The 56,423-nt window shown below is 69.3% G+C and carries 49 protein-coding genes and 3 tRNA genes (1 of these 52 running past the window's edge); 34 read left to right on the top strand and 18 right to left on the bottom strand.

Features of this window, described 5'->3' with window-relative positions:
* Window positions 1-251 precede the first annotated feature (251 nt).
* The 8 genes from VFZ09_RS23445 to aroF all read right to left on the bottom strand — a co-directional run bounded on the left by VFZ09_RS23445 (window position 252) and on the right by aroF (window position 8,420).
* Window positions 252-1,547 (bottom strand): citrate synthase, encoded by a 1,296-nt coding sequence (locus VFZ09_RS23445; protein WP_329729862.1) that lies wholly within the window; start codon window positions 1,545-1,547, stop codon window positions 252-254.
* An 88-nt stretch (window positions 1,548-1,635) separates the two neighbouring features.
* The gene (locus tag VFZ09_RS23450; RefSeq protein ID WP_329729863.1) at window positions 1,636-2,901 is read right to left on the bottom strand and encodes a 3-phosphoshikimate 1-carboxyvinyltransferase; all 1,266 of its coding nucleotides are present in this window, start codon (window positions 2,899-2,901) and stop codon (window positions 1,636-1,638) included.
* Window positions 2,898-3,968: a 3-dehydroquinate synthase family protein gene (locus tag VFZ09_RS23455; protein ID WP_329729864.1), complete on the bottom strand. Its 1,071-nt coding sequence runs from the start codon at window positions 3,966-3,968 to the stop codon at window positions 2,898-2,900. The genes VFZ09_RS23450 and VFZ09_RS23455 overlap by 4 nt, the downstream gene beginning before the upstream one ends.
* A complete protein-coding gene (gene aroC, locus VFZ09_RS23460) occupies window positions 3,965-4,984 on the bottom strand; it encodes a chorismate synthase (RefSeq protein ID WP_329729865.1) in 1,020 nt (339 codons plus the stop codon). Before aroC ends, VFZ09_RS23455 begins: the two co-directional genes overlap by 4 nt.
* The gene (locus tag VFZ09_RS23465) at window positions 4,981-6,258 is read right to left on the bottom strand and encodes a shikimate dehydrogenase (RefSeq protein ID WP_329729866.1); all 1,278 of its coding nucleotides are present in this window, start codon (window positions 6,256-6,258) and stop codon (window positions 4,981-4,983) included. Before VFZ09_RS23465 ends, aroC begins: the two co-directional genes overlap by 4 nt.
* A complete protein-coding gene (locus tag VFZ09_RS23470; protein WP_329729867.1) occupies window positions 6,255-6,857 on the bottom strand; it encodes a shikimate kinase in 603 nt (200 codons plus the stop codon). Before VFZ09_RS23470 ends, VFZ09_RS23465 begins: the two co-directional genes overlap by 4 nt.
* Window positions 6,838-7,527, bottom strand: coding sequence for a bifunctional demethylmenaquinone methyltransferase/2-methoxy-6-polyprenyl-1,4-benzoquinol methylase UbiE (gene ubiE, locus VFZ09_RS23475; protein ID WP_329729868.1), 690 nt, complete (start codon window positions 7,525-7,527; stop codon window positions 6,838-6,840). Before ubiE ends, VFZ09_RS23470 begins: the two co-directional genes overlap by 20 nt.
* Window positions 7,524-8,420, bottom strand: coding sequence for a 3-deoxy-7-phosphoheptulonate synthase (gene aroF, locus VFZ09_RS23480; protein WP_329729869.1), 897 nt, complete (start codon window positions 8,418-8,420; stop codon window positions 7,524-7,526). The genes ubiE and aroF overlap by 4 nt, the downstream gene beginning before the upstream one ends.
* A gap of 129 nt (window positions 8,421-8,549) precedes the next feature.
* Between aroF and VFZ09_RS23485 the strand changes: the two genes are divergently transcribed.
* From VFZ09_RS23485 to menE, 6 genes are read left to right on the top strand one after another with little or no spacing between them, the layout of a single operon-like run.
* Window positions 8,550-9,851, top strand: coding sequence for an isochorismate synthase (locus VFZ09_RS23485; RefSeq protein WP_329729870.1), 1,302 nt, complete (start codon window positions 8,550-8,552; stop codon window positions 9,849-9,851).
* Window positions 9,844-11,613, top strand: coding sequence for a 2-succinyl-5-enolpyruvyl-6-hydroxy-3-cyclohexene-1-carboxylic-acid synthase (gene menD, locus VFZ09_RS23490; RefSeq protein ID WP_329729871.1), 1,770 nt, complete (start codon window positions 9,844-9,846; stop codon window positions 11,611-11,613). The genes VFZ09_RS23485 and menD overlap by 8 nt, the downstream gene beginning before the upstream one ends.
* The gene (gene menH, locus VFZ09_RS23495) at window positions 11,604-12,479 is read left to right on the top strand and encodes a 2-succinyl-6-hydroxy-2,4-cyclohexadiene-1-carboxylate synthase (protein ID WP_329729872.1); all 876 of its coding nucleotides are present in this window, start codon (window positions 11,604-11,606) and stop codon (window positions 12,477-12,479) included. The genes menD and menH overlap by 10 nt, the downstream gene beginning before the upstream one ends.
* Before the next feature lie 21 nt (window positions 12,480-12,500).
* Window positions 12,501-13,412, top strand: a complete 912-nt coding sequence (locus VFZ09_RS23500) for a 1,4-dihydroxy-2-naphthoate polyprenyltransferase (RefSeq protein WP_329729873.1) — start codon at window positions 12,501-12,503, stop codon at window positions 13,410-13,412.
* Between the two features lie 4 nt (window positions 13,413-13,416).
* Complete coding sequence (menC, locus tag VFZ09_RS23505; RefSeq protein WP_329729874.1) at window positions 13,417-14,571, top strand: o-succinylbenzoate synthase; 1,155 nt, start codon at window positions 13,417-13,419, stop codon at window positions 14,569-14,571.
* A complete protein-coding gene (gene menE, locus VFZ09_RS23510; RefSeq protein ID WP_329729875.1) occupies window positions 14,571-16,013 on the top strand; it encodes an o-succinylbenzoate--CoA ligase in 1,443 nt (480 codons plus the stop codon). The genes menC and menE overlap by 1 nt, the downstream gene beginning before the upstream one ends.
* Window position 16,014: 1 nt before the next feature.
* Here menE and VFZ09_RS23515 read toward each other — a convergent pair whose 3' ends face one another.
* Window positions 16,015-16,374: an STAS/SEC14 domain-containing protein gene (locus VFZ09_RS23515; RefSeq protein WP_329729876.1), complete on the bottom strand. Its 360-nt coding sequence runs from the start codon at window positions 16,372-16,374 to the stop codon at window positions 16,015-16,017.
* Between the two features lie 243 nt (window positions 16,375-16,617).
* Here VFZ09_RS23515 and VFZ09_RS23520 point away from each other — a divergent pair, with 243 nt between their 5' ends.
* Entirely contained in the window at window positions 16,618-17,691 is a 1,074-nt protein-coding gene (locus tag VFZ09_RS23520) for a type IV pilus twitching motility protein PilT (protein ID WP_329729877.1), read from the top strand.
* Window positions 17,692-17,710: 19 nt separating this feature from the next.
* On the opposite strand, the gene VFZ09_RS23525 is transcribed toward VFZ09_RS23520, so the two are convergent.
* Window positions 17,711-19,384, bottom strand: coding sequence for a serine/threonine-protein kinase (locus VFZ09_RS23525; protein ID WP_329729878.1), 1,674 nt, complete (start codon window positions 19,382-19,384; stop codon window positions 17,711-17,713).
* Window positions 19,385-19,712: 328 nt separating this feature from the next.
* Window positions 19,713-20,732: a DUF4105 domain-containing protein gene (locus tag VFZ09_RS23530; RefSeq protein WP_329729879.1), complete on the bottom strand. Its 1,020-nt coding sequence runs from the start codon at window positions 20,730-20,732 to the stop codon at window positions 19,713-19,715.
* A 95-nt stretch (window positions 20,733-20,827) separates the two neighbouring features.
* Here VFZ09_RS23530 and VFZ09_RS23535 point away from each other — a divergent pair, with 95 nt between their 5' ends.
* The 17 genes from VFZ09_RS23535 to rsmI all read left to right on the top strand — a co-directional run bounded on the left by VFZ09_RS23535 (window position 20,828) and on the right by rsmI (window position 36,922).
* Window positions 20,828-21,481 carry a class I SAM-dependent methyltransferase gene (locus VFZ09_RS23535; RefSeq protein ID WP_329729880.1) on the top strand — a complete coding sequence of 218 codons (654 nt, stop codon included), beginning with the start codon at window positions 20,828-20,830 and terminating at the stop codon, window positions 21,479-21,481.
* Window positions 21,482-21,682: 201 nt separating this feature from the next.
* Window positions 21,683-22,978: an NADP-dependent isocitrate dehydrogenase gene (gene icd, locus VFZ09_RS23540; RefSeq protein ID WP_329729881.1), complete on the top strand. Its 1,296-nt coding sequence runs from the start codon at window positions 21,683-21,685 to the stop codon at window positions 22,976-22,978.
* A 22-nt stretch (window positions 22,979-23,000) separates the two neighbouring features.
* A complete protein-coding gene (gene mdh, locus VFZ09_RS23545) occupies window positions 23,001-23,942 on the top strand; it encodes a malate dehydrogenase (protein ID WP_329729882.1) in 942 nt (313 codons plus the stop codon).
* A 272-nt stretch (window positions 23,943-24,214) separates the two neighbouring features.
* Window positions 24,215-26,095, top strand: a complete 1,881-nt coding sequence (gene sdhA, locus VFZ09_RS23550) for a succinate dehydrogenase flavoprotein subunit (RefSeq protein ID WP_329729883.1) — start codon at window positions 24,215-24,217, stop codon at window positions 26,093-26,095.
* Between the two features lie 21 nt (window positions 26,096-26,116).
* Window positions 26,117-26,947: a succinate dehydrogenase iron-sulfur subunit gene (gene sdhB, locus VFZ09_RS23555; RefSeq protein ID WP_329729884.1), complete on the top strand. Its 831-nt coding sequence runs from the start codon at window positions 26,117-26,119 to the stop codon at window positions 26,945-26,947.
* A gap of 224 nt (window positions 26,948-27,171) precedes the next feature.
* Window positions 27,172-28,332: an ADP-forming succinate--CoA ligase subunit beta gene (gene sucC / locus VFZ09_RS23560; protein ID WP_329729885.1), complete on the top strand. Its 1,161-nt coding sequence runs from the start codon at window positions 27,172-27,174 to the stop codon at window positions 28,330-28,332.
* A 24-nt stretch (window positions 28,333-28,356) separates the two neighbouring features.
* Complete coding sequence (gene sucD, locus VFZ09_RS23565) at window positions 28,357-29,259, top strand: succinate--CoA ligase subunit alpha (protein WP_329729886.1); 903 nt, start codon at window positions 28,357-28,359, stop codon at window positions 29,257-29,259.
* 36 nt (window positions 29,260-29,295) lie between these two features.
* The gene (gene ndk / locus VFZ09_RS23570; protein WP_329729887.1) at window positions 29,296-29,739 is read left to right on the top strand and encodes a nucleoside-diphosphate kinase; all 444 of its coding nucleotides are present in this window, start codon (window positions 29,296-29,298) and stop codon (window positions 29,737-29,739) included.
* Between the two features lie 171 nt (window positions 29,740-29,910).
* Complete coding sequence (gene rlmN / locus VFZ09_RS23575) at window positions 29,911-31,080, top strand: 23S rRNA (adenine(2503)-C(2))-methyltransferase RlmN (protein ID WP_414640736.1); 1,170 nt, start codon at window positions 29,911-29,913, stop codon at window positions 31,078-31,080.
* A gap of 88 nt (window positions 31,081-31,168) precedes the next feature.
* Window positions 31,169-31,432, top strand: a complete 264-nt coding sequence (gene rpsP / locus VFZ09_RS23580; protein ID WP_329729888.1) for a 30S ribosomal protein S16 — start codon at window positions 31,169-31,171, stop codon at window positions 31,430-31,432.
* A 25-nt stretch (window positions 31,433-31,457) separates the two neighbouring features.
* Window positions 31,458-31,745 (top strand): KH domain-containing protein, encoded by a 288-nt coding sequence (locus VFZ09_RS23585; RefSeq protein ID WP_329729889.1) that lies wholly within the window; start codon window positions 31,458-31,460, stop codon window positions 31,743-31,745.
* Window positions 31,742-32,302, top strand: coding sequence for a ribosome maturation factor RimM (rimM, locus tag VFZ09_RS23590; RefSeq protein ID WP_329729890.1), 561 nt, complete (start codon window positions 31,742-31,744; stop codon window positions 32,300-32,302). Before VFZ09_RS23585 ends, rimM begins: the two co-directional genes overlap by 4 nt.
* The gene (trmD, locus tag VFZ09_RS23595; protein WP_329729930.1) at window positions 32,302-33,036 is read left to right on the top strand and encodes a tRNA (guanosine(37)-N1)-methyltransferase TrmD; all 735 of its coding nucleotides are present in this window, start codon (window positions 32,302-32,304) and stop codon (window positions 33,034-33,036) included. Before rimM ends, trmD begins: the two co-directional genes overlap by 1 nt.
* A 123-nt stretch (window positions 33,037-33,159) precedes the next feature.
* The gene (rplS, locus tag VFZ09_RS23600; protein WP_329729891.1) at window positions 33,160-33,594 is read left to right on the top strand and encodes a 50S ribosomal protein L19; all 435 of its coding nucleotides are present in this window, start codon (window positions 33,160-33,162) and stop codon (window positions 33,592-33,594) included.
* Between the two features lie 96 nt (window positions 33,595-33,690).
* Window positions 33,691-35,649: a chromosome segregation protein SMC gene (locus VFZ09_RS23605; protein WP_329729892.1), complete on the top strand. Its 1,959-nt coding sequence runs from the start codon at window positions 33,691-33,693 to the stop codon at window positions 35,647-35,649.
* A 55-nt stretch (window positions 35,650-35,704) separates the two neighbouring features.
* Window positions 35,705-36,082, top strand: coding sequence for a YraN family protein (locus tag VFZ09_RS23610; protein ID WP_329729893.1), 378 nt, complete (start codon window positions 35,705-35,707; stop codon window positions 36,080-36,082).
* Between the two features lie 9 nt (window positions 36,083-36,091).
* Entirely contained in the window at window positions 36,092-36,922 is an 831-nt protein-coding gene (rsmI, locus tag VFZ09_RS23615) for a 16S rRNA (cytidine(1402)-2'-O)-methyltransferase (protein WP_329729894.1), read from the top strand.
* Window positions 36,923-37,095: 173 nt separating this feature from the next.
* Here rsmI and VFZ09_RS23620 read toward each other — a convergent pair whose 3' ends face one another.
* The 5 genes from VFZ09_RS23620 to VFZ09_RS23640 all read right to left on the bottom strand — a co-directional run bounded on the left by VFZ09_RS23620 (window position 37,096) and on the right by VFZ09_RS23640 (window position 42,533).
* Entirely contained in the window at window positions 37,096-38,388 is a 1,293-nt protein-coding gene (locus tag VFZ09_RS23620) for a hypothetical protein (RefSeq protein ID WP_329729895.1), read from the bottom strand.
* A 141-nt stretch (window positions 38,389-38,529) separates the two neighbouring features.
* Window positions 38,530-39,555 (bottom strand): M23 family metallopeptidase, encoded by a 1,026-nt coding sequence (locus tag VFZ09_RS23625; protein ID WP_329729896.1) that lies wholly within the window; start codon window positions 39,553-39,555, stop codon window positions 38,530-38,532.
* A gap of 136 nt (window positions 39,556-39,691) precedes the next feature.
* Entirely contained in the window at window positions 39,692-41,110 is a 1,419-nt protein-coding gene (locus VFZ09_RS23630) for a sigma-54 dependent transcriptional regulator (protein WP_329729897.1), read from the bottom strand.
* A gap of 25 nt (window positions 41,111-41,135) precedes the next feature.
* Window positions 41,136-41,993 (bottom strand): family 1 encapsulin nanocompartment shell protein, encoded by an 858-nt coding sequence (locus tag VFZ09_RS23635; RefSeq protein WP_329729898.1) that lies wholly within the window; start codon window positions 41,991-41,993, stop codon window positions 41,136-41,138.
* Between the two features lie 27 nt (window positions 41,994-42,020).
* Entirely contained in the window at window positions 42,021-42,533 is a 513-nt protein-coding gene (locus tag VFZ09_RS23640) for a ferritin (RefSeq protein ID WP_329729899.1), read from the bottom strand.
* A gap of 162 nt (window positions 42,534-42,695) precedes the next feature.
* Here VFZ09_RS23640 and murJ point away from each other — a divergent pair, with 162 nt between their 5' ends.
* From murJ to VFZ09_RS23670, 6 genes are all read left to right on the top strand, one after another.
* On the top strand, window positions 42,696-44,345 hold the full coding sequence (gene murJ / locus VFZ09_RS23645; protein ID WP_329729900.1) for a murein biosynthesis integral membrane protein MurJ: 1,650 nt from the start codon (window positions 42,696-42,698) through the stop codon (window positions 44,343-44,345).
* 212 nt (window positions 44,346-44,557) lie between these two features.
* Window positions 44,558-46,645, top strand: coding sequence for a S1 RNA-binding domain-containing protein (locus VFZ09_RS23650; RefSeq protein WP_414640732.1), 2,088 nt, complete (start codon window positions 44,558-44,560; stop codon window positions 46,643-46,645).
* 117 nt (window positions 46,646-46,762) lie between these two features.
* A tRNA-Met gene (locus VFZ09_RS23655) sits at window positions 46,763-46,836 on the top strand.
* Window positions 46,837-46,917: 81 nt separating this feature from the next.
* Window positions 46,918-46,991, top strand: a tRNA-Met gene (locus VFZ09_RS23660).
* Window positions 46,992-47,067: 76 nt separating this feature from the next.
* Window positions 47,068-47,141: transfer RNA gene (locus VFZ09_RS23665), tRNA-Met, on the top strand.
* A gap of 143 nt (window positions 47,142-47,284) precedes the next feature.
* The gene (locus tag VFZ09_RS23670; RefSeq protein WP_329729901.1) at window positions 47,285-47,959 is read left to right on the top strand and encodes a hypothetical protein; all 675 of its coding nucleotides are present in this window, start codon (window positions 47,285-47,287) and stop codon (window positions 47,957-47,959) included.
* A gap of 68 nt (window positions 47,960-48,027) precedes the next feature.
* Here the strand turns inward: VFZ09_RS23670 and VFZ09_RS23675 are convergent, their stop codons facing one another.
* Entirely contained in the window at window positions 48,028-48,726 is a 699-nt protein-coding gene (locus VFZ09_RS23675; protein WP_329729902.1) for a 2OG-Fe(II) oxygenase, read from the bottom strand.
* A gap of 138 nt (window positions 48,727-48,864) precedes the next feature.
* Between VFZ09_RS23675 and uvrA the strand changes: the two genes are divergently transcribed.
* The gene (gene uvrA / locus VFZ09_RS23680) at window positions 48,865-51,414 is read left to right on the top strand and encodes an excinuclease ABC subunit UvrA (RefSeq protein ID WP_329729903.1); all 2,550 of its coding nucleotides are present in this window, start codon (window positions 48,865-48,867) and stop codon (window positions 51,412-51,414) included.
* A 19-nt stretch (window positions 51,415-51,433) separates the two neighbouring features.
* Here the strand turns inward: uvrA and VFZ09_RS23685 are convergent, their stop codons facing one another.
* Complete coding sequence (locus VFZ09_RS23685; RefSeq protein WP_329729904.1) at window positions 51,434-52,474, bottom strand: DNA topoisomerase IB; 1,041 nt, start codon at window positions 52,472-52,474, stop codon at window positions 51,434-51,436.
* A gap of 170 nt (window positions 52,475-52,644) precedes the next feature.
* Between VFZ09_RS23685 and VFZ09_RS23690 the strand changes: the two genes are divergently transcribed.
* The 3 genes from VFZ09_RS23690 to VFZ09_RS23700 all read left to right on the top strand — a co-directional run.
* A complete protein-coding gene (locus VFZ09_RS23690; RefSeq protein ID WP_329729905.1) occupies window positions 52,645-53,448 on the top strand; it encodes a hypothetical protein in 804 nt (267 codons plus the stop codon).
* A 115-nt stretch (window positions 53,449-53,563) separates the two neighbouring features.
* Window positions 53,564-55,801, top strand: coding sequence for a flotillin family protein (locus VFZ09_RS23695; protein WP_329729906.1), 2,238 nt, complete (start codon window positions 53,564-53,566; stop codon window positions 55,799-55,801).
* Window positions 55,802-55,972: 171 nt separating this feature from the next.
* Window positions 55,973-56,423, top strand: partial view of a DNA repair ATPase gene (locus VFZ09_RS23700; RefSeq protein WP_329729907.1) — the beginning only. It continues 5,069 nt past the right edge of the window; only the first 451 of its 5,520 coding nucleotides appear in the window; the start codon lies at window positions 55,973-55,975; its stop codon lies off the right edge, out of view.

A 56,423-nucleotide genomic window follows, 5' to 3' on the forward strand; every position in this document is an offset into this window, starting at 1 on the left:
GCGCTCACCCCCAGCATGAAGATGCGCCGCCAGCTCATTGAGGCCCGGTACAAGGATCTCATCGACTCCCTGTACTCGGACGAGCCCGCGGTGTCGGCCCGGGCGGGGTAGGGGGCCTGAAACGCCAAGAGGGCCAAGGCGTGGGTCCGCTGACCCTCACCCCGGGGGGCTTGCCCCCCCTTTGAACGACGGGGGGCTCCTCTCCCAGAGGGAGAGGGTGTTCGCCCTCTCCTCGCTGGCTGGTGCTCGGACTACTTGCGGTCCTTCATCGCCACGTAGTCGCGGCGCTTGGAGCCCGTGTAGACCTGACGCGGACGCGCGATCTTCTGCTCCGGATCCTTCACCATCTCCTCCCACTGGGTCACCCAACCCACCGTGCGCGGAATGGCGAACAGCACCGGGAACATCTCCACCGGGAAGCCCATCGCCTCGTAGATGAGGCCCGAGTAGAAGTCCACGTTCGGGTACAGCTTGCGCTTCACGAAGTACTCGTCCTGCAGCGCGATCTTCTCCAGCTCCACGGCGATCTCGAGCAGCGGGTTCTTGCCCGTCACCTCGAAGACCTCGTCCGCCACGCGCTTGATGACCTTGGCGCGCGGATCGTAGGACTTGTACACGCGGTGACCGAAGCCCATCAGCTTCTTCTCACCCTCGCCCGTCTTCACCGCCTTGATGAAGTCCGGCACCTTCGACACGTGGCCGATCTCGCGCAGCATGCGCAGCACGGCCTCGTTGGCACCGCCGTGCAGCGGGCCGTAGAGCGCCCCGATGCCCGCCGCCACCGCCGAGTAGGGATCCACCTCGGAGGAGCCCACCGTGCGCACCGACGTGGTCGAGCAGTTCTGCTCGTGGTCGGCGTGCAGGATGAAGAGCACGTCCAGCGCCTTCTCCAGCGTGGGGTTCACCTTGTACGTCGTGGTGCCGATCTTCCGGATCATCGCCAGGAAGTTGCCCACGTAGGACAGATCGTTGTCCGGGTAGACGTAGGGCAGGCCCATGCTGTGGCGGTAGGAGAACGCCGCGATGGTGGGCATCTTCGCGATGAGCCGCGTCATCTGGATGCGGCGGCTGCGCTCGTCCTTGGTGTTCTTCGCGTCCGGGTAGAAGCCCGAGAGCGCCGCCACCGTGGAGGACAGCATGGACATGGGGTGCGCGTCGTAGCGGTACCCGTCCATGAACGTCTTGATGTTCTCGTGCACGTACGTGTGGTGCGTGACGAGGTAGTTGAACTCCTCGAGCTGCTTGGGCGTGGGCAGCTCGCCGTTGAGCAGGAGGTAGGCCACCTCGATGAACGAGGACTTCTCCGCGAGCTGCTCGATGGGGTAGCCCCGGTACTCGAGGATGCCCTTGTCACCGTCGATGAAGGTGATGGCGCTCTTGCAGTTGGCCGTGTTCAGGAACGCCGGGTCGTAACCCATCAGGCCAAAGTCTTCCTCGGAGACCTTGATCTGGCGCAGAGCGTTGGTGCGAATGCAGCCGTTCTCGATCGGGACCTCGTACGTCTTCCCGGTCCGATTGTCCGTGATCGTCAGCGTTTCCTTTGCCATGGGCGGGACTTTTCACAGGCGGCAGAGCGCTTTCAACAAAAAAGAACCGCACCCGGGGAGGCCGCGTTTCCCCCCGGGCATCGCCCGTTCAAGACGTGAGTCGAACTCCTGTGCGCTCCAACTGCCGCCAGAAGCCCGGGAAGCTCTTCTCCACGCATTCAGGTCCGGTGAGGGAGAGGGGCACACCGGATAGGACGGAGAGAGTAGCCGCGACCATGGCCAGGCGGTGATCTCCCTTGCTGTCCATGGAGAAGCGCGGCGGATGGGAGTTAGGAGGGTGGATTGTCAACGTCTCGCCCTCCAGGTGGGTGGTGCCTCCAAAAGCGGACACCAGGGTGCGGATTCCCTCCAGCCGGTCGCTCTCCTTGAGGCGCAGCACCCCCACGTCCGTGAGGGTGGAGGGGCGCGGCAGCACCAGGGCCAGCGCGGCCAGGGTGGGCAGCAGATCCGGGCACTCCGTCCCCGAGGCCACCAGCCCGTCCCGGGCCGTCCCCGTCATCCGCAGGGTGTTGGGGCCCTCGCCGGGAACCGCCTTCAGGCCCGCGCGCTCCACCAGCCGCACCAGCGCCTGATCCGGGTGCGCGCTGTCGAGGTCCGCCCGCTCCACGCTCCCGCCCGTCCGCCAGGAGATGAGCAGCAGGTAGCCCAGGGAGGACCAGTCACCCGGCATCGCCGGGGTGCGCTCGGGGGCCCGGTAGTCCGTCACCTCGAAGCGGCCCTCCCGCACCTGCACGGTGAAACCGAAGCGGCGCAGCCAGGAGACGGTGAGCTCCAGGTAGCCCGCGCTCGTCAGCGGGCCGATGATCTCCACCCGCCACGGGCGGCGCTCGCGCAGGTACAGGGCCGCACAGCCCAGCAGCAGGCTGGAGGCGTACTGGCTGCTCTGCGCTCCCGGGACGCGGAAGACGGGCTCTCCCGTCTTGCCGGGCGCCTGGATCTCCACCGGCCAGGGGGTGCCCTCCTTCAGCACCAGCCCCGAGGGGCCGAGCGCCTCGCGCAGGGACTCGAAGAGGGGGCCATGGGGCCGCTCTCCGAGCCGGGGCGTTCCCGTGACACGCACGTGTGTGCCCGGCGTCACCGCGGCCTGCGTGACGAAGATGCGGAAGGGGGCTCCGCCATCCGCGCAGTCCACGTCACGCACGGTGCCGGGCGGCTGGCGCAGGGTGTTGATGCCCCGGGTCAGCACGTGCACGTCCGCGGGCAGGTAGTGCTCGGGCTCCTCCTGGAGCACGGGCAGGGGCCAGGCGCCCGTGAGGTGCGCCAGCACCAGCGCCCGCTGCGCGTCCGACTTGGAGATGGGCGGCGTGAGGACCGCCGGGGTGAGCTGGCTCGGATCGACGTGCATCTGACTCATGGGCGAACTCCTCGGGTCCAGGCCGGCCACAGCGCGCGCCACACGTCCGCGGAGACGTCACGCACCTCGGCGCGGCCCACGTCGGTGAGCAGCACCATCCGCAACTCGCCCGCGCTGCCCGTCTTCTTGTCCGCGGCCAGCAGGGCCATCACGTCCTTGAGCGCCGCGCGCTCGAGCAGGGCCGCCGTCCGCTCCCGGCCGAGCACTCCCGGCCCCCGGTGCAGCGCGTCCTCCACCTGCGATGCCACGTCCTCGGGGGTGACGCCCATGGCGCGCCCCACGTCCATGGCGCACAACATGCCGAGACCCACCGCGTCCCCGTGAGACAGCTTGAACTGCGAGACGCTCTCCAGCACGTGCCCGAAGGTGTGGCCGAAGTTGAGCACCCGCCGCAGTCCCTGCTGCTCGTACGGATCCTGCGCGCAGACGGACTCCTTGAGGCGCCGCGCGTCCTTCACCATCCGCTCCAGCGCGGGCGGCCGGCGCTTGTAGGCGCGGAAGAGCTCCTCGTCGAGGCTGGCCACCATCTTCCAGGCCTCGAGCGAGCCCTCGCGCCGCTGCGTGTCCGAGAGGCTCTCGTAGAACTCGGGGCACAGCCACGCCTCGTCGGCGTAGTGGAAGACGCCCACCGGGTTCTTCACCACGCGGCCGCGCACGGTCATGTCCACCGCGCCCTTGCCGCCCAGGCTGCTGTCCACCGCCGCCAGCAGCGTGGTGGGCACCTGCACCAGCCGCACGCCCCGCTTCAGCAGGTGCGCGGCCACCGTGGACACATCGCCGATGGTGCCTCCGCCGATGGCGATCAGCGTGCCCGAGCGCGGCATCGACAGGCCCGCGGCCATCAACTGCTCCAGGGCCTCGAAGGTCTTCGCGCTCTCACCGCCAGCGAGCTGCACGATGGTGTGGGGCTTGCGGGCCTTGAGGGCGGGAATGAGGGTGGGGTGCAGGCGGGCCACCCGGCGATCCACGACGGCGAAGCTGCCCTCGGGAAGGGTGGCGCACAGACGCTTGAAGGAGCCCCACCGGTCGGTGGCGTGACGGTAGGCGCCAGGAGAGAGCTGGATCATGCGGAGTGGGGCCGGGCGTTGAGTTGAAGGACGAGGTCCGCCAGCACGAGCGAGACCATGGACTCCAGCACGGGCACGGCGCGCGGCATGATGCAGGGATCATGTCGCCCGCCCTTCGCGTGGTCCGCGAGCGTGGCCGGAGGCTTGAAGAAGACGCGCAGGGCGACGGGCTCGCCATTGGCCAGGCCACCCTGGATGCCGCCGTAGGTGTCCTTCTGGGAGTGGAAGACGCTGCCGGGCTGTTCGATCCGCGAGAGCAGATCCGGCGGGCCCCAGACGACGCCGGTGACGGCGCCCACGCTGCCCAGCGCGTGCGCGAACAGCGCCTTCATCTTGCCGAAGATGGGCTCGCCGAGGCCCACGGGCAGGCCGTCGACGCGGATGTCGATGCACCCACCGAGGCTGTCTCCGGCCTCCTTGGCGGCGAGGATGCGCCGGGACATCTCCTCGCGGGCCACCGGATCCGGGCAGCGGGTCGGGTGCTCGTCCACCATGGCGCGGGTGAGGCCGGGCGCGGGCACCGCGGACGCCAGGTTGCCCACCTGCGACACCCAGGCGACGGTGCGCACCCCGGGGAAGGACTGGGCCAGGTAGGCCTCGGCCACGGCGCCTCCGATGACGCGGCAGAGCGTTTCCCGGCCGCTGGTGCGCCCACCACCGCGGTGGTCCCGGTGCTTGAAGCGCTCGCGCCAGACGGCATCGGCGTGGCCGGGACGGTCCTCGGACTTGAGCTTGTCGTAGTCCCCGGAGCGCTGGTTCGTGTTGCGCACGATGGCCGCGATGGGCGTGCCGAGCGTCTTGCCCTCGAAGACGCCGGAGAGGATCTCCACCTGATCCGGCTCGGAGCGCGCGGTGACGAGCGCGGACTGGCCGGGGCGGCGGCGATCGAGCGCGGTCTGGATGAGCTCACGCTCGAGGGGAATGCCCGCCGGACAGCCATCGATGATGGAGCCGAGCGCGGGGCCGTGGCTCTCGCCGAAGGTGGTGAGGCGGAAGAGGGTGCCAATCGTATTCATGAAGCGGTCTCCCAGAGGGCGCGCTGCTGTCGGGCCTGGGCGATGAACCAGGCCGCGCCGAGGAGCAGCGGAGTCCCCCCGCGGCGGGTGATTTCCATGGCGATGCGGCGCGCCGGTGCTCCGTAGGCGATGACGGCGACGCGGGCGCCCTCGAAGCGCAGGGTGTCGGGTGGGGTGATGCGATCCGGCCAGGTCCAGATGCCAGCGCCGGAGAGGGGTCCTGAAATCTCCGCGCGGCGCAGGAAGCGGAGCTGAGAGCCCAGCTCGGCGCCCACGACGCGGATGGCGGCACTGGCGCCCCCGTCACCGAGGACGAATACATCCTTGGACCCGAGCCGCTCGAGGACGGAGCGAGCGCCCGCGGTGTCGGTGTTGAAGGACTCCCAGCGGTCGCGGCGGCGGACGAGGGTGTTGATGGCGTCGAGCGGCGAGCCGGTGTGCCGGGCGAGGCGGATCTTGAAGGGGCTGGTGACGGCGAAGCCGCGGTAGTGGGGGAGGAGGGCGTCGACGAGGGCCTCGACGGGAGCGTCCTCTGGGATGTCGATGCGATCGAAGGGCTGGCGGTGGATGCGAGGCGAGCGCGAGTGGACGATCGAGGTCCCCAGAATCCCCAATCGGCTCAATATCCCCTCGCCCTCCGGGAGAGGGACGGGGTGAGGGTGCCGAGCCTCCCGGACCGCATCCGCGAGCAACCGCTGTCCCGGAGCGGCCTTCCAATCACCGCCCACGGCGACGTAATCGAGCACATTGCGCCGGGCGAGCACGGCACGGACAGGAAGCGCCGTGGGCCCCATCGCGAGCACCGTGACCCGCCCCTCACCAAAACGGGCCTTCAACCGGGCCTGGGTCTCCAGCAGCACGGAGATCCGCTCGCGAGACTCCACGCCGAGCGGCTCGATGTGCTTCACCAGCGAACCACTCGGAAGCGCCACGTCCCACAGGCGCAGGGCCTCCTCGGTGGACAGGGGCCGCTCGGCATGATGCGAGGCCAGCAGCTTCCCGGCCGGAGCCGCGAGATCTCCAGCATGAACGACATCCCGATCCACCCACCGGGCGGCGGCCACCCACGCGGGAGGCAGGGGCGTGCCGCGCTCGGACACCAGCAGCTCCAGGATGCCCGCGAGTGCCGAGGCATCCACCGCCTCGGCGGGATGCAGATCCGTGCGCACCTCCAGCACATCGGCGCCCCGGCTCCGGGCCTCGGTGGCGAAGCGCAGGGCGTCGGGGCCGCGGAGGCTCGGGGGGAGGGTGACGACGCGGCGGGCCGGCGTCATGGCTGGCTCCCGGGGGACACGAAAGCGCGGAGGAAGTCGGCGAGGCTCACGGTGGGCACGGCCGCGTGGAGCACCTGGCGCTGGTGGTAGATGGAATGAAGCTCCTCCTCCAGGGACATACCGGGACGCAACCGGGGGCGCGTTTTGTCGGCGAGGAGCCGCTCGCGGTACGTCTCGAAGGAGATGGGCACGAGCAGGGTGTAGCAGGACTGGAGCGCTTCCGGGTGATGCGACAGGAAGCCACCGCCCAGGGCGACGACGGAGCCTCGCGGCAGCTCCAGGAACAGGCCGCGCTCCGCCTCGCGGAAGCCGTTGGTGTCCTGCGCCACCCAATCCCGGAGGCCGCGGCCCGAGCGGCGCTCGAGCTCGACATCCAGATCCAACCCCTGCTTGCCCAGCAGGGCGCTCACCAGGGGCAGCAGGCGCGTCTTGCCGGCGGAGCGATGCCCGGCGATGGCGACCGTCTGCCCGGGCGTGGGCAGGAGCTGGGGGCCGGGCCGGGCGAGCTCCTCCTTCAGCGCAGGCGCGAGCCGTGGATCCACGGCTCCGAGGATGCGCTGGACGAGTTGCTGTTTCTGCTCAGCGGACGGTCCCGACATAGACGTAGGATGTCCCGAACGTCATCGGATGGGCCACCCTTTCTTTGTAGGAGCCGGATTGATCCATCAGTGAGAGGAACTTCTCACCGGCCGGGAAGGCGGCGGAGGTCCGAGGCAGGTACTCGTAGGCCGCCCGGTTGCCGGTGAGCAGGCCGCCGATGGCGGGCATGATCACCCTGCTGTAGAGGCGGAACAGCCCCCCGAAGAGCCCCGTGGGCTGGCCGAACTCGAGCACCACCACGCGGCCGCCGGGGCGCACCACCCGGGCCATCTCCTTCAAGCACTTCACCGGATCATCCACGTTGCGGATGCCGAAGGCGATGGAGGCCACGTCGAAGGAGGCGTCCGCGAAGGGCAGCGCCATGGCATCGGCCACCTGGAACTCCACCTGGAGCCCCTCGCGAGCGGCCTTGGCCGGAGCGTTGTCCAGCATCTCCTTGCAGAAGTCGGTGCCCACCACCCGGCCCGAGGCGCCCACCTTGCGCTTGAAGGCCAGCGCCAGGTCTCCGGTGCCGGTGGCGCAGTCGAGCACGGAGCTGCCCTCCCGCGCGCCACTGAGCCGCACGGCCGCGCGGCGCCACAGCCGGTGGATACCAAAAGACAGGACCTCGTTCGTCACGTCGTACCGCGTGGCGATGGAGGAGAACATCCGCTGGACTTCGGCGCTCATCGAGCCCCCACGACATGGGCCGGGAACTCCGGCCTCCAAAGGTGACGATCCACGGCGGCCAGGACACCCGGCAGCCGCCGCATCAAATGTTGGAAGCGCTCCGGCGTGAGGGCCTGCTGCCCGTCACACAGGGCCTGCTCGGGCCGCGGATGCACTTCGATGATCAACCCGTCCGCCCCGGCCGCCGCCGCCGCCAGCGCCATGGGCTGAATCAGGTCCGGCTCGCCCGTGGCGTGCGACGGATCCACGATGACCGGCAGGTGCGTGCGCTGCTTCGCCAGCGCCACCGCCGCCAGGTCCAACGTGTTGCGCGTGGCCGTCTCGAAGGTGCGGATGCCGCGCTCACAGAGGATGACCTGCTCGTTGCCCCCGTCGAGCACGTACTCGGCCGCCAGCAGCCACTCCTGGAACGTGGCCGCCAGGCCCCGCTTGAGCAGCACCGGCTTGCGCGTCTTCCCCAGCGCCCGCAGCAGCGGGAAGTTCTGCATGTTGCGCGCGCCCACCTGGAGAACGTCCACGGAGTCCTCCATCAGTGGAATCTGCGTGGACTCCATCACCTCGCTGACGATGGGCAGGCCCACCTTGCGCGCCGCCTCTGCCAGCACGCGCAGGCCCGGCTCTCCCATGCCCTGGAAGGAGTAGGGGCTGGTGCGAGGCTTGAATACCCCACCGCGAAGGATGTGGGCACCGGCGGCGGCCACGGCGGAGGCGGTGTGCTCCGTCTGCTCCATGCCCTCCACGGCGCAGGGGCCCGCCATCACCACGAAACCAGGGCCTCCCAGCTCCACCTGTCCTACACGGACACGCGTGCCCTGGGGCTTCCAGGCCCGGGCTACCCGGGGCGTACCTTCTCGGGGCGGACTTCCGCCCTCCTCACCTGGCTTGCCGCTCACGGCCGCCTCCCATTCCCTGTGGAGTTCACGTTGTTTTGAACCCCGTGATGCTTGTATAGCCAAACCGCCGTACAGAACAACAAGAGGTTGCTGCCTCGGCTGGTGGCGCGACCTCGATGAGGACCGGAGATGACGACGCTCGGACGCGGTGACGGAGGCCACTGGGTGGCGGGGACGATGTCCCTGGCCGCGGTGGATCCGCTCGCGGGGGCGGAGGTGCTGGGGGAGCCGTCCGTCTATTGGGAGCGCCCGCTCGCGGGCGAGGCGATGGCGGGGTGGGGCGAGGCGGCCTCGGTGGAGGCCAGCAGTGGGGCGCGGGCCCAGGCGGTGCTCCGGGAGCTGTCGGCACTGGACTCGGTGCGGTGGCTGGGCGAGGCGCCCGCGGCGCTGCCGGGACCCTGGTTCGGGGGCATGCGCTTCTCGACGGCGGGCGGGGACTCGGGGTGGGGGGCGTTCGGCTTCGGGCGGTGGACGCTGCCCGAGGTGGTGGTGTGGCGCGAGGGCCCGGGCCTGATGGTGGCGGCCTTCGCTCCCGAGGGCCCCGGGGCCGAGGACGTGGTGCGCTCGCTGTTGGGACGGGTGGGGGCGAACTTCCCCGCGGGACACCGTCAGGCCCGGAATGGCTCGCAGGCGCTGCGGCTGGCCTCGTCGCGGCCGGACTTCGAGGGACGGGTGGAGCGGGCGGTGGAGACGATCAACGCCGGGGGCCTCCAGAAGGTGGTGCTGGCCCGGGCGGTGGAGGTGGAGGGCGAGTCCTCCTTTGATCGCGTGGAGGTGCTGGCCCGGTTGCGCGAGCAGAACCCGCGCTGTGCCACCTTCCTCTTCCGGGCGCCGGACGGAGCGGCCTTCCTGGGCGCCACGCCGGAGACGCTGTGCCGGGTGGAGGGGCGTCATCTGGAGACGGAGGCGCTGGCCGGCTCGGCGGCGCCCGCGCAGGCCGGGGCGCTGGGGGGAAGCGACAAGGACCTTCGCGAGCACGAGGCGGTGGTGCGCTACATCCTCCGGGCGCTCAAGCCGCTGACGGAGCAGCTGGAGGCGGACGCGGAGCCGGCGCTGCTCACCTTGAAGAACGTGGCGCACCTGCGCACGGGCATCCGCGCCGAGCTGCGCGAGGGCGTGGGGGTGGCCGAGCTGGTGGCGGCGCTGCATCCCACACCGGCGGTGGGAGGAACGCCCCGGGAGCGCGCACTGGAGTTCCTGGTGGAGCACGAGGCGTTGGATCGCGGCTGGTACGCGGGGCCGGTCGGATGGGTAGGACCCGGGCGGGCGCACCAGATGGTGGCGCTGCGTTCGGCGCGCATCAAGGGATCCCAGGCTCGACTCTTCGTGGGTGCTGGTATCGTGGCGGGCTCAAGCGCCGAGGCGGAGTGGCGCGAGACGGAGATGAAGAGCCTGGCCATGCTGCGCGCGCTCGGAGGAGGACATGTCTGACGCCAACCTGAATCAACTGTGGGCGCGGGCATTGGTGGAGGAGTTGGTTCGGGGAGGCGTGAGGCACGCGGTGGTGTGCCCGGGTTCACGCTCCTCGCCCCTGGCGCTGGCCTGTGCCCGGGCGGACGGGCTGCGCGCCTGGTCCGTCATCGACGAGCGCAGCGCCGGTTTCTTCGCGCTGGGGCTGGCCAAGCAGTCGCGGGCGCCGGTGGTGCTGGTGGCCACGAGTGGAACGGCGGGCGCGCACTTCTACCCGGCGGTCATCGAGGCGGCCATGTCGCAGGTGCCGCTGGTGGTGCTGACGGCGGACCGGCCCCTGGAGCTGCAGGGGTGGGGCGCGCCGCAGACGGTGCCGCAGGCGCGTTTCTTCGGGGACTTCGCGAGGCTGTACGCGGACGTGGGCCTGCCGGAGGCGGACGATGCGGCGCTGGTGCACCTGCGCGCCACCGTGGCCCGGGCCGTCTCCGTGGCCTCGCGGGCGCCCCGGGGCACGGTGCAGCTCAACGTGCCGTTCCGCGAGCCGCTCGCGCCCACGCCGGGCACCTTCGATGCCAAGCACCTCTCCTCGCTGGCGCGGGAGGGCAGGCCGGGAGCGCCGCTGACGCGCATCGTCCCGCCGGCGCGCCAGCCGGATGCGCAGGTCCTGGAGGAGATTCGCGCGCGGGTGGCGGCCACCGAGCGGGGCGTCATCGTCTGCGGACCCCGGGACGAGAACGATGGTTTCGCGGAGGCGATCGCCTCGCTGGCCGAGGCCACCGGCTACCCGGTGTTGGCCGAGGCCACCTCCCAGGCGCGCTACGGCGGTGGCCCGGCCACGGTGTCGCTCTACGACGCGATGCTGCGGCACGAGCCCTTCGCCCGGGCGCACCGGCCGGAGCTGGTGCTGCGCTTCGGCGGAGGCCTGACGCCCAAGGGGCCGCAGGCGTGGATCGACGGCTCGGGCGCGGAGATCGTGGTCTTCAGCGACGAGGGAGGGCTCTACGATCCGGCGCACCGTGCGTCGCGGGTGGTGGAGGGCTCGGCGGTGGCGGCGTGCGAGGCGCTGAGCCAGGGGCTCTCGAGGGGCCTGGGCCCCTGGGCGCGGAGCTTCCTGTGGGCCGAGCAGTGGACGCGGGCGGCGCTGGAGTCGGCGTTCTCGGAGGATTCCTCGCTGACGGAGATGCGCATCGCGCACGACGTGGTGGCGGCGATGCCGGACGGGGCGAACCTCTTCGTGTCCAGCAGCATGCCCATTCGTGACGTGGACGCCTTCGCGCCGTCCATGGGCCGGGGGCTGCGGGTGCTCGCCAACCGGGGCGCCAACGGCATCGACGGCATCGTCTCGAGCGCGCTGGGCGTGGCGGCGGCATCGGGGCGGCCCACGGTGCTGCTGACGGGAGATCTGGCCTTCCTGCACGACGTGGGCGGGCTGCTGACGGCGCGCCGCGGCGGGGTGCCACTGACGGTGGTGGTGGTGAACAATGACGGAGGAGGCATCTTCTCCTTCCTTCCCATCGCCCAGGCCGAGGGTGTGAAGTCGCACTACGAGCCGTTGTGGGGCACGCCGCACGGGGTGGACCTGTCGCACGCGGCGGGGCTCTACCAGGCCCGCTTCCGGCGTCCGGACTCGCCCGCGTCGTTGCGGTCGGCCGTGGCCGAAGGGCTCAAGGGTGGGGTCCACCTCATTGAAGTGAAGGTGGCGGAGCGGGCGAGGAACGTGGATCTGCACCGGCAGCTGTTCGCGAGGATGGCGGCCGCACTGGGAGAAGGCCCATGGCTCTGAAGATGGCGTACGAGACGTGGGGAGAGGGTCCGTACCCGCTCCTCCTCCTGCATGGCTTCACGGGGAACCGGTCGGCGTTCGATCACCTGAGGCCGTTGATGAGCGGCAAGGTGCGCGCCATCGCGGTGGATCTGCCGGGGCATGGGGAGACGCCGCTGCCCACGAGGACGGGACGCGACGGCTTCCTGGAGACGATCGACGCGGTGTTCCGGGTGCTGGACGAGGTGGGGGAGCCGAAAGCGAACCTGCTCGGGTACTCGCAGGGCGCGCGTTTCGCGTTGGCGGCGGCGCTGAGCCGGCCCGAGCGCTTCGGGCGGCTCATCATGGAGAGTGGCTCGCCGGGGCTGCACCGGCGCCAGCATCGGACGGAGCGGCGCGTGAGTGACGCGCAGCTGGCGGCCATGCTGCGGCAGAAGGGCGTGCCGGCCTTCATGGAGTACTGGGAGTCGCTGCCGTTGTTCGCGGGGGTGCGCAAGCTGCCGGCGGAGCAGCAGGCGGAGCTCCGGGCGCGGCGCCACCAGTGCACGGTGGAGGGGCTGGTGGGGGCGCTGGAGTGCCTGGGCCTGGCGGTGCAGCCGGACTACTGGCCGGAGCTGCAGCGCCAGCGGCTGCCCACGCTGCTGCTGACGGGGGCGCAGGACGAGAAGTTCACGCAGATCGCCCGGAGGATGGCGGTGGATCTGCCGGTGGTGTGGCGGCGCACGTTCGAGGACTGCACGCACGCCCCGCATCTGGAAGTGCCGGAGGAGTACGCGCGCGAGGTGCTCTCCTTCCTGCAGACGCCCTGGTACGAGTCCCCCGAGTTCGAGAACGCCGTGCCCGAGATCCCCGTGCCCGACAAGAGCGCGGCGGGGGGCAACGGCTAGTTGCCGAGAGCCATTGATTCCATGAACGCGATTGCACCCGCGGTGGAGGCGCCCCGCCCCACCCTGAAGACGTGGTTGATGGCCGCGAGGCCGAAGACGCTGACGGCGGCGTTGGTGCCGGTGATGGTGGGAACGGCGCTGGCGTACGGGCTGGGCGTGGGCCGGTGGCTGCCGGCCCTGGCGGCGCTGGTGGGGGCGATGCTGATCCAGATCGGCACGAACCTGACGAACGACTACTACGACTTCAAGAAGGGCGCGGACACGGAGGAGCGGCTGGGGCCGCAGCGGGTGACGCAGAGCGGGCTGATTGCCCCGGGCGTGGTGCTGGCGAGCGCGCTGACGTGCTTCGGGCTGGCGGTGGCGACGGGGGTGTACCTGGTGGTGGAGGGGGGCTGGCCGATCGTGGCGATCGGGCTGGCGTCGGTGACGGCGGGGTACGCGTACACGGGAGGCCCGTTCCCACTGGCGTACCATGGGCTGGGAGACGTGTTCGTCTTCCTCTTCTTCGGGCTGGTGGCGGTGCCGGGGACGTTCTACGTGCAGGCGCTGACGGTGAGCCCGGCGGCGTGGTGGGCGGCGATTCCGGTGGGGGCGATTGGAACGGCGCTGCTGGTGGTGAACAACCTGCGCGACGCGACGACGGACGTGAAGGCGGGGAAGCGGACGTTGGTGGTGCGCTTCGGCACGACGGCGGGCAAGGCGGAGTACGTGGTGCTGCTGGTGGCGGCGTTCGCGACGCCGCTGGCGATGTGGGGCCTGGGGCTGGCGAGCCCGTGGGTGCTGTTGGCGCTGCTGAGCGCACCGGTGGCGGTGCCGCCGCTGAAGTTGGTGCTGGGAGCGCAGGGAGCGGCGTTGAACCCGGCGCTGGGCGGGACGGCGCGGCTGCAGCTGGTGTTCGGCCTGTTGTTCTCGGTGGGGCTGTACCTGAGGTAGGGCGATGCGCATCACGAAGACGGCCCTCCACGCGCTGCGCCTGGAGATGGTGAACCCGCTGAGGACGGCGAGGGGCACCTACGAGGCGCGAGAGGGTTTCGTGGTGCGGTTGGAGGACGAGGAGGGGAGGGTCGGGCAGGGGGAGGCGATGCCGCTGGAGGAGTTCGGCACGGAGTCGCCGAGCGACTGCGAGCGGACCCTGAACGAGCTGTTGGCGAAGGTGCGCACTGTCACCAACATCGCCACACCGAGCCCAATAACCCCTCGCCCGCCGGGAGAGGGACGGGGTGAGGGTGCCACGGCTCCCAGGTTGGATCCGTGTCTGCTCCCTCTCCCTCTGGGAGAGGGCTGGGGTGAGGGATTTCCCACCCGGGTACCCGCGGCGAGACACGCCGTGGAACAAGCGCTCCTGGATCTCGAGTCCCAGCGCCGGGGTCTCCCCCTGAGCCAATTGCTCTCGGTGGACGCAAGAACAGACCTCCACGTCAACGCGCTCCTGGGAGCCACATCGCCGCGGAATCTCGCGGAAGAGGCGCTCCGGGCGGTGTCGGAGGGCTACGAAACGCTGAAGATCAAAGTCGCCGGGCGCCCCCTGGCGGAGGACGTGGCAAGACTGTCCGCCGTGCGAAGCGAGGTGGGAAACACCATCCGCCTGCGAGTGGACGCGAACGGGGCCTGGACGGAGCCAGAGGCGAGAGCCGCGCTCGAAGCCCTGAGCCGCTACGACCTCGAGCTATGCGAGCAACCGGTGGCGCCGGAGAACACCGAGGCCCTGGCGCGCCTCAGCGAGCACACTCCCTGCCCACTGGCTGCAGACGAATCCCTGTGCCTCCCCGAGGCCACGAGGCACATCCTGAACCACCCCAGCACAGTGAAGATCCTGGTGCTCAAGCCGATGGTACTGGGCGGCTTGCTCCCCACACTGAAGCTGGCGCGAGAGGCGGCGAGCAGAGGCATGGGCTCCTACGTGACGAGCTCGCTGGACGGGGTGATCGCGAGAGCGGGAGCGGCGCACCTGGCGGCGGCGTTGCCCTCGGGGAGGTACGCATCGGGGCTCGGGGTGGGACACCTCTTCAAGGACGAGCCCGGGAACCATCCATTCCGCCCGGTGCGAGGCCGGATCCAGCTTCTGCGGACACCGGGCCAGGGAGTGAACTGATGCAGTGGACGTGCCCCATCCGAACCGGCGCCGATACGAGGCCGGAGGCGCCAGCGCTCACCTTCGCGAACCACCGGTGGACGTACCGTGAGCTGGACACCGAGGTGGGCCGGTGGGTGGCCGCGCTCCAGTCGCGGGGCGTGAAACCAGGAGATCGCGTAGCGCTGCTCGCGACGAACCACGCGGCGGTGGCGCAACTCTTCTTCGCACTCGGACGCATCGGAGCGGTGCTGGCGCCGCTCAACGCGAGGCTCACGCGAGCGGAGCTCCAGCCCCTGCGCGAGGACGTGTCCCCGAGGCTCACCCTGGCGCTCACGGGACTGGCGGAGCGCCTCCCGGGAGCCGAGCCCCTCGAGACCTTCACGGACACGGTGACCACCCCCGTGCCCGACTGCGCGCCACAGGAGGCACAGACCCCCCGAGTCATCCTCTTCACCTCGGGGACGACGGGCCGGCCGAAGGGGGCGGTGCTGACGGAGGGGAACTTCCGGGCCTCGGCGCGGGCGTCCGAGGCGAACCTGGGCTCCCACCCGGCGCCGCACTGGCTGGGCACTTTGCCACTCTTCCACGTGGGGGGCCTGGGGATGCTCACGCGCACCGCGTACGACGGAGGCTGCCTGGTGCTGAGGGAGCGCTTCGACGCGGAGGACACCAACCGGGCGATCGACGAGGAAGGCGTCACGCACGCGAGCTTCGTGGCCACCACCCTGGAGCGGGTGCTGGAGGCGCGGAAGGATCGCCCCGTCCCGGCCACGTTCCGGTGTGCCCTGATTGGCGGAGGCCCTGTCTCCGCGCCACTGTTGGCCCGAGCGAGGGCGGCGGGAATCCAGGGGCTCCAGACCTACGGGCTGACGGAGGCCTGCGCGCAGGTGACCACGGAGAGCCCGGACGAGGCGGACGGGCGTACCGCGGGCCGTCCCCTCCCGGGGTTGCAGGTGCGCATCGTGGGGCCCGGAGGCGAGCCCCTGGCGTCAGGGCGAGAAGGGGACATCGAGGTCCGCGGCCCCACGGTGATGGCGGGCTACCTGAACCGGCCCGAGGCCACGCGCGAGGCATTCCGGGACGGCTGGCTGAGGACGAAGGACGTGGGGGTGCTGGACGAGCGGGGCCGGCTGACGGTGCTGTCGAGGAGGACGGACCTGATCGTCCGGGGAGGGGAGAACATCTACCCGGCGGAGCTGGAGGCGGTGCTGGCGGCGCACCCGGCGGTGCAGGAGGCGGCGGTGGTGGGCGTGCCGGACGAGCGCTGGGGCGAGGTTCCGGTGGCGTTCGTGGCCACCCGCGACGGGCTGCCCGTGCCGGAGGAGCTGGGAGCCTGGTGCCGCGAGTCGCTGGCGGGCTTCAAGGTACCGGCGCGCTTCCTGGGAATCGAGGCGTTGCCGCGCAACGCCATGGGCAAGGTGGAGCGGACGGTGCTGCGCGAGCGGGCCCGGGGGGCCTGAGTCACGCGGCGTCGAGCGCGTCGTCGGCCGCGAGGAGCCAGGAGCGGGCCTCCGGCTCGCCAGGGAAGCGGCGGAGGATGCGGTCCATGCCGCTGCCGCGGGCGATGCGGTTGAGCTGGAGGGCGGTGAGCTCGCTGCCGACGACCTCGGCGATGCGCCGCATGCCGGCCCGCATCGCGGCCTCCTGGCCCTGGCGCAGGAGCTCCGCCGCCTCGGGCGAGGTGGTCTTCAGGTGGCGCAGGTCGGCCAGGGCCCTGACGATGCGCCCGCCCTCCGCGAGCGACTTCACGGCGCTCACGGCCTGCTCGACGAACTGCTGCATCTCCTCCGCGCGGATGGACCCTTCCAGGGTGACTTCCACGAGCGTGTTCGACTGATCGACCTTGACCTGGAACAGGGTGAGCCTCGCCTGAACGGAGCCGGAGAACGGGGCAATGTCCTACTCGGAATTCCTACCGCGTGCCAGATGCCCCAGGTGTGACGGCCTGGTGAAAAACAGAGAAGGGGGCAAGGGGGCGGAAGTGTGGGGGAATCCCCGTCATCTTCTTGGCGGGGCCGGAGGGCTTGCCTAGAATCCCCGGCCGACGAGAGAGGTCATTCCCCAGTGGATCAGGCAACGCTCAACAAGCTGCTCACGGTCGGCGTGCAGAATGGCGCTTCGGACATCCACTTCCGGCCGGGCGATCCTCCCATCTACCGGGTCAATGGAGTGCTGCGACCGCTGAAGATGGAGAAGCTCCATCCGGACCACACCAAACAGGTCGCGCTCCACATCATCAGCGATCCGCTGACGAAGACCCAGCTCGACAGCCTGCAGGAGTACGACACCTCCTACGGGTTGCCCGGGGTGGCGCGCTTCCGGGTGAACATCTACCGGCAGCGGGGCACGCTCGCGTGCATCCTGCGCATCATCCCGGATGAGATCCCCACCATCGACGGGCTGGGGCTGCCGCAGGTGCTCAAGACGATCGCCGCCAACGATCGTGGCCTCGTGCTGGTGACGGGAGCCACGGGCTCGGGCAAGAGCTCCACGCTCGCGGCGATGATCGATCAGATCAACCGCACCGAGAACCTGCACATCCTCACCATCGAGGACCCGGTCGAGTTCATCTACAAGAACATCAAGTCCTCCATCTCGCAGCGGGAGATCGGCCCGGACACGGAGAACTTCGCCATCGCCCTGCGCGCCGCGCTGCGCCAGGATCCGGACGTCATCCTCGTGGGCGAGATGCGCGACACGGAGACGATCGACATCGCGCTCAAGGCCTCGGAGACGGGGCACCTGGTGCTCTCCACGGTGCACACGACGGACGCGTCGCGAACCATCAACCGGCTCATCTCGGTGTTCCCCGCCGAGGAGCAGTCGATGGTGCGCATGCGCCTGGCGGACAGCCTCAAGGCGACCATCTCGCAGCGGCTGCTGCCGAAGGCGGACGGCAAGGGGCGCACCGTGGCGCTGGAGATCATGGTCCAGACCAAGTCGGTGGAGCAGTACATCCGCGAGGACCGGGCCAACGAGCTCAAGGACGTGATCGAGAAGGGCCGGGACATGTTCGGCATGCAGTCCTTCGATCAGCACCTGAGCTACCTCTACAAGCAGGGGGAGATCACCCTGGAGACGGCGCAGAGCGCGGCCACCAACCCGGCGGACTTCCAGCGGGCGCTCGAGTTCGAGTGAGCGCGGAGGGCTCTGTCCCTCAGCGTCGCGTGCGATCGCCCGCGACGGCGGGGACGGGGCGGGACGGCCGGAAGTCGAGCCGTGTCTGGGCCAGGTTCCTCGCCGGCACCGGACCCGGGGGCCGCGGCCGGACTCCCCGCGGCGCGGACTCCTGGGGCATCTGCGTGACGGCGGGCTCCGCGGGCCTGCTGGCGAGCGCCTCGTGGACGGCGCGGGCGAGCAGGGCCTGGCCCTGGGGATAGGGCGCGGCCTCGTCGGTCAGCGAGCACAGCTGCTCCCGCAGCCGCAGGGCCCCCGGAGTGCGCTCGCGCGGATCCCACTGGAGCAGCTCCAGGACGATGGCATCCAGGAGCGGACACACCTCCGGGCGGAAGGCGGACGGAGGAGGGAAGAGCTTCGGAGTGAAGCCCCAGCGGGGATCCTGACGCGCCTCGCAGGGGATGACGCGGCGGCCGGTGAGGGCCTCGTACAAGGTGAGGCCGAGCGCGAACAGATCCGCGCGGGCGTCGAACGGCTCGGCGCGGGCCTGTTCCGGGGCCATGTACCCGGGCTTGCCGACGACCCGGCCCGCGAGCGTGAGCGAGACGTGGTGGGCCGCGCGGGCGATGCCGAAGTCCCCCAGCTTCACCTCGCCGATGCGGGACAGGAGGATGTTGGGCGGGTTGATGTCCCGGTGCACGAGGTTGAGCGGCGTGCCATCGCTCGCGGTGCGGTGGTGGACGTAGTCGAGCCCGGCGGCGAGCTCGGCGCCCAGGTACGTCACCGCGGCCAGGGGGAGGGGGCCTCGGGCGCGGAGCAGCTCGCGCAATGACACGCCCTCGATGAACTCCATGGCCATGAAGCAGGTGTCGCCGAAGCGGCCCACGTCGAGCACCTGGACGATGTTGGGGTGGTGCAGCAGCGAGCCCAGCTCGGCCTCGCGCCGGAAGAGGGTGACGAAGTGGGGATCCCCGGCATGGCTCGGGAGGATGCGCTTGAGGGCCACGCGCTTCTCGAAGCCGCCCTCGGGGCTGTAGGTGGCGCGGAAGACCTCGGCCATGCCGCCCACGCCCAGCCGCTCGTGGAGGAAGTACTTGCCGAGCAGATCCCGGGCGCGCACGGCCCGCAGCGCCTCCTCGGCCTTGCGCAGCAGGTGGTTGGCCACGAGCGCCGCGACACAGCCGGTGAGCAGCAGGTACAGGGCGCGCAGGGTGATGAGCGGCGGAGACAGCATCAGGGGCACGGGGGCCTGCAGCCGGGGCCAGGCCAGCAGCCAGTACAGGAGCAGGGACGCGGTGGCGGCGAGGGCTCCGGCGAAGATGGCCAGCCTCCGGTTGGAGCGCATGGACGCGAGGATGATGAACGCGCCCCACAGGAGCGAGGTGGGGTTGGTGAGGGCCTGCTCGGCGTTCTCGAAGTGCAGGTCGAGCAGGAACTCGAAGACACCCACGAAGATCTCCAGGCTGACGTTGAACCAGCAGATGGCGGGATGGAACCACCCGCGCTGGAGCACCCGGGAGAGGACGCCGTAATAGACACCGTAGGCCGCGGCCATGCTGGCCACGGCGAGGGCGCGGGGCCAGCCGATGGCGGGTCCGAGCAGGAGGGTGGCGAGCACGAAGCACGCCGCGGCGGAGCAGATGAAGCGGGCGACATCGGCCTCGCGCGCGGCGCCATCCTCGCGCAGGTAGTCGGCGAGGAGCTGGGAGCCCATCGAACCAGAGGTATTCTGGGAAACTACTTGTTGCATGGCTCCCGGAGTATTCAACATTCCGACAGTGTCCACCAGACCTGGGAAGTAGGCCTGTGCGCTCGTGGATGGGAAGGGCATGGAGCGGCTCGCAGGGCCACATGGTGAGCGGACATGCGGGCACGAAAAAAACGATGTCCCATCCTCACCGGCTCGCGTGTCCAAGCGGGGAGAGATGAGCGAAGGGCTGAGCCCCACGGAACTTCAGGAGCTCTACGTGGCGGTGTGGAGGAACTTCGGACCCGAGGGAGCGGTGCTGACCCGCCTGCGGTGAGCCGGGGTGCGAAGTGGATCAGGGGCCCGAGGCCGCGGCGGCGGGAGTCGCGGCCGGGGTCCGCCCGCGGATGCGCAGCGGGAAGTCGTCGCGGTCCTGGGCGGCGAGGGCGAGCGTGTTGATGCGATGGCGCTCGCGCGTCTCGGCGAGGCCCACGTCGGAGTCGATCAACCCGAGCGCGAGGGCGAGCGAGTCGGAGTAGGCGGGCAGCAGGGTGCGGTGATCGTAGGGGACGTTGGTCTCGCTGACCTTCTCGAGGTGCCGCACGAGGTTGGTGGTGCAGTTGTTGGTGAACGAGTTGTAGAACTCGGGCCGGGCCTGGAGGTCGCGCATGCGCTGCACCATGTCGAGGAAGAAGGCGACGGTGCGCTCCTGGGAGGCGCGGACGGGGTAGAGGTAGACGTCATCGCGGCGGTGGTTGCTGCGCAGCTGGATGAGGTCGCGCTCGTCGCCGACGACGTAGATGAGCTCGTACTGGCGGAACAGGCCGCCGAGGACCGAGTACGTCTCCCCGTGTTCGCGGCGGATCTCCACGGAGAAGGAGACGAAGCGATCGCCGGAGAACTCGAAGCTGACCATGGTGTGGGCGGCGCCCTCGAAGCCGGAGAAGGGCTCGACGATGAACCAGGCGCGGACGAGGTCCCGGGTGTCGTAGGTGGCGGAGTACCAGGAGGCGTCCCAGTCGGTGGTGCTGCGGTAGCGGAAGTTCCGGATGTCGTGGAGGGTGACGAGGGAGCCCTGGACCTCGGCGCGGGCGGTGCGGACGAGATCCGGAGCCCAGTCGCGGGTGAGCGAGGGCCGCACGGTGCGCGTCCAGACGAACACGGCGGCGCAGAGCACGGCGAGTATCCCGAGCGCGATCCCCCGGGAGCCCAGGAGCCAGGCGAGACCCACGGCCAGGACGAGCAAGAGGAGCACAACGTACCGCCACCAGGGGATGCCCTGGGGACCGCCGCCGGTGAGGAGGACGGCGGGGACGAGCCACGCCATGCCGAGGGCGAGGAGGACGAGCGGACCGGCGAGGGAGAGAAGTCGCATGAACGGCCGGGAGTATCGGTCATGACCGCTCGATTCGCGTAACTCCCTCGCCCTCTGGGAGAGGGGAGGGGTGAGGGTCTACGCTCGCGCGCGAGATGCCAACCACCGACGAACAGGAGCAGGGAGTCCGGCGTATCTACGGAGAGATCGCCGGAGCCTACGAGGCCTTCTTCCCCGTGCTGCACCGGTACGAGGGGAGGGTGGAGCGGTTCCTCGGGGAGACGGTGTCACCGGGCCGCCGGGTGCTCGATGTGGGATGCGGTCCAGGCCAGCTGACGCGGGAGTTGGCGCCGACCGTAGAGGTCGTGGGGTTGGATCTCTCACCCGAGATGCTCGAGCGTGCGCGCGAGGGTCGGCCGTCTGGCGAGTACCGGGTACACAGCTATCGGGAGCCGGTGCCCGCAGAACTCGGCCGTTTCGACGTGGCGCTGGCGGTGGGGTGCCTCGACTTCTGCGACGACCTGGCGAGAACCCTGGGCCACGTGTCCGAGGCGCTGAGGCCAGGAGGGCGCCTGCTCTTCACGGTGCTCGAACGGCGTCCGTGGCTGGAGGGGCACGAGGAGGCCCGGCGCCGGATCCAGACGGCGGACCAGGAGGTGACGCTGTACTTCTGGTCCTTCGCGGAGACGGCGAGGGCCCTCGAGGCCGCGGACCTCCTGCCGCGAACCTACGGGCACGCGCCCGGCTGGGTGCAGCTGCTGGAGCAGCGGACGATGCACTTTGGCTGGTGGGACGTGGAGCGGCGCTGAGCGGGCGGGGTGTCTTCCGAGGTAGGGCCGGAAACAGGGCCACGAACTCAGGACAGTCGAGACGCAGCGCTGTCCGGGATTGGATCCGATAAGTCAGGCCGCACGGAGGGCAACCGAACGTCCTTGACGCGGGGGGCCAGTGTTGCAAAGCATCCGCCGCCCACAAGGTCACACCCATCCCAAGTGTCAGGAGCTTCGTTCATGGCCCCTCCGAGCGGCGAGAAGATCACCCTGCAGAACGGCAAGCTGACGGTGCCGGATCACCCCATCGTCCCCTACATCGAGGGTGACGGCACTGGCCGCGACATCTGGCGCGCCTCGCAGGCCGTCTTCGATGCGGCGGTGGAGAAGGCCTACAAGGGCAAGAAGAAGATCTCCTGGTTCGAGGTGCTGGCCGGCGAGAAGGCCTTCAAGACGGTCAACAACTGGCTGCCGGACGAGACGGTCACCGCGTTCCGCGAGTACCTGGTGGGCATCAAGGGCCCGCTGACCACGCCGGTGGGCGGTGGCATCCGCTCGCTGAACGTCGCGCTGCGCCAGATGCTGGACCTGTACGTCTGCCTGCGTCCCGTCCGCTACTTCAAGGGCGTGCCCAGCCCGGTGAAGACCCCCGAGAAGGTCGACATGACCATCTTCCGGGAGAACACCGAGGACATCTACGCCGGTATCGAGTTCGAGGCCGGCAGCCCCCAGGCCGCGAAGTTCCTCGAGTTCCTGAAGAAGGAGTTCCCGAAGGACGCCGGCAAGATCCGCTTCCCCGAGGGCGTGGGCATCGGCATCAAGCCCGTGTCGAAGGAAGGCACGGAGCGCCTGGTGCGCGCCGCGATCGAGTACGCCATCACGCACAAGCGCAAGAGCGTGACGATCGTGCACAAGGGCAACATCATGAAGTTCACCGAGGGCGCCTTCCGCAAGTGGGGCTACGACCTGGCGGTGCGCGAGTTCGGTGACAAGGTCTACACCTGGGATCAGTGGGAGGCCACCAAGGCCGCCAAGAGCGAGGACGCCGCCAACGCCGAGCAGAAGGCCGCGGTCTCCGCCGGGAAGATCATCATCAAGGACTCCATCGCGGACATCACCCTGCAGCAGGTGCTGACGCGTCCGGACGAGTTCGACGTGATCGCCACGCTGAACCTCAACGGTGACTACCTCTCGGACGCGCTGGCCGCGCAGGTGGGCGGCATCGGCATCGCGCCGGGCGGCAACATCAACTACGTCACCGGCCACGCCGTCTTCGAGGCCACCCACGGCACCGCGCCCAAGTACGCGGACCTGGACAAGGTGAACCCGGGCTCGGTCATCCTCTCCGGCGAGATGATGCTGCGCCACATGGGCTGGAACGAGGCCGCCGACCTGATCATCCAGGGCATGGACAAGGCCATCGCGAACAAGACGGTCACCTACGACTTCGCCCGCCTGATGCGCCAGGAGGGCCAGGGCACCGTCACCGAGGTGAAGTGCTCGGAGTTCGGCCAGGCCATCATCAAGAACATGTAGTCGTCACGAGGAGACACCCCACATGGCTCACACCAAGAAGAAGATTGGTCTCATCGGCGGCGGTCAGATCGGCGGCAACCTGGCCCTGCTCGCGGTGCAGAAGCAGCTCGGCGACGTCGTCCTCTACGACATCCCCGTGGCCGAGGGTCTGGTCAAGGGCAAGGCCCTGGACATCAACCAGCTGTCCGCCGTGGACGGCTATGACTGCCGCGTGACCGGCTCCACCGACTGGAAGGACGTGGCCGGCTCGGACGTGGTGATCATCACGGCCGGCGTGCCCCGCAAGCCGGGCATGAGCCGCGAGGACCTGCTCGAGGTCAACCTGAAGATCATGAAGGACGTGGCGGGCAACATCAAGCAGCACTGCCCCAACGCCTTCGTCATCAACGTGGCCAACCCGCTGGACGCGATGGTGTTCGCGCTCCACAAGATCGCCGGTCTGCCCAAGAACATGGTCGTCGGCATGGCGGGCGTGCTGGACACCAGCCGCTTCAAGTGCTTCGTGGCCGAGGCGCTCAACTGCTCCATCCGTGACGTGGAGGCCCTGGTGCTCGGCGGCCACGGCGACGACATGGTGCCGCTGGTCCGCCACAGCACCGTGGGCGGCGTGCCCCTCACCCAGCTGATCCCCGCGGACAAGCTGAACGCCATCATCGACCGCACCCGCAAGGGCGGCGCCGAGCTGGTGAACCTCTACAAGACGGGCAGCGCCTACTTCGCTCCCGCCTCCAGCTCCATCGCCATGGCGGAGAGCTACCTGCTCGACCGCAAGCGCGTGCTGCCGGCCGCCGCCCTGCTCGAGGGGCAGTACGGCATCAACGGCTACTTCTTCGGCGTCCCCACGCAGATCGGCGCGGGCGGCGTGGAGAAGATCGTCGAGGTGCAGCTCAACGACGCCGAGAAGGCCGAGATGAACAAGTCCTTCGAGTCGGTGAAGAAGACCGTCGGCGAAGTGAAGCTCTAGTCAGCATCCCCCTCTCCCCCTGGGAGAGGGCCGGGGTGAGGGTCTTCCCCCAGGTAGGGCGTGACGACCCTCACTCCCCCACGAGCGGGGCTGATGCCGGAGATGGAACGGGCTTATCCCCCCGCTCCAGTAATCTTTGCGGCTCGCTGAATTCACCAGTTAACTAGCCGGTAGCATTCGCACCGGAGGTCCGAGCGTCGCGCTCGCGGAGTCGCGGCGCTGGCCCTGCCCCCCAGAGGCGTCTGGTCCTCCGGTCACCAAGGAGACGCAGCATGGCAGCAGCAGCGCGGTTCACGGTGGTGGGCGGCGGACTCGCCGGGCTGATGACCACCATCAAGCTTGCCGAGGCCGGCCACCAGGTCGACATCCTGTCCCTCGTGCCGGTGAAGCGTTCCCACTCGGTCTGCGCCCAGGGCGGTATCAACGGCGCGGTGAACACGAAGGGTGAGGGTGACTCTCCGGACATCCACGTGAAGGACACGCTGCGCGGCGGCGACTTCCTGGCCGAGCAGATCTCCGTCAAGGGCATGTGCCACGCGGCGCCGGGCATCATCTACCTGCTCGACCGCATGGGTGTGACGTTCAACCGCACGTCCGAGGGTCTGCTGGACTTCCGGCGGTTCGGCGGCACGCTGCACCACCGCACGGCCTTCGCGGGCGCCACCACCGGCCAGCAGCTGCTGTACGCGCTGGACGAGCAGGTGCGCCGCTGGGAGTCCGAGGGGCGCGTCACCAAGTACGAGTACTGGGAGTGGCTGGGCACGGTGAAGGACGGCACGGGCCGCGTCATCGGCAGCGTGGCCATGGACCTGCGCACCAACGAGGTCCGCACCTTCCCGGCCGAGGCCGTGTGTCTCGCCACGGGTGGCCCGGGCATCGTCTTCGGGCGCTCCACCAACTCCATCATCAACACCGGTACCGCCGCCGGCCGCGCCTACATGGAGGGCGCCATCTACTCCAACGGCGAGTTCATCCAGGTGCACCCCACCTCCATTCCGGGTGAGGACAAGCTGCGCCTGATGAGCGAGTCGGTGCGTGGCGAGGGTGGCCGCGTCTGGGTGCCCAAGAAGAAGGGCGACACGCGCGACCCCAAGGACATCCCCGAGAGCGAGCGCTTCTACTTCCTCGAGGAGAAGTACCCCAAGTACAAGAACCTGGTGCCGCGCGACGTGGCCACCCGGGAGATCTTCACGGTGTGCCGCGAGATGGGCCTCGGCCTGGGCGGCGGCGACGCCGTGTACCTGGACGTCACGCACATCCCGGCCCACGTGCTCACCGCCAAGCTGGGCGGCGTGATGGAGATCTACGAGAAGTTCGTGGGCGATGACCCGCGCTACGTGCCCATGAAGATCTTCCCGGGCATGCACTACTCCATGGGTGGCCTGTACGTGCAGTTCGAGGCGGATCCCCAGACGCAGACACCGCTGGTGGGCAGCCCCGTCAACCAGTCCACCAACATCCCCGGCCTGTATGCCGCGGGCGAGGCGGACTACGCCTACCATGGCGCGAACCGCCTGGGCGCCAACTCGCTGCTCTCCTGCATCTACAGCGGCATGATCGGCGGCCCGGCCATGGTGGCCTTCGCCAAGAGCCAGTCCAAGAGCGCCACCGACGCGGACAACCAGAAGTACTTCGCCGACGCGCAGAAGTACTGGCAGGACCGCTTCGCCACCATCAAGGCGATGAATGGCACGGAGAACGCGTACGGGCTCACCAAGGAGCTCGGCGATCTGATGACGGAGAACTGCACCGTCGTCCGCTACAACGATCGGCTCAAGAAGACGGTGGAGAAGATCCGCGACTTCAAGGCGCGCTGGAAGAACATCAACGCGCTGGACACGGGCAACGTGGCCAACCGGAGCATCTCCTACGTCAACCAGCTCTGGAACATGTTCGAGCTGGCCGAGGTGATCGCCAAGAGCGCGTTGCAGCGCGACGAGAGCCGCGGCGCCCACTACAAGCCGGAGTTCTCGCTGCCCGAGCCCAAGGTGAAGGATCCGACGAAGGATCCCGAGTGGATGGCGCTCTGGAAGAAGCGCCACGAGAAGTGGGCCAAGACGACCATGGCTGCTTACTCGGCCGAGGGCCCGCAGATCACCTATCAGGACATCCCCACGCCCGTGCTCGATCCCGAGCCGCGCTGGTACGCCTAAGGAAGGGACGGAGGGAACGACATGGACAACGCGACCGTGCAGGCGCCTGTCAGTACCACCACGAAGCACGTCACCTTCCGCATCTGGCGGCAGGACGGCCCGGATGCGCCGGGTCACTTCGACGAGTTCCGCGTCCCGTATGGCAAGGGCGCGAACGTCATCTCCTGCCTCATGGAGATCCAGCGCAACCCGGTCACCACCGACGGGCGGAAGGTGGCTCCGGCCATCTATGACGCCGCGTGCCTCGAGGAGGTGTGCGGCAGCTGCGCCATGAACATCAACGGGCGGGTCCGCATGGCCTGCTCGGCGCTGATCGACCGCATCATCGGGGACGGGGAGCCCATCATCACCCTGGAGCCGATGAAGAAGTTCCCGGTCGCCCGCGACCTGGCCGTCAAGCGCGACCGCATGTTCGAGGCGCTCAAGCGCGTCAAGGCGTGGATCAACATCGACGGCACGCACAACCTCGGCCCCGGCCCGCGCCAGTCCCAGGCGGACCACACGGTGATGTACAAGCTGTCCACGTGCATCACGTGCGGCAGCTGCCTCGAGGCGTGCCCGCAGGTGACGCTCGACAACGACTTCGTCGGCGCCGCCGCCATCAGCCAGGCCCGGCTCTTCAACATGAACCCCACCGGCAAGATGAACGGTGAGGAGCGCGTCCGGGGTCTCATGGGTCCGGGCGGCATCCAGGACTGCGGCAAGGCGCAGAACTGCGTGAAGGTGTGCCCCAAGGAGATCCCCCTCACCACCTCCATCGCGGTGATGAACCGCGAGGTGACCAAGCAGGTCATCAAGGACATCTTCTTCGACCTCGGCGGCGAGAAGACGTCCGCGGGCGGTCCGGGGTAGGGCAGGGCCGCTTCCGTTACACCACCGTTTTCACGAGGCCCCGCGTCCGGCTGTTCCCCGCCGGTCCGGGGCCTCGGTTCTTTCTGGTCCGTCTGATTGGCCCTTGACAGTAGGGCCTTGCCAAGCGGGCCATTCTGCGCGAGAGAGGCAGCCGCGCCGTTCCGCCCCGGGGGCTCGCTTCCGGGTGCCAGTCTCTCGCATCACTCGCGTCACCCGGAGCCTCGATGAAGATCCACGAGTACCAGGGCAAGGAAATCTTCCGGAAGTACGGCGTTCCCACGCCGCGCGGCATTCTCGCGCTCTCGCCCAACGAGGCCGAGGCGGCCGCCAAGGAGCTGGGCACGCCGGTGGTCGTCGTGAAGGCCCAGATCCACGCCGGTGGCCGTGGCAAGGGCGGCGGCGTGAAGCTCGCCAAGAGCCCCGCCGAGGCCAAGGACCTGGCCAAGCAGATGCTGGGCATGAAGCTCAAGACGATCCAGACCGGGCCCGAGGGCCAGACGGTCCACAAGGTCTACATCGAGGAGGGCCTGGCCATCGGTCAGGAGCTGTACCTCGGCGTGACGCTGGATCGCGCCACCTCGCGCGTCACCTTCATGGCCTCCCGTGAGGGCGGCGTGGAGATCGAGGAAGTGGCCGCGCACAGCCCCGAGAAGATCCTCCGCGAGTCGGTGGATCCCGCCGTGGGCTTCCAGGACTTCCAGGGCCGCAAGCTGGCCTTCGGCCTGGGCCTCACCGGTCCCACGGTGAACAAGTTCGTCCAGTTCTGCTCCGCGCTCTACCGCATGTACATGGAGACGGACGCCGCCCTGGTGGAGATCAACCCGCTGGTCATCCTCAAGGATGGCGGCGTGGTGGCGCTCGACGCGAAGGTGACCTTCGACGAGAACGCGCTCTACCGGCACAAGGATCTGCTCGAGTACCGTGACGTCGCCGAGGAGGAGCCGCGCGAGACCCAGGCCAAGGAGTGGGACCTGGCCTACATCGCGCTCGAGGGCAACATCGGCTGCATGGTGAACGGTGCGGGTCTGGCCATGGCCACCATGGACACCATCAAGCTGGTGGGCGGTCAGCCGGCCAACTTCCTCGACGTGGGCGGTGGCGCGAGCAAGGAGAAGGTGACGGCGGCCTTCAAGCTGATCCTCGCCGACCCGGCCGTGAAGGCGGTGCTCGTCAACATCTTCGGCGGCATCATGAAGTGCGACGTGATCGCCGAGGGCATCATCGCGGCGGCCAAGGAAGTGCAGCTCAAGGTTCCGCTCGTGGTGCGGCTCGAGGGCACCAACGTGGAGAAGGGCAAGGAGCTGCTGCGCAACTCCGGCCTCGCCATCACCCCCGCCGACAACCTCCGCCAGGCCGCCGAAAAGGCCGTCGCGGCGCTGAAGTAGTCCAGGCAGAGAAAGGTTCAATCCATGAGCATCCTCGTCAACGAGAACACGAAGGTCCTCTGCCAGGGCATCACCGGCTCGGCGGGCTCGTTCCACTCCAAGCAGATGTTGGAGTACGGCACGAAGCTGGTCGCTGGCGTCACGCCGGGCAAGGGTGGTACCGACTTCGAGGGCAAGGTCCCCGTCTTCAACTCGGTGGCCGACGCGGTGAAGCAGACCGGCGCCAACACCTCGGTCGTCTTCGTCCCGCCCCCCTTCGCGGCTGACTCCATCATGGAGGCCGCCGACGCGGGCATCTCCCTCATCATCGCCATCACCGAGGGCATCCCCGTCAACGACATGATCAAGGCCAAGCGCTACCTGCAGGGTAAGCCGGGCGTTCGCCTGATCGGCCCCAACTGCCCCGGCGTCATCACCCCGGGCGCCAGGTGCAAGATCGGCATCATGCCGGGCCACATCCACAAGCCGGGCCGCATCGGCGTGGTGTCGCGCTCGGGCACGCTGACCTACGAGGCCGTGTACCAGCTCACCCAGCTGGGCCTGGGCCAGTCCACCGCCGTGGGCATCGGTGGTGACCCGGTCAACGGCACGGACTTCGTGGACGTGCTGAAGCTCTTCAACGCGGACCCCGAGACGGACGCCGTCATCATGATCGGCGAGATCGGCGGCGACGCCGAGGAGCGCGGCGCCGAGTACGTGGCGCGCGAGTTCACCAAGCCCATCGCCGGCTTCATCGCCGGCCAGTCGGCTCCTCCGGGCAAGCGCATGGGCCACGCCGGCGCCATCATCTCCGGTGGCAAGGGCACGGCCGCGGAGAAGATGAAGGCCATGGAGGCCGCTGGCTTCGTCATGGCCGCCAGCCCCGCCGAGCTCGGCACCACGCTTCAGGAGGCCGTCCGCCGCGGCGCTCCCAAGAAGAACCGCTAGTCCCACCTCCCACACGTCAGACGAGGACCATCAACCATGGCCATCGAGCGTACGCTGTCCATCATCAAGCCCGACGGGCTCCAGAAGGGCGTCATCGGCAAGATCATCTCCCGCTTCGAGGAGAAGGGCCTGAAGCCCGTTGCCATCCGCCTGCAGCACCTGTCCCAGGCCCAGGCCGAGGGGTTCTACGCCGTCCACAAGGCGCGTCCCTTCTTCAAGGACCTGGTCAACTTCATGATCTCCGGCCCCGTGGTGCTGATGGTGCTGGAGGGTGAGAACGCCGTCCTGGCCAACCGCGACATCATGGGCGCCACCAACCCGGCCAATGCCGCCCCGGGCACCATCCGCCGCGACTTCGCCACCAGCATCGACCAGAACACGGTGCACGGCTCGGACAGCCTGGAGAACGCGAAGATCGAGATCGCGTACTTCTTCCGCGAGACCGAGATCGCCCCCTACGAGTACACCAGCAAGAAGTAGCTGGCAGGGCCTCGCGCCCGGGACACGGCCCGGCTCCCGCGCTCCTCCGCGGGGACCGGGCCGCCGTCTTTTCCACGTCCGGCGCAGGGTAGGGGAGGGAACGGGCCCTCCTTTGACTCCGAGTCCTATCTTGTGGGAAGTCACCCCCACACTCCCCCCGTTGGAACCATGATGCAGCCCGAGTCCTCCCACATCCCCGCCGCGATCGCCGAGCTCCAGGCGACCCCCGCGCCCACGCCGGCCCCCGCGCCCGCGAAGCTCACGGAGGTCTCCAGCCTCACCCTGGAGGGGCTCACCCGCTTCTTCACCGAGGAGCTGGGCGAGCGTGCGTTCCGGGCCGGCCAGCTGTACCGGTGGATCCACCAGCGCGGCGCCACCTCCTTCGACGAGATGACGGACCTCTCCAAGGCCCTGCGCGAGAAGCTCAAGACGCGCGCGGAGATCGTCCCCCTCGTGAAGGACGCCGAGCAGCGCTCGGTGGATGGCACCATCAAGTACCGCTGGAAGACGCGGGACGGCCGCTACATCGAGTCCGTCTACATGCCCTCCGAGGACCGCAAGACGCTGTGCGTGTCCACCCAGGTGGGCTGCGCCATGGCGTGCAGCTTCTGCATGACGGGGACGCTCGGCCTCAAGCGCAACCTCACCCCGGGGGAGATCGTCGCCCAGGTGCACGCGGTGAACCGCGAGGTGCGCAAGCTGGAGAAGCTGGAGACCTACCGCCCGCTCTCCAACCTGGTCTTCATGGGCATGGGCGAGCCCCTGCACAACTTCGAGAACCTGAAGACGGCGCTCTCCATCCTCCAGTCGGTGGAGGGGCCCAACTTCAGCCACCGCCACATCACCGTGTCCACGGTGGGTCTGGTGCCGATGATCGAGCGCTTCGGCCAGGAGACGGACGTGAAGCTCGCCATCTCGCTCAACGCGAGCACGGACGAGCAGCGCTCCAAGACGATGCCCGTCAACCGCAAGTGGAACATCGCGGCGCTGCTCGACGCCTGCCGCAAGTTCCCCCTGCGCCAGGGCCGCCGCATCACCTTCGAGTACGTCCTCCTGCGGGACTTCAACGACAGCGACGAGGACGCCTACCGCCTCATCGAGCTGCTCAAGGACATCCCCGCCAAGGTCAACCTCATCCCCTACAACGAGAACCCGGGGCTGGGCTTCAAGACGACCATGGACGAGCGCGCCGAGCGCTTCCGGGAGCTCCTCACGAACGGGCACGTGGCCGCCTTCATCCGGCAGAACCGGGGCCGTGATATCGCCGGAGCGTGTGGCCAGCTGGCCAACCGGGGTGGCGAAAACGACTCCGAATCGACGCAAAACCCCGAGCTTCCTTGACAATCCGCTTGTGGCGGCGTTAAGAGCGCCCCCCTCCAAGCTGATCACCTTCTTGTCTCACCTTCAGTTTTCACCTGGAGCATCAGAAATGGCCGTTGTCCTCCGTCTTGCCCGCGCGGGCGCCAAGAAGAAGCCGTACTACCACGTGGTGGCCACCGACTCCCGTAACCCCCGGGATGGCAAGTTCCTCGAGGCCGTGGGTTCCTACGATCCCAACCACAAGCCCGCCAAGGTGGAGTTCGCCGCTGAGCGCCTCGAGTACTGGCTGAAGTCCGGCGCGGTGCCCTCCGAGACCGTGGGCGAGCTCATCAAGCGCCACAAGCGCGCCGCCCCCGCCGCCAAGCCCGCTTAGTCTCCTCGCAGGCCGAGCGGACAGCGTGGAGCAGCTCATCATCTATCTCGCGCGGGCCCTGGTCGATCAACCGGACCAGGTGAGCCTGCGCGCGTCCGACGTCGAGGGGGCCCGGCTCTATGAGCTGAAGGTCGCCCCCGAGGACGTGGGCAAGGTCATCGGCCGGGACGGTCGCACCGTGGGTGCCCTCCGGACGTTGGTTGGCGCCGCGGCCCAGAAGCAGGGCCAGAAGGTCCGTCTGGAGATCCAGGACGACCGGCGTCAACCCCTGGCCGGGACCCCCACGCCCGCCACACCCCCTGAAGGCCCGTGACCCTCAAACCCCATCTCGAGCTGGGCTATGTGGCCCGCGCCCATGGTCTCCAGGGAGAGGTGGCCGTCCGCACCTTCGACCCGGCGTCCGAGACGCTCGACCATGTCGAGCGTGTGCTCGTGCGTCCCCGTACCGGCGCCGAGCGCGTCTTGCGGATTGTTTCCGTGCGGCCCACGCCCAAGGAGATGCTCGTCGTCTTCGAGGGCGTGAAGGGCCGCGATGCCTCCGAGGCGCTGGTGGGCGCCAAAGTGCTCGCCTTCCGGGAGGACCTCGAGCCTCCCGCCGAGGACGAGTACTTCCAGGGTGACCTGGTGGGGCTCACCGCCGTGGACGCGTCCGGCAAGGTGCTCGGCCGCGTGGAGGAGATCTGGGAGACCGGTGAGGTTCCCAACCTCGTCATCCGCGCCGAGGGCCAGGAAGAGCTGGTGGTGCCCTTCGTCGACGACTTCGTCTCCACCGTGGACATCCCGGGCGGCCGGCTCGTGGTGAAGCCTCCGGAGTACCTGGAGGTGGGTGGGCAGGAGTCGGCGGAGGGCGAGCCAGAAGGGGGCGAGTGATGTACCCCGTGGAGGTGGTGACGCTCTTCCCGGACAGCGTCTCGGGCTACCTGGGCGCGAGCATCCTCGGGAAGGCCCAGGAGAAGGGGCTGCTCGGCGTCACCGTCACGTACATCCGCGACTACGCCGAGGGAAAGCACCGCGTCACCGACGACACGCCCTACGGGGGTGGTGCCGGCATGGTGATGAAGCCGGAGCCGCTGGTGGCCGCCATCGAGGCCGCCCGGGCCCGCGCCCCCGCCGGGGCGAAGGTGCTGCTGATGAGCCCTCGGGGCCCCGTCTTCACCCAGGCGCGGGCGCGCGAGCTGGCGAAGGAGCCCGGGCTGATCCTCGTCTGCGGCCGCTACGAGGGCGTGGACGAGCGCGTCATGCCGTACCTGGACGGGGAGGTGTCCCTGGGGGACTTCATCCTCACCGGGGGCGAAGTGGCCGCCCTGGCCGTGGTGGACGCCGTGGCCCGGCTGCTGCCCGGAGTGCTGGGCAACGAGGTCTCCAGCGTCACGGAGAGCTTCGAGGAGGGCCTGCTGGAGCACCCCCACTACACCCGGCCGCCCGTCTTCCGCGGCGCCGAGGTGCCCGCCGCCCTCCAGTCCGGAGATCACGCGCGGATTGCCCGTTGGCGCCGCTGGAAGGCCCTGCAGCTCACCCGGGAGCGGCGCCCGGACCTGTATGCCCGCCTGCAGTTCGACAAGGCGGATTTGAAGCTGTTGTCGAAGAAAGAGGAGGAGCTGTAGCCCCTCCGACGGTTCCTGGGCCATTGGTCGGTGTTCAGCGGGCTTGTCCGACCCCCGGCTCTCTGGTAGTACGGCCCGCTCTCAGTTTTCGTACCCCGAGTCCGAGCTTTTCTGGAGTCAGTCATGCGTCGCAGCGCGATCGAGTACGTGGAGGCCAAGAACCTCCGTAAGGACGTCACCGAGTTCCGTACCGGTGACTCGGTTCGAGTCCACTGGAAGGTCAAGGAGGGCGACAAGGAGCGCGTGCAGGCGTTCGAGGGTGTCGTCATCCGCAAGAAGAAGGGCCACAACCGTGCCACCTTCACCGTGCGCAAGGTGTCCTTCGGCGTGGGCGTGGAGCGCATCTTCCCGATGCACAGCCCGCGCTACGAGAAGATCGAGGTCCTCTCCCGCGGCAACGTGAGCCGCAACCGCCTCTTCTACCTCCGCGCCCTCAAGGGCAAGGCCTCCCGCGTGGAGACCCAGGAGGACGCGGAGATGCGCCGCGCCGCCGCTGTCAGCCACGCGGCCGCCAGCCACGCCTCCGGCAAGACGACCGCCAAGGGTCCGACCGCCTGATTGCTCGCCGGCCCTCGTGGGCCGGTGCTTTTTTGGGGAGCGTCCTTTCGAGGACGCTCCCTTTTTTCATGCCCATGCGCGCTAGAATGGGGGCGCATGCACTTCGTCGAGGTTGCCGTCCAGAACGTCCGGGGGTTCTCTCCGGCGGGCCGTTTCGCCTTCAAGACCGGGTATCTGGTCCTCAAGCCCCCCACGCCGGAGCTGAGTCCATTGGCGGGGCTGTCACTCGCGCTGCTCTACGCGGATGGCCGGGGCGGTGATGCCGCGCTCGCCGCCTCCACGCAGAAGGCGGGCAAGGCCGCGCTCACCTTCGTGGGACAGGACTCCGTCACCTACCGCGTGTTGCGCGAGCTGGGTGGAGGCGGCTCGCTGCACCGGCTCAACCCCGCCACGAAGCAGCCGGAGCTGGTGACGCAGGACACCGCCGAGGCCAACCAGTTCCTCCGCGGCCAGGTGGGTCTGCCGCCGCGCACCACCTTCGAGCAGCTCTTCTGCCTCCAGGCGGCGCAGCTACCCTCGCGCCGTCCTCGCGGTGGGGCCCGGGCCTCCACGTCGGGCCTGCGCGCGCTCTCGTCTCCGGGCATGCCCGCGATGCGCTCGCCCACGTCTCCGGGCATGGCGCATTCCTCTCCCGGCATGTCCATCTCGTCTCCGGGTGTCATACCGGTCTCGGACATCCCCGCCGCCGAGGCGAAGGTGCGCGAGCTCGAGAAGGAGCTGGTGCTCTGCAGGGAGGTGGACAACCTCCAGTTCGAGGTGGACGGGCTCAACTCCCAGGTCTTCGATCTCGAGTCGAAGCTGCGCGGCACCGATGGCCTCAAGGAGAAGGTGCGCCAGGCCGAGGAGGCCTGGAACGCCGAGCCCACGCCCGAGTCGTTCGGTCTGCCCCAGGACATCGTGGCCCGGGCGGAGCGCTACCCGCGGTCGCTCGCGCGCCGTGACGAGGCCCTGGCGCGCCTGGAGTCCGAGCGCGAGGTGGCCGAGGAGGAGGCGCAGCGGCTGCCGGACATCGAGCCGCTCGTGCGCAACCGCAACTTCTGGATCGCCGTGGCCGCGGGTGTGGCGTGCTTCGCCGTCAGCTTCTCCTTCAGCGACTGGGCCCGGTACGTGGCGCTGCTGGACATCCCGGCCTTCGGCTTCGCCGCGGTGCTCGCCATGCGCTACGTGGACGAGCTGCAGGACAGGGACCGGTTGGGCCGCCGCAAGGAGATGTTCGCCGTGCGCGAGAAGAAGATCCTCGAGGAGTTCGAGGCCGAGGCCGGTCCGGTGCGCAAGGCCCTGGAAGTGTTCGACGTGGACACGCCCAAGGAGATTCCCCTGCGCCTGCAGCGCCGCGAGCAGCTCGGCGCCGAGGTGGCCCAGCTGCGCGCCGAGCTCGTCTCGGTGGAGAAGCACCCGGAGTTCCAGGAGGCCATCCGTCAGCTGCCGGTGCTCCGCCAGCAGATCGAGCTGCTCAACGCGAAGATCTCCGAGAAGGGCGCCTTCGTGCGCGACCTGCGCGAGGTGGAGCGGGAGCTCGCCCGGCTCAAGGAGTCCATCGCGCTGGCGCGCAACCCGCAGCTGGCCGGCATGGGCATGGCGGGGGCCGACCTGGCCGGTGGCGGCATGGAGCCCCTGGAGGATCCGGCGCCCCTGGTGCTCGGCCTGGCGGGGGATCTGCTGGCCACGGACGTGGCCGCCGTCATCGGGATGATGCGCGAGCGGTGCGTGCAGTACTTCAGCGCGCTCACGGAGCGCCGCTACGTCGGCGTGGAGTGGGATCGGGATGGGCGGACGATGGTGGTGACCTCCGCGGGCCGGCGCGTGCCGGTGGGCGAGCTGCCTCCGCGTGAGGTGGACCTCTTCTTCCTGAGCCTGCGGCTGACGGTGGTGGAGAAGGTGAGCGCCCGGGTGAAGCTGCCGCTGCTCGTGGAGGACGCGCTGGTCGGCCTCGACGAGTCCCGGCTGCCGCTGCTGGGGCGGATGCTCAAGCACCTGGGCACGTTGACGCAGGTGCTGCACGTCACGCCGCATCCCGGCCTGGCGCAGCTGTCGGACGGGCCTGTCAGTGTGTAGGACGCGCCACGTGGCGTGAGGGGCCCCCAACGGAGGGGGCTCGGGAGGGGTGGGGATGGGAAGGGCAGGGGTGGATCGGAAGGGGTTCGGGGACGAGGGCGAGGAGGCGGCGGTGCGTTTCCTGGAGTCACGGGGCTACCGGGTGCGCGCGCGCAATTTCTCCTGCCGCTACGGGGAGCTGGACGTGGTGGCCGAGCACGGGGACACCGTGTGTTTCGTGGAGGTGCGGATGCGCTCCACGGCGGTGTGGGGAGACCCTTCCCACACGGTGTCCTTCGCCAAGCAGCGCAAGGTGGTGAAGGCCGCGCTGCATTACCTCCTGGCCCACCGGCTGCGGGACAGGATGATCCGTTTCGATGTCATCTCGGTGGTGGGCCGTGGCGAGCACGCGACGGTGGAGCACCTCCCGGGCGCTTTCGACGCGGGGATGTGAGGAACGGATATGCCTGGAACGCTCTATCTGGTGGCCACGCCCATCGGGAACCTGGGGGACATCTCCACGCGCGCCCTGGAGACGCTGCGCGCGGTGTCCTTCGTGGCCTGTGAGGACACGCGGCACTCGCGCGTGCTGTTGGACCACTTCGGTATTTCCGCGGACACGGTGAGCCTGCCGGCCTTCGCCGAGGGCCAGCGCGCCGGCCGCATCCTGGAGCGGCTCGAGGCCGGTGAGGACTGCGCGCTGGTGACGGACGCGGGCAGCCCGGGGATCAGCGATCCCGGGGAGAAGCTGGTGGCCGAGGCCATCGAGCGCGGGGTGAAGGTGGTGCCAATTCCGGGCCCCACGGCGCTGGTGGCGGCGCTGAGTGCCTCGGGGCTGCCCACCGGGCGCTTCCACTTCCTGGGCTTCCTGCCGCGCAAGGGACCCGAGCGCCAGGCCATGCTGGAGGAGGTGGCGCCGCTGTCGGCCACGGTGGGGATCTACGAGTCCCCACGCCGGCTGGCCGAGACGCTGACGGACCTGAAGGCCGCGCTGGGAGACCGGCGCGCGGTGGTGGCGCGGGAGCTGACCAAGGTGCACGAGGAGTTCGTGCGCGGCACGCTGTCGGCGCTGGCGGAGCGCTACGCGGCCGAGGAGCCCCGGGGTGAGGTGGTGGTGCTGGTGGAGGGGCGCACCGGAGAGCGGCGCTGGTCCGAGGAGGAGCTGCAGCGAGCGCTGGAGGAGGGGCTCGGGCGAGGGGAGAAGCTCAAGGCCCTCAGCACCGAGCTGGCCCGGCGCGCCGGTTGGTCCGGACAGGACGTGTACCGGCTGGGGCTCGGGCTCAAGAAGCGGTGAACCCCATCAAGTGAGTCCAGTCCTCACCAATATCCCCTCGCCCTCCGGGAGAGGGTCAGGGTGAGGGTATCCAGGCCCGTTCTTCAACCCGTGACCCCCCCGTGTGGACAGGGGGTTCAACCCGGGATGCGGGCACCCTCACCCCGTCCCTCTCCCGAGGGGAGAGGGGAAATTCAGAACCGCAGGGTGGCGGTGACGTCCAGACGGAAGTCCCTGCTCTCGGTGGCGAGGAAACGCCGCGAGACGAAGTCCGTGCGGTAGTCGAAGTTGGGGTTCAGCTCGGCGGTGTTGCCCGTGATGTCCACCGTACCGTTGCCGTCCAGGTCCTTGCCGATCTTCTCGTCGGTCAGCACGTGGTCCGTGTTGTACAGGTACATGCCCGAGCCCCGGACGGACAGGAAGTCGGAGAGCTGGGCCGTCAGGGCGAACTGGCCGCCGATCTGCACGTAGTCCCCGGTGGCGAGCAGCTTGCGCAGCGGGCCGCTCATCTCGTTGTAGTAGCGGCCCTCGGACACGTAGTTGCTGATGGCACGCAGGTCCAGCTTGAACTTGCGCGTGGGCGTGTCGAGCACCTGGAACTCGGAGCCGAACATCACGCCGGCCACGTGGGGCGCCTGGATGCCCGTCTCCTTGCGCTCCCACCCAGCGGCGCCGCAGTTCTGCGGGTGGCCGAGGTTCTGCGGATCCACGTTGCGGTTGTTGCAGTTCGTCCAGGCGCCCGGGCCGCGCACCGGGATGGTGTAGTGCATCCGGAAGTACGGATCCGCCAGGCCGATCTGCCGCGAGAGCGCCGTGTACACCGTGTACTTGTGCACCCGGTCACCAACGGCACCCCGCTGGTCCTTGGTCGTCACGAAGCTCGGGTCGAGCAGCTTCGCCGTGGGCGCCTCGTAGTCCAGCCCCACCGTCCACGTGGGCTTCGTCTCGTCCTTGAGCTGGTTGAAGATGGACCACGCGAACCCGAAGCGCGCGTTGCCCAGACCACCGCGGAACGTCTCGAAGAACCCGTTCGCGGGCATGTTGAAGAGCGGCTCGGGGGTCGTGAGCGAGCAGGGCTTGCCCATGCCGTCGCAGTTGTTGCGCACGAAGTTGTTCGTGATGGTGGAGTTGCCCGGGTTCGTGCCCGACACGAACGCCCAGGACTCATCCTGGAGCAGCACCACGGGCAGCCCGAACGACAGCTCCACGTCCTGGGCGATGCCAAAGGCCACGTCCAGGTTCAGGCGCGTGTCGTAGCTCCTGTACCAGAGCTCGCCCTGGTACTGACGCGTCCCGCCCGTGGTGGTGGGCAGGGCCTCGCGGACGATCTTCGTACGCCGCTGCGAGTGCTCGATGCCCACATCGATGAACATCCCGAATGGATCCTCGTCCTCGAAGGACGAAGCGACGCGGGTGATATCCGCCGCGGTGGCGACGAACGGCACTCCCAGCGTCAGCGCGGCGACTACGGCGCGAAGCCTGGACATCCGACCTCCGGAACCACTTCCTCGGAGGTCGGGGCGAGGGGTCCGCTCGGACCACCCGTGCCGCGTAACCCCCGGGAAATGTTGAGAAATTGTCCGGGGACGCTAGCCGCCGCCAGCAGGGGTGTCAAGAAACGGATGGCTTCATCCGCCGGCGACCGTGGTGCCGAGCAGCCCATCCTGCCGGCGCACCTCGGCCTCGAAGGCCGTGCGCTGGCCCGCCGCGAGCGAGCGGCGGTAGGTGCGGTGGCTCTCGTACGGATCCAGCACGCGCTCGTCACCGGCCTCGAGCTGATAGTGCAGGTGGGGCGCGAAGGAGCGGCCACTGTTGCCGCTGCGGCCCAGCATGGTGCCCACGTTGAAGCGGTCTCCCACCTTGAGCGAGCGCGGCAGCTCGTCCATGTGCAGGAAGAGCGCGCGGCGGTGCTTGCCGCCAATCTCCTCCAGCTCGATGCAGTTGCCGTTGAAGCGGAAGCTCCAGTTCTTGCGGCGGACAATGCCCGTGAAGGGCGCCTTCACCGGAGTGCCCACGGGCGTCTTGAAGTCCACGCCCTTGTGCCGGCGGCCATCGCGCAGCAGCGACGTCACCTGCTCGTAGTCGTCCAGGGGCGAGTTCTCCAGGCGCAGCTCCAGCTCCTCGCCACTGGGCAGGTAGTAGCGAGGGTTCTTGTCGCCCTCGGGCTGGAAGCGGTAGGCGCGGTGCGTCTGGCCCGTCTTGTTGCTGGTGAAGCGCACCGCGTACACGAGGGGCTCCTCGTTGGGGCGCACCTGGTAGAGCACGTCGAGCGTGTCCCCCCGCCGGAGATCTCCCGGCACGTCCACCCACCACACGAGCGTGCGCGTCACCACCTGGGCGAGCGCGGGGCCCACCTCGGGGCCGGCGGCGGCGGTGACGGCCGTCTCCATGGGGCCGTCAATGCGGATGGTGGCGCGCGACAGCCCGGCCGCCGTGAGCGGATCCGAGGGGGCCGCGGCGGCGGCGGCCGTGGCAGCCGCCGAGGGGGTGGTGGCGGAAGGAGCGGCGGCGGTGGAGCCGGCCTCCCCGGAGCCCATGGCCACGGGCGCGGTGAGCTGCTGCTCGGCCGTGGCGGGGGGGGTCTCCGAGGCGAGCCGTTGCTTCCACCACCACACGCCTCCGGCGCTCAGACCCAGCAGCAAGGAGACGACCATCACCGGACCTACAGGGCTTTTCTTCGGCTGTGGTCCGAGGGTGGGAAGAGGCGGCCGCATTCAGGCTCCCAGAGAGGAAAGGGGTTGTGGCCGGGACCGAACCGATGGTTTCGCGGCGATATTTCGCCGTCCCGGGTCACTCGTCGATGGATTCGTCCCGCCCGTCCGGCGGGGTGGTGTCGCGCAGGCCGAATTCCTTCATCTTCGTCTGGAGGGACTTGCGGCTGATCTGCAGCAGCCTGGCTGCTCGCGTGACGTTGCCACCCGTCTCCTCCAGGGCCTTGGTGATGAGGTCCTTCTCCAGCTCGGCCGCCTTCATGCGGACGATGTCCTTGAGCCCTCCCTCGCCCGTCGAGGCCTCCAGGGGAGCGGCCGAGAGAGCGGGCGCTGGCGTGCCGGAGCCCTGGCGGACCGGATCCGGGAGATCCTTCGCGGTGATGGAGGGGCCGTCGGCGAAGAGCAACACGCGCTCGATGAGGTTCTCCAGCTCGCGGATGTTGCCCGGCCAGTTGTAGGCCTGCAGCAGCGCCATGGCGTCGTCGGAGATGCTCTCGATCTTCTTGTTGAGCTTGCGGTTGTACTTCTCCACGAAGTGCCCGGCGAGCATCGGAATGTCCGTGCGGCGCTCGCGCAGCGGCGGCAGCACGATGGGCACCACCGCCAGCCGGTAGTACAGATCCTTGCGGAAGCGCCCGGCCTCGATCTCCGCCTGCAGATCCCTGTTGGTGGCGGCGATGAGGCGCACGTCCACGCGCGTCGTCTTGATGCCACCCACGCGCTCGAACTCGCCCTCCTGCAGCGCGCGCAGCAGCTTCACCTGCATCTCGACGGGGATCTCTCCGATCTCGTCGAGGAAGAGGGTGCCACCGTCGGCCAGCTCGAAGCGGCCGGGCTTGGAGGTGACGGCGCCGGTGAAGGCTCCACGCTCGTAGCCGAAGAGCTCGGACTCGAGGAGGTTGTGGGGGATGGCGGCGCAGTTGATCTTGATGAACGGCTTGTCGCGGCGGCTGGAGGCGCCGTGCAGGGCCGAGGCGATGAGCTCCTTGCCGGTGCCGCTCTCGCCATTGATGAGGACGGTGGAGGGGGTGTCCGCCACCTTGTCGATGATCTTGAAGACCTCTTGGAGCTGAGGCGACTCGCCGATGATGGCGGCGCGGGCCTTGGCGTCGGCGCGTACCGAGCGCTGGGCGACGTCGTGCGCCTTGGCCGCCTTGGCGATGACGGCCGAGAGCTCCGCCTGATCGAAGGGCTTGGTGACGTAGTCGAAGGCGCCGGCCTTGATGGCCTCGACGGCGGAGTCCACGGTGCCGTGCGCGGTGATGATGATGACGGGCACGTCGGGGTTGGCGGCGTTGACCGCGCGCAGGACCTCCATACCACCGGCCTTGGGCATGACGAGGTCCGTCACCACGATGTCCGCGCCATTCTTGTTGAACTCGGCGAGACCCTGCTCGCCATCGGCCGCGACGGTGACGTCGAAGCCGTCACGGCGCAGCATGGCGGCGAGCACCTTGCGCAGGTTCGCCTCGTCGTCGATGACCAGGATCTTCGCCATGGGGGGCTGGCGGGGTTGCGCCGGACTAGCCGCGGTTCGGCGCGGATTCCAGGGTGCAGATGGAGTCGGGGTGCTTGATGCGGAGGATGAGCGACTCCAGCACCCGGAAGGGATGGTTCATCCGCGAGGCGCCCAGGTAGGCGGCCACCATGTCCATGGCCACCGCCAGGTCCATGTTCTCGCGGCCGGTGGAGACGACCACGCCCGAGTCCCCGCGCAGCCGGTTGGACTGGAAGACACCGTCCGAGGCGAGCTGACGGATGGTCTCGATCTCCAGCACGCCCGTCTTCTCGAAGATGCGGTGCAGCATGGAGAAGAGGCGAGGGGAGAGGATGACGGCGTAGGGGCCGTAGTGGCCGGACTCGTTGAGGCGGCGGGTGGCCTCGACGATGGAGAGGTAGCCGGCCCCGGGAGTGCCCCAGTCACCGAGCGGCACGGTGAGGCGGCCGGTGGCGTTCATCAGCCCCTCGTGGCCGAGCTTGGGATCTCCGTAGAAGATGAGCTCGTCTTCCTGCTGGGCGCAGAGGGCGGCGGCGCCGGCGGCGGCGGACACGTCCAGGGGCATGTTGTGCAGGCGCGCGGCCTCGATGTCGCGCCAGTGCAGCAGGAAGTCCTTGTAGATGATGGGGATCGTCTTGAACTTGCGCGCGTCGGTGAAGACGGAGGCCGTCTCCTGCTCGCCGACGATGTCCACCGCGCCCGGGCTCACGCCGGTGTACTCATCGTGGGGGACGGTCTGCACACCAGCGCCCAGCGGGCCGTAGATGTCCAGGATGCGACGGCCGACGAGCGACCGGCGGGCGACCTGGATGACGGTCTCGTTGAGGCGGGCCCACTCGTCCTCGCGCAGCGGGTTCTCGGCATGTCCAAGGAAGTCAGGCATGGGGACGCTCCAGGGGGAGGTACGGCGTCAGCGGCTGCGCCGCAGCGAGCCGACGGTCAAGGGTTGGACGCCCGGGCTGGGCGGCGGGGCGGGCACGCCATACAGGACGCGCTCGGGTTGTACGAGGCCAGGAGGCGGCTCGGCCTGGCCATTGCCATTGCGTCCACCCCGCGCCGGGCCCCGGGAGACGGGCTCGGACGGAGCGGCCGGAGACGGCGCCGCCGCGGCGGGAGCAGGGGCCGGGGCACGAGCGGGGGCAGGGGAGGGCCTGCCCTCGATGGCGCCCTGGAAGTGGCCCGTGGTGACGGGTCTGGCGAAGTGGGCCTCCTGCCCCGCGTCGAGGAGGCGCAGCATGTGGACGGCCTCGGCCACGTGCTCCTTCTCCTCGGCGGCCAGGTGCAGGAAGAAGTCGCGCAGCTCCGGGGTGGAGGCGGCGCGGGCATGGGCCTCGTACTCGTTGATGGTCTCCAGTTCGCGCGCCAGGACCTGGCGGACGAGCGCCACATCGGTCGAGAGGTCGTTATCTGGGGGACCGGCCATGGGAGCGCTGACCATTGCGGCCCGCAGGGGGAACCGTCAAGAGAAACCATGGCACCGGAGTTCGCGCTTCAAGCAGGTGAACGCTCCGCATAGAGTGATTGCCCTCTCGTGACCGTTCCCGCTCCTCGCTCCGCCCCCTCTCCCGTTGCTGAACCCCGTCCCGTGTCGCCCGGGACGCGTGCCCGAAGCGGAGGCGCGCTGTTCGTCGCGGTGGGCATCTTCGCCTCGCGCTTGATGGGATTGGTGCGCGAGCGCTTCTTCGCGCACTACCTGGGCAACGGCATGGCCGCCGCCGTGTTCAAGGCCGCCCTGCGCATCCCCAACTTCCTGCAGAACCTCTTCGGCGAGGGCGTGCTCTCCGGCTCGTTCATCCCCGTGTACGCGGGCCTGCTGGGCAAGGGCGACACGAAGGAGGCGGATCGTGTCGCGGGCGCGGTGTTCGGGCTGCTCGCGCTGGCCACCAGCGTGATGGTGGCGGCGGGCATGCTCGTCACGCCGCTCTTCGTGGACACCATCGCCCCGGGCTTCGAGGGCGAGGCGCGGTCCATGGCCATCCAGCTGGTCCGCATCCTCTTCCCGGGCACGGGCATGCTGGTGCTGTCCGCGTGGTGCCTGGGCGTGCTCAACAGCCACCGGAAGTTCCTCCTGTCGTACCTGGCCCCGGTGGTGTGGAACCTGGCCATCATCGCCACGCTGGTGGTGGCGGGCCGGCGCGGGCTGCCGGAAGAGCGGCTGGTGGTGGTGCTCTCCTATGGCGTGGTGGCGGGCTGCCTGTTGCAGTTCGCGGTGCAGGTGCCGTCCATCATGCGGGTGCTCGGCGGCTTCCGGCCCACGCTGTCCACCGCCAGCGAGTCCGTGCGCCAGGTGCTGCGCAGCTTCGGCACGGTGGTCATCGGCCGCGGCGTGGTGCAGGTGAGCGCCTACGTGGACACGTCCTATGCGTCGCTCATCGCGGGCCGCGCGCTGTCCACGCTGACGTACGCGCAGACCCTCTACCTCATCCCGGTGAGCCTCTTCGGCATGTCCATCTCCGCGGCCGAACTGCCCGAGATGTCGCGCGCGGCGGGGGCGGGGGAGGATGTGTCCACGAAGCTGCGCACGCGCATCGAGGCGGGCGCGCGCCGCATCGCCTTCTTCGTGGTGCCCTCGGCGGCGGCGCTGCTCTTCATTGGGGACGTGATCGCGGGCGGGCTGCTGCAGACGGGCCGCTTCACCGCCGCGGACACGCGCTACCTCTGGTACCTGTTGATGGGCTCGGCGGTGGGCCTGGTGGCCTCCGCGCTGGGCCGGCTGTACGCCTCGGCCTTCTATGCGCTGAAGGACACCCGGACGCCGCTGCGCTTCGCGGTGGTGCGCGTGAGCCTGGGCGCCGCGGCGGCCTGGTTCCTCGCCTTGCGGCTGCCGGCACTGGTGGGCCTGCCCGCGCACCTGGGCGCGGTGTTCCTCACCGTGACGAGCGGCATGGTGGCCTGGTTCGAGTCGCAGATGCTGCGGCGGACGCTCGCGGGGCAGATCGGCCACGTGGGGGTGCCCCGGGCGCTGCTCCTCAAGCTGTGGGGGGCCGCGCTGGCGGCGGGGCTCACGGGCCTGGGCATCAAGCTGGCCCTGGCCCGGGCGCTGGGGACCATGCCCGGGGTGGAGGCGGAGTGGGGTGGCGGCCTGCTGGCTCCACCACACCTACATCCGATCATCCTGTTCCTGGCGGTGGTGCTGCCCTTCGGGGCGGTCTACTTCGGTGTCACGGGGGCCCTGGGCATCCCCGAGGCCAGGGCCGTCTTCCAGCGCCTCCTCCGCCGTCGAGCCGCTCGCTAGGAAGCAGGCGGGCGAGCCCGATTCCCGGGGTGGGGGATGGGACAGGCGACATGTCGCGTTATGAAGGGGTTCCGGGTGCGCTTGACAGAAGATGACCACATGCGTCTTCCGTCCAAGCACGGCGCGTGTGTAGAGTGCGCCGCCTTTTGACCCAGCATGGGGGTACGGTCCCCCAAGGCTGGATTCCGATTACGTTCAGGAAGGTCCTGGCAGTGAGCGACGAGAAGAACGGTTCCGTTGGTTCTGGTGGCGGTGGCGGTCCTGGGGGATTCGGTCCCAAGAAGCCCAAGGCCACCTTTGGCGACGTGATGCTCGGCATCCCGGCGGGCCGTGGCGGCGAGCGCGAGGAGCGCGGCGGCCGTGACCGGGACCGCGGTTCGGATCGCCCGCGCGGCGAGCGGGGTGGCGAGCGCGAGGCCCGTCCGGCGGCGAAGCCGGAGGGTGAGGCCGCTGCCCAGCCGCAGCAGGGTGCGCCCCGCGAGGGCGGTGGCCGTGACGATCGCCGTCCGCGTGGTGAGCGGGGCGGTGAGCGCGGTGGCCGTGGCGGCGACCGGGGTGGCAAGGGGGGCGGCGAGCGCCGTCCCCAGGGCCCCATGGTGGTCGTCAAGCGCGCCTCGGGCGCGGTGGAGACGCGGGGCCCGGTGACCCCAGCGCCGTCGTCGACCGCTCCGGCCGAGCCCGCCGAGGCCGCGGCTCCCGCCGAGACGGCCGCTCCGGCGGCTCCCCCGGCTCCGGCCCCCCGGAAGGCCCCTCCCGCGCCGGCTCCCAGCGCCGCGCTGTACGAGGAGGTCCCCGAGTCCCAGTCCTTCGCCGAGATGTTCGAGGCGCAGCAGAAGGACGGCGGCGTCCCGGGCCGGCGCGCGGTGCGCATCGGCGAGAAGGTGTCTGGCACGATCTTCCAGCTCGGCGCGGACACGGCCTTCGTGACGCTGTCCAACGCCAAGAGCGAGGCGATGATCGAGCTGCGCGAGCTCAAGGACGACGAGGGCGTGCTGCGCTACGGCGTGGGTGACACCATCGAGGCGCACGTCATCGAGGCGGGCGCCCGGGGCATCCTGCTCAGCCGCGCGCTGGCCAAGGGCAGCGCCAACATGGCCATGCTCGCCGAGGCCCGCGCCTCCGGCATGCCCGTGGAGGGCATGGTCCTCTCCGTCAACAAGGGCGGTGTCGAGGTCGCCATCGGCGACGTGCGCGCCTTCTGCCCCATCAGCCAGCTGGACATCCGCTTCGTGGAGAAGCCGGACACGTTCATCGGCGAGAAGCTCACCTTCCGCGTCACCGAGGTGCGGGACCGCAACGTGGTGCTCTCGCGCCGCTCGCTGCTCGAGGACGAGCAGCGCAAGCTGGCCGCCAAGACGCGCGAGACGCTCGCCGAGGGCAAGGTCGTCAAGGGCCGCGTCACCGGCGTGCGTGACTTCGGCGCCTTCGTGGACCTGGGCGGAGTCGAGGGCATGATCCCCGTCTCCGAGATGTCCTACATGCGCGTGGCCCACCCGAGCGACGTGGTGAAGCAGGGTGACGAGGTCGAGGTGGAGATCCTCCGCATGGAGGCCGCCCAGCCCAACTCGCCCGACAAGGCCAAGCAGAAGGAGCGGATCACGCTTTCCATGCGCGCCCGCCAGGAGGATCCCTTCAAGACGGCGCTCGCGGAGATCAAGGAGGGTGACCGGCTGCAGGGCAAGGTCGTGCGGCTGCAGCCCTTCGGCGCCTTCGTGGAGCTGCGTCCGGGCGTGGACGGCCTGGTGCACATCTCCGCGCTGTCCGAGCGCCGCATCGCGCACCCGCGCGACGTGGTGCAGGTGGGCGAGACCATCTGGGTGCAGGTGGAGAAGATCGAGCCCAACGACAAGCGCATCGGCCTGCGCCGGATCACCGAGGAGGAGGCCCAGCGCCCCGCCGAGGAGCGTCCGGCCCCCGCCGCCGCCCAGCAGGAGAAGAAGCCCGCCGAGCCCGCGGCGCCTCGCCCGAAGGTGGGCCAGGTGGTGGTGGGCAAGGTGGACCGCATCGAGCCCTACGGCGTGTTCCTCGTCTTCCCCGGCGGCAAGGGCCTCATCCCCGCCTCCGAGACGGGCACCGAGCGCGGCACGGACCTGCGCAAGAAGTTCTCGCTCGGCCAGGAGCTGAAGGTGGCCCTCGTGGACATCGACGCCTCCGGGAAGATCCGCCTCTCCATCACCGCCGCCGAGCGGGCCGAGGAGCGCGCGGAGGTCGAGGCGTGGACGAAGAGCCAGCAGCCCGTGGGCGGCGGCAAGAAGGGATTCGGCACCTTCGCCGATCTGTTGAAGAAGTCGGGCAAGTAACGCCCGGCGCTCGGTGCGCACGGGAGACGCGGGGAATGCCGCACGCGTCTCCTGGCGTTCGAGGAAAAGTGTTGACGGTACAGGGGGAGGGCGGTACTTAGCCTCCCGCTTCGACGCCGCGGGGTGGAGCAGCCTGGTAGCTCGTCGGGCTCATAACCCGAAGGTCGCAGGTTCAAATCCTGCCCCCGCAACTCAGACTCGCCGGAGACCCTGCCGGAAATAGATGACAGGGTCTCTGGTGTTTGACATAGAGCAGCAGCCGCAAACGGTATCGCGGGGTGGAGCAGCCTGGTAGCTCGTCGGGCTCATAACCCGAAGGTCGCAGGTTCAAATCCTGCCCCCGCAACTCGTGGATGAGGCCCCGCTGGTGATGAGCCAGCGGGGCTTTATCGTTGCAAGCAGTACAGTGTGTAGAGACATGTCGCGGGGTGGAGCAGCCTGGTAGCTCGTCGGGCTCATAACCCGAAGGTCGCAGGTTCAAATCCTGCCCCCGCAACTCGAAGAAGACGAAGCCCCGCCGGTGATGAACCGGCGGGGCTTCTGTCGTTTCCGGGCATCCGTGCGGCCAGGGCCCACACCACTTTCGGAGTCACCCACTCGGAGGTGACGTTTGCGGTGGGGGTGGTTAGACTTGGTTCGATGAGCCGGAAGCACGGTGGTGGACAAGGAAGCCAGCGGACGTTGAGGGCGGAGCTCCGGACACGGCTGGAGTCCTGGCCTCGGGAGCGGCTGCTGGACTTCGCCGTGGAGCAGTTCCTGGCGGATCCGCATCTGAGGTACGTCCTGGACGAGCCGGTGAAGCAGGGCAGGGCGGATGAGGCCCTGTCCCGGCACTTGAGGCGGGCCATCGATGGGGCCATGGGTGTCCGGTACGTCGACTGGCGTGAGCTCCCCAGCTACATCGCGCGGTTGGAGCGGTTGCTCGGGGATATCCGCTCCTTCGCCGAGGGCTATCCGGCGGAGGGCGTGGAGGTGCTCCGCTACTTCGTGAAGGCCGTGCCGCAGGTGTTCGACAGCATCGCGGACGAGGACGAGCTGGCCCTCTTCTGCGCGCAGCTGGCGAGGGTGACGCTGGGGCTCGCGGCGAGGGTGGCGGGCGCGGCGCGGACCGTGGCCGAGGAGCTGCTCGCGGCCTACGTCGCGGATGAGTACGGGCGCTTCTCGGAGGTGCCCGAGCTGCTGGTGGAGGCGGAACTGCCGGCGGACGTGCGGCGGGAGGTGGCCGCGGCGGCCGAGGCGCTCGCCATCCAGGTGACGCGGAGGGATGGCCACAAGTCACGCGAGCTGGGCTCGCTGGCGGCCCGGCTGCGGTAATCGTGTTGCGCATGCTCCCTCTCCCTCTGGGAGAGGGCGGGGGGTGAGGGTCGTCCCCCGTGTGACGTTCACCCGCGCTCGCGGTGCTCCTGCAGGTACGCCGCGAAACCCGCCTTGGACTGGATGCGGAACTCGGGCAGCCGCGCGAGTGCCTCGGGCTCGAACGCATACTGCTCGCACACGAGGCTCGCCCGCAGCGCCCCCTCTGGACCTCCCGTGAAGGGCTGCACCTCGTGCGTCAGGTCCCCCCGGAAGTGCACCAACATCCCCGGCCTCGGACGCACCTCGCCCGATGGCTGCGCTCCTCGCGAGAGCACCAGCGCGCCTCCCTTCGCGCCCTCGGGCACGTTCAGGTAGAGCACGCTCACGTGCTCGGGCGTCGCTCCCGGGACTCCGCTCGGCTCCTGCAGCGTCGCGTCGATGTGCCGGCCCACGCCCCGCCCGGGCTCCAGCAACAGCAGGTTCACGTAGAAGGCGTTCGGCCCGCGCCGCTCCTTCCTGGGACCGAAGAGCCGCTCGCGCCAGGGCAGCAGCCCCCGAGCGCTCGCCGGATCCATCACCAGCGCCAGGTAGTCCTGGAGGAAGGGGAAGCGCTCCTCGAGCTTCGCCCGGCCCGCCTCCGTGAAGATGAGCGCGAAGCCCCGGCTGCTCTGGAACGTCCCCATCAGCGGGCTCCGAGCCACGAAGCGCGAGGAGAGCAAGGCCTCCCGAAGGGCCTCCAGCTTCGCCGCGGGCATGGCGTCGCGATGGGTGACGAGCTCGCTCACGCCCCGGAGTCTATCGGGTCCAGACCCGGAGACCTGGGACGAAGACGCGGCATCCGGGCGGGCAGGCCCCCTTTTCCTTCATTGCCCCCGGCACCACATTCCGACAAGAGCAGGTCTCGATCTTCCCGAGCGGAACGCATGCCCAAGAATCGCGGTCACCACCTTCCAGAGACTCCAGGCGACACCAGGACGGGATTCGTCCGGGTGCGAGGGGCCCGTGAGCACAACCTGAAGAACGTGGACGTCGAGCTGCCCCGTGACGCCCTGGTCGTCTTCACGGGCGTCTCCGGCTCGGGCAAGTCCTCGCTGGCCTTCGGGACGCTCTACGCGGAGGCGCAGCGGCGGTACTTCGAATCCGTGGCCCCGTACGCTCGGCGGCTGATCGACCAGGCGGGTGTCCCCGAGTTCGATTCGATCGACGGCCTGCCCCCGGCGGTGGCCCTCCAGCAGCACCGCGGCACGCCCACCACGCGCTCGTCGGTGGGCAGCGTGACCACGATCGCCAACTCCCTGCGCTTGCTGTACTCGCGCGCCGGAACCTATCCGCCCGGCCAGCCACACCTCGACTCCGATGCGTTCTCGCCCAACACCCCGGCGGGCGCCTGTCCCAACTGCCATGGGCTCGGCCGCGTCTACGACGTCACCGAGAAGTCGATGGTGCCGGATGACTCGCTGACCATTCGCGAGCGCGCGATCGCCGCGTGGCCTCCCGCGTGGCATGGCCAGAACCTGCGCGACATCCTGGTGTCGCTCGGCTACGACGTGGACCGTCCCTGGCGAGACCTTCCCCAGAAGGACCGGGAGTGGATCCTCTTCACGGAGGAGCAGCCGACCGTCCCGGTCTACGCGGGCTTCACTCCGGCGGAGACGCGCCGCGCGCTCAAGCGCAAGGAGCCCCCGAGCTACATGGGGACGTTCACGGGCGCCCGGAAGTACGTGCTGCAGACCTTCGCCACGACGCAGAGCGCGCTGATGAAGAAGCGCGTGTCGCAGTACATGGTGAGCGGAGAGTGCCGCCTCTGCCAGGGCAAGCGGCTGCGTCGCGAGTCCCTGTCCGTCACCTTCGCGGGGCTCGACATCGGCGAGCTCTCCCGGCTGCCGCTGAAGCGCGTGGCCAGCATCCTTCAGCCCGCCGTGGACGGGACGGCACCCGGGGCGGCGAAGCTGGCGCGCGAGCACCCGGAGAAGGCGCTCGTCACCCAGCGGATCGCCAGGGATCTGCTGGCGCGCATCCAGGTCCTCAGCGAGCTCGGGCTGGGCTACCTCTCGCTCGAGCGCAGCACGCCGACCCTGTCTCCCGGCGAGCTCCAGCGGCTGCGGCTCGCCACCCAGGTACGCTCCAACCTCTTCGGCGTGGTGTACGTGCTCGACGAGCCCTCCGCGGGCCTCCATCCGGCGGACACCGAGTCGCTGCTCGAGGCGCTGGATCAGCTCAAGGGCTCGGGGAACTCGTTGTTCGTGGTGGAGCATGAGGTGGACGTGATCCGCCACGCCGACTGGATCGTCGACGTCGGGCCAGCCGCGGGAGAGAAGGGCGGGCAGATCCTCTACAGCGGTCCGCTCGAGGGGCTCGCGGCCGTGGAGGCGTCCCAGACGCGGCGTTACCTCTTCGGGGCCGGGAAGACCGTGAAGCGCCGCACGCCTCGCGAGCCCAAGGGGTGGCTCCGCCTCGAGGGTGTCTCCCGCAACAACCTCCACAACCTCGATGTCGACTTCCCGCTGGGCGTCTTCACCTCCGTGACCGGCGTCTCGGGCTCGGGCAAGTCGAGCCTCGTGAGCCAGGTCCTGGTGGAGCTGGTCTCCGAGCAGCTCGGCCATGAGATCCCCGAGGAGGAAGAGGAGGGCGAGGAGCTGGAGCGCTCCGTGGTGCTCACCACGGGGGGCCGGATTGCCTCGGGGATGGAGAGCATCAAGCGCCTGGTCCGGGTCGATCAGAAGCCGATCGGGCGCACGCCGCGCTCCAACCTGGCGACCTACACGGGACTCTTCGACAACGTGCGCAAGCTCTTCGCGTCGACGAAGGCCGCACGGGCCCGGAACTACGACGTGGGGCGCTTCTCGTTCAACGTGGCCAAGGGCCGCTGCGAGACCTGCGAGGGCGAGGGCTTCGTGAGCGTCGAGCTGCTCTTCCTGCCCAGCGTCTACGCGCCGTGTCCCACGTGTCATGGGGCGCGCTACAACGCCAAGACGCTGGAGATCCAATACCGCGGGAAGAACATCGCCGAGGTGCTGGGGATGACCGTCGACGCGGCCCACGCGTTCTTCGCCGAGGAGCCCCAGGTGCTGCGCTCGCTCGGCGTGTTGCGCGAGGTGGGCCTGGGCTACCTGCGGTTGGGCCAGCCCGCGACCGAGCTCTCCGGTGGCGAGGCCCAGCGGATCAAACTCGCGACGGAGTTGCAGCGGCTCCAGCGCGGCAACACGCTCTACATCCTGGACGAGCCCACCACGGGACTGCACCCGGCCGATGTGGACAAGCTCATGGCGCAGCTCGACGGGCTGGTCGAGGCGGGCAACACTGTCATCCTCGTCGAGCACGACATGCGGGTGGTCGCGGCGAGCGACTGGGTCATCGACATCGGCCCCGGCGCCGGTGACGAGGGGGGCCGGGTGGTGATCGCCGGAACGCCCGCGGAGGTCGCCGCCTCGTCCGCGAGCCGCACGGCGCCCTTCCTGGCGGAGGAGAGGTAGACGGAGGGGGAGGGGAGGCCTACACCGAGGGCCTCTTGCCTTCCTCCAGCATCTCCAGCAGCGCCTTCTCCGCGCAGTGCAGCGCTGGCTTCTCGTGCTGCGCCAACTCATCCACCGACTCGAAGTAGCGCTCCACCACCTGGCCCTTCTCGAACATCGCCAGCACCGAGGGATAGATGTACGAGTCCCTCGCCACCGCGGGCGTGTTCCCCAGGTGCTCGGAGACCTCCTTCACCGCCGCCACCATCGTCTTCTTCGCCAGTTTCACTCCGTCCTTCGCGGCCTCCTGGCGCACCCGCTCCTTCGCCCGGGCCAGCGCGCACGCGCAGATGAGCGTCCCGCCCCACGTGCGGAAGTCCTTCGCGCTGTAGCGCGCCCCCATCACCTCCTGGATGTACTCGTTGATGTGGCGCCGCCTCACGTCCACCACGAACCCATCGTCCAGCACGAACTTGAAGACGTCCCGCCCCGGCAGCTTCAGGCACTCGCGCACCACGCGCGCCACCTGCCGATCCGTCAGCTCCCTGTGCTGCTGCTTCCCACTCTTGCCCGGGAAGTCGAAGATGACCGTGTCCCCCTTCACCTTCACGTGCTTGGCCCGCAGCGTCGCCAGCCCGAAGCTCTTGTTCTCGTCCGCGTACTGCTGGCTCCCCGCGCGGATGAAGCACGTCCCCAGGATTCTCAGCAGGCACGCCATCACCTTGTCGCGCCCCAACCCCGGCCTGCGCAGATCCGCCGCCACCCGCCGCCGCAGCTTCGGCAGCGCCCTCGCGAAGTCGACCACCCGCTCGTACTTCTCCGCCTCCCGCTTCTTCGTGAAGGACTCGTGGTAGCGGTACTGCCACCGCCCCGCGCTGTCCTTGCCCATCGCCTGCAGCTTCGACGTCGCCGACGGGCTGATCAGCACGTCCTTCCACGCGGGCGGCAGCTTCAGCGCCTCGATGCGCTTGCGCTCCTTCGCCGGCACCGGCTTCCCATTCGCCAGCACGTAGTGGAAACCCCGCTGGGGGCTCCCGCGCCGGTGGATTCCGTCCTGCCGCAGTCTCTCGATGTGCGTCATGCCCGGGTCGTGGCTCCTCCCTTCAATGCCTGTGCAGCCGGACGCACCCCGTCAACGCAGCCCCGGCTCGCCCGCCGGGTGGGGCTACAGACCTGAAATCGCCGGGAAGGCTTTCCGTAATCCCGCGAGCCTGGACTAGACTCCCAACCCCCTCTCCGCTTGCAGGCCCGATGACCGAGTTCCTCGCCGCCATCCTCGCCTTCCCCACCATCCTCTTCACCATCCCGCTCGGGGTGGTGATCGGCTACTGGCTCATCGTCATGGTGGGCGCCGTGGGCGTCGATCTGCTCGACGGGGACATTGGCGACTTCGCCCTGGGCGCCAAGGCGGGCGCGGCCGAGGCGCTCGAAGGCGGCGTGAAGGGTGCCATGGAGGGCGGGGCCAAGGCCGCCATGGAAGGCGGCGCCAAGGCGGCGCTCGAGGGCGGTGTCCATGCCGATGCCAGCCTCTTCGAGGTGCTCGGCTTCGGCGGCGTCCCCGTGACGGTGTCCATCAGCTTCGTGGTCTTCCTGTCCTGGTTGATGTCGCTGGCCTTCACCCGCCCGGCCAGGGAGGCGCTCGGCTTCCTGCCTGGCGCGCTCGTCGGCGGTGGCCTCGCCGTGCTGTACCTCGCCATGGGCCTGGTGCTCGCGGGCCTCGCGGTGCGGCCCCTGCGGCCGATGTTCGCCACGCACCAGGCGCCTCGCCGCGCCGAGCTCATGGGCCGCGTCTGCGTCATCGCCAGCGGCAAGGTGGACGGCAAGTTCGGCCACGCCACCTTCGAGGACGGCGGCGCCGGCCTCCTGCTCAACGTGGTCTGCGACAAGGCCAATCAACTCACTCGCGGTGAAAAAGCCCTCATCCTCAGCTACGACGCCGCCCGCGACGCCTACGAGGTGGAGCCCGTGGACTGGCTCCTGCCGCAGGAGCTGGAGCACCTGAAGGATCCGCTCACCGCCGCCGCGCTCGCACGGGACAGGTCCCGCACGCGTTAGCGCAACGCTTGCGCACCTTCTTCGAGACTTCTCATTGCCGCGCCGGAGCTGTTAGCGGGGGACTCCGGCCGCGTGATAGGTTCCCCCGGTCTACTCGCTCGGGAATCGCACCGACATGGATCCAATCGTCACTACTGGCATCGGAATCACCGGGGGACTGTTCTTCCTCTTCTGTTCCGCGTTCATCGTCTCCAGGTTCTACCGGCAGGTGGATCAGGGACGGGCGCTGATCATCAACCCCTTCAAGGGAGAGCCGGTCGTCACCTTCACTGGCTCCATCGTCTGGCCCATCATCAACCGGGCCGAGGTGATGGACATCTCCCTCAAGACGATCGACATCGATCGCCGCGGCAAGGAGGGCCTGATCTGCCAGGACAACATCCGCGCGGACATCAAGGTCACCTTCTTCGTCCGGGTGAACAAGACGCGTGAGGACGTGCTCAAGGTGGCCCAGTCCATCGGCTGCGCCCGCGCCAGCGATCAGGAGACGCTCGAGCACCTCTTCGAGGCCAAGTTCTCCGAGGCCCTGAAGACGGCCGGCAAGAAGTTCGACTTCAAGGACCTCTACACCGAGCGCGAGGCCATCAAGGACGAGGTCCTGCGCGTCATCGGCAAGGACCTCAACGGCTACATGCTCGAGGACTGCGCCATCGACTTCCTGGAGCAGACTCCCGTCGAGCTGCTCGACAAGGACAACATCCTCGACGCCGAGGGCATCCGGAAGATCACCGAGCTCACGTCCGTCCAGAACGTCCAGACGAACGAGTTCCGGCAGAACGAGCGCATGAACATCACCAAGCGCAACGTCGAGTCGGACGAGGCCATCTTCGCCCTCGAGCGCCAGCGCGCCGAGGCCGCCGCCAAGCAGAAGCGCGAGATCGACTCCATCACCGCCCGGGAGACCGCCGAGGCCGAGCGCGTGAAGGCCGAGGAGTACGCCAAGCAGCAGCTGGCGCGCATCAAGGCCGAGGAGGAGATCCTCATCAACGAGCAGAACAAGCAGCGCCAGGTGGAAGTGGCGCAGAAGAACCGCGAGCGCGTGGTGGGCGTGGAGGCCGAGCGCGTGGAGAAGGATCGCGCCCTCGAGGCCATCAACCGCGAGCGCGAGGTGGAGCTGTCGCGCATTGGCAAGGAGAAGCAGCTCGAGGCCGAGAAGAAGGCCATCGCCGACGTGGTGCGCACCCGCATCGCCGTGGAGAAGGGCGTGGCGGAGGAGGAGGAGCGCATCAAGGATCTGCGCGTGAAGGCCGAGGCCACCCGCCGCAAGGACGCGCTGCTCATCACCGCCGAGGCCCAGGCCCAGGAGAAGCTCGTCAAGGACATCAAGGCCGCCGAGGCCAGCAACGAGGTGGCCAAGTTCTCCGCCAAGGAGAAGCTCACCCTGGCCGACGCCGAGCTGCAGGCCTCCGACATGACGGCCAAGGCGAAGATGCGGCTGTCCGAGGGTGTCCAGGCCGAGCAGGCCGCCCATGGCCTGGCCGAGGCGCGCGTCAAGGAGGCCGACGCCCTGGCCACCGAGAAGCAGGGCATGGCCGAGATGCGCGTGAAGGAGGCCGAGGCCGCCGTCATCGAGAAGCAGGGCATGGCCCAGGCCACCGTCCTCAAGGAGCGCGGTCTGGCCGAGGCGTTCTCCGCCAAGGAGCGCGGGCTCGCCGAGGCCTCCGCCACGCGCGAGAAGCTGCTCGCCGAGGCCGCCGGTGAGAAGGAGAAGGGGCTGGCCCGCACGAGCATCGGCGAGGCCGAGGCCCAGGTCATCCAGAAGCGCGGCGAGGCCGAGGCCATCGCCATCCGCGAGAAGCTGCTCGCCGAGGCGAAGTCCATCGAGGAGAAGCTGCTCGCCGAGGCGCGCGGCCTCGCCGAGAAGGCCGAGTCCATGAAGCTGCTCCAGGGCGCCACCCGCGAGCACGAGGAGTTCCGCCTGCGCCTGCAGAAGGAGCGCGACGTGGAGCTCGCCACCATCCAGGTGCGCAAGGACATCGCCGAGTCCCAGTCCAAGGTGCTCGCCGAGACCATGGGCCACGCGAAGATCAACATCGTCGGCGGCGACGGCCAGTTCTTCGAGCGCTTCATCAAGGCCATCTCCGTGGGCCAGTCCGTGGACGGCGCGCTCGACCAGAGCGAGACGCTGCGCAAGGCCTTCAGCGGCTACCTCAACGGCGAGAAGGACCTCTCCGCGGACCTCAAGGAGATCCTCTCCAAGCCGGGCCTCACCAGCGACGCGCAGAACCTGGCCATGGCCGCCCTGCTGCACCGCATGGCGCCCAACCCCGCCGCCGCGGCCGCCTCCAACCTGAAGTCCCTCGTGGAGTCCGAGCCCGCCCGGGTTTCGGCTCCCGAGAAGACCCAGGGCTGAAGCCGGCCTGGCAGTCGCGGTCACACAGTTGGAAGACCCTCACCCTCGCCCTCTCCCAGAGGGAGAGGGGACCCACACAGTGGAACCTGGGTTCGACCCTCTCCCCCTGGGAGAGGGCCGGGGTGAGGGTAGGTGCATCAAGGGTTCCCCCCCTTTCCCGGTGAACTGAAGATGGCAACTGAAAGCACCGCCCCCGCGTCGGGCGAGGCCACGCTGGCGGGTGGCAGCTACGAGGTCATCCGCGCACGCCTGCTCAACCAGGCCGAGGCCCTCAACACCAAGGCCACGGATCTCAACGAGCGGCGCAAGAAGCTCTTCGGTGGCACCGAGCTCACCGTCATCGGCAACGAGCGCGTCCGCACCGAGAACAACTGCGTCCCGCGCGACATCGTCGGCGTCGGCAAGTACCTGCTCTTCGGCTACAACGTCTTCATCGGTCTCAAGAAGGAGATGACCGTCGCCGACGTCTTCTCGCTGCACAAGTTCGAGAAGACGGCCGAGGGCTTCGACTTCTCCGAGGTGCCCGCCACCGAGGCCGGCGGATTCCTCAAGGATCCGCGCTTCGTCAAGGACTTCGGCGAGCTCTACAAGTACTACAAGGACACGCGGCTGCTGCAGCTGC

It is taken from the genome of Archangium sp., assembly GCF_036277355.1.
GTDB lineage: Bacteria > Myxococcota > Myxococcia > Myxococcales > Myxococcaceae > Archangium.

What these genes read in the sequence shown, in the direction of transcription:
- VFZ09_RS23445 (WP_329729862.1), bottom strand. Translation starts at nt 1,547, where the DNA reads ATGGCAAAGGAAACGCTGACGATCACGGACAATCGGACCGGGAAGACG.
- VFZ09_RS23450 (WP_329729863.1), bottom strand. Translation starts at nt 2,901, where the DNA reads ATGAGTCAGATGCACGTCGATCCGAGCCAGCTCACCCCGGCGGTCCTC.
- VFZ09_RS23455 (WP_329729864.1), bottom strand. Translation starts at nt 3,968, where the DNA reads ATGATCCAGCTCTCTCCTGGCGCCTACCGTCACGCCACCGACCGGTGG.
- aroC (WP_329729865.1), bottom strand. Translation starts at nt 4,984, where the DNA reads ATGAATACGATTGGCACCCTCTTCCGCCTCACCACCTTCGGCGAGAGC.
- VFZ09_RS23465 (WP_329729866.1), bottom strand. Translation starts at nt 6,258, where the DNA reads ATGACGCCGGCCCGCCGCGTCGTCACCCTCCCCCCGAGCCTCCGCGGC.
- VFZ09_RS23470 (WP_329729867.1), bottom strand. Translation starts at nt 6,857, where the DNA reads ATGTCGGGACCGTCCGCTGAGCAGAAACAGCAACTCGTCCAGCGCATC.
- ubiE (WP_329729868.1), bottom strand. Translation starts at nt 7,527, where the DNA reads ATGAGCGCCGAAGTCCAGCGGATGTTCTCCTCCATCGCCACGCGGTAC.
- VFZ09_RS23485 (WP_329729870.1), top strand. Translation starts at nt 8,550, where the DNA reads ATGACGACGCTCGGACGCGGTGACGGAGGCCACTGGGTGGCGGGGACG.
- menD (WP_329729871.1), top strand. Translation starts at nt 9,844, where the DNA reads ATGTCTGACGCCAACCTGAATCAACTGTGGGCGCGGGCATTGGTGGAG.
- menH (WP_329729872.1), top strand. Translation starts at nt 11,604, where the DNA reads ATGGCTCTGAAGATGGCGTACGAGACGTGGGGAGAGGGTCCGTACCCG.
- VFZ09_RS23500 (WP_329729873.1), top strand. Translation starts at nt 12,501, where the DNA reads ATGAACGCGATTGCACCCGCGGTGGAGGCGCCCCGCCCCACCCTGAAG.
- menC (WP_329729874.1), top strand. Translation starts at nt 13,417, where the DNA reads ATGCGCATCACGAAGACGGCCCTCCACGCGCTGCGCCTGGAGATGGTG.
- menE (WP_329729875.1), top strand. Translation starts at nt 14,571, where the DNA reads ATGCAGTGGACGTGCCCCATCCGAACCGGCGCCGATACGAGGCCGGAG.
- VFZ09_RS23525 (WP_329729878.1), bottom strand. Translation starts at nt 19,384, where the DNA reads ATGGGCTCCCAGCTCCTCGCCGACTACCTGCGCGAGGATGGCGCCGCG.
- VFZ09_RS23530 (WP_329729879.1), bottom strand. Translation starts at nt 20,732, where the DNA reads ATGCGACTTCTCTCCCTCGCCGGTCCGCTCGTCCTCCTCGCCCTCGGC.
- VFZ09_RS23535 (WP_329729880.1), top strand. Translation starts at nt 20,828, where the DNA reads ATGCCAACCACCGACGAACAGGAGCAGGGAGTCCGGCGTATCTACGGA.
- icd (WP_329729881.1), top strand. Translation starts at nt 21,683, where the DNA reads ATGGCCCCTCCGAGCGGCGAGAAGATCACCCTGCAGAACGGCAAGCTG.
- mdh (WP_329729882.1), top strand. Translation starts at nt 23,001, where the DNA reads ATGGCTCACACCAAGAAGAAGATTGGTCTCATCGGCGGCGGTCAGATC.
- sdhA (WP_329729883.1), top strand. Translation starts at nt 24,215, where the DNA reads ATGGCAGCAGCAGCGCGGTTCACGGTGGTGGGCGGCGGACTCGCCGGG.
- sdhB (WP_329729884.1), top strand. Translation starts at nt 26,117, where the DNA reads ATGGACAACGCGACCGTGCAGGCGCCTGTCAGTACCACCACGAAGCAC.
- sucC (WP_329729885.1), top strand. Translation starts at nt 27,172, where the DNA reads ATGAAGATCCACGAGTACCAGGGCAAGGAAATCTTCCGGAAGTACGGC.
- sucD (WP_329729886.1), top strand. Translation starts at nt 28,357, where the DNA reads ATGAGCATCCTCGTCAACGAGAACACGAAGGTCCTCTGCCAGGGCATC.
- ndk (WP_329729887.1), top strand. Translation starts at nt 29,296, where the DNA reads ATGGCCATCGAGCGTACGCTGTCCATCATCAAGCCCGACGGGCTCCAG.
- rlmN (WP_414640736.1), top strand. Translation starts at nt 29,911, where the DNA reads ATGCAGCCCGAGTCCTCCCACATCCCCGCCGCGATCGCCGAGCTCCAG.
- rpsP (WP_329729888.1), top strand. Translation starts at nt 31,169, where the DNA reads ATGGCCGTTGTCCTCCGTCTTGCCCGCGCGGGCGCCAAGAAGAAGCCG.
- trmD (WP_329729930.1), top strand. Translation starts at nt 32,302, where the DNA reads ATGTACCCCGTGGAGGTGGTGACGCTCTTCCCGGACAGCGTCTCGGGC.
- rplS (WP_329729891.1), top strand. Translation starts at nt 33,160, where the DNA reads ATGCGTCGCAGCGCGATCGAGTACGTGGAGGCCAAGAACCTCCGTAAG.
- VFZ09_RS23605 (WP_329729892.1), top strand. Translation starts at nt 33,691, where the DNA reads ATGCACTTCGTCGAGGTTGCCGTCCAGAACGTCCGGGGGTTCTCTCCG.
- VFZ09_RS23610 (WP_329729893.1), top strand. Translation starts at nt 35,705, where the DNA reads ATGGGAAGGGCAGGGGTGGATCGGAAGGGGTTCGGGGACGAGGGCGAG.
- rsmI (WP_329729894.1), top strand. Translation starts at nt 36,092, where the DNA reads ATGCCTGGAACGCTCTATCTGGTGGCCACGCCCATCGGGAACCTGGGG.
- VFZ09_RS23620 (WP_329729895.1), bottom strand. Translation starts at nt 38,388, where the DNA reads ATGTCCAGGCTTCGCGCCGTAGTCGCCGCGCTGACGCTGGGAGTGCCG.
- VFZ09_RS23625 (WP_329729896.1), bottom strand. Translation starts at nt 39,555, where the DNA reads ATGGTCGTCTCCTTGCTGCTGGGTCTGAGCGCCGGAGGCGTGTGGTGG.
- VFZ09_RS23630 (WP_329729897.1), bottom strand. Translation starts at nt 41,110, where the DNA reads ATGGCGAAGATCCTGGTCATCGACGACGAGGCGAACCTGCGCAAGGTG.
- VFZ09_RS23635 (WP_329729898.1), bottom strand. Translation starts at nt 41,993, where the DNA reads ATGCCTGACTTCCTTGGACATGCCGAGAACCCGCTGCGCGAGGACGAG.
- VFZ09_RS23640 (WP_329729899.1), bottom strand. Translation starts at nt 42,533, where the DNA reads ATGGCCGGTCCCCCAGATAACGACCTCTCGACCGATGTGGCGCTCGTC.
- VFZ09_RS23670 (WP_329729901.1), top strand. Translation starts at nt 47,285, where the DNA reads ATGAGCCGGAAGCACGGTGGTGGACAAGGAAGCCAGCGGACGTTGAGG.
- uvrA (WP_329729903.1), top strand. Translation starts at nt 48,865, where the DNA reads ATGCCCAAGAATCGCGGTCACCACCTTCCAGAGACTCCAGGCGACACC.
- VFZ09_RS23685 (WP_329729904.1), bottom strand. Translation starts at nt 52,474, where the DNA reads ATGACGCACATCGAGAGACTGCGGCAGGACGGAATCCACCGGCGCGGG.
- VFZ09_RS23690 (WP_329729905.1), top strand. Translation starts at nt 52,645, where the DNA reads ATGACCGAGTTCCTCGCCGCCATCCTCGCCTTCCCCACCATCCTCTTC.
- VFZ09_RS23695 (WP_329729906.1), top strand. Translation starts at nt 53,564, where the DNA reads ATGGATCCAATCGTCACTACTGGCATCGGAATCACCGGGGGACTGTTC.